The organism is Acidobacteriota bacterium, assembly GCA_016712445.1.
In the GTDB taxonomy this organism is placed as follows: domain Bacteria; phylum Pseudomonadota; class Alphaproteobacteria; order Caulobacterales; family Hyphomonadaceae; genus Hyphomonas.
Genome location: JADJRB010000001.1, coordinates 670,024 through 724,036, shown reverse-complemented (window position 1 = coordinate 724,036; position 54,013 = coordinate 670,024). Strand labels below are relative to the sequence as shown.

The window sequence follows — 54,013 nt, the reverse complement described above, 5'->3', positions numbered from 1 at the left end:
CACGGCGGCCACTTCGTCGAGGCGCGCCTCAAGGGCTGCGACATCGGATTTGGGCGCCAGAAGGGTCGTGCCGAATGCGCCCGCGGCGCCGCCGACGAGGGCTGCGGCGAGGCTTGCGGCGCCGAGCGCGGCCCAGCCCGGGCGAGGACGTGGCGCCGGTTCTGCGCCAGCGGGCGCCGGCTCGAACTGCGCGTCGATCGGGCTGCCGATCGGGTCGTCGTCGCTGAAGGGGTCGTTGCTCATGCCCGCCATATGGTCAGCTTCTGGTTTCAAAACAGTGTTGCACGTTGCGGATTCAAGGGCAAAGCCGGGGGCCTAGCGCGGAATCGAGAGACCCGCCTCCAGCATGGCGAGCATCAGGTAGTCTTCATTGGGCTTGAGCGCGTACGAGCAGCCTAAACGGGCCCTGCCGGCCAGTGGCTCGGCGGCGGCGCGGGATATGGCGACAAGCCGGGTCTCGCGGATATCAGCGCCGGACGCGGCGAGGGCGGCAGCGGCCTTGGCCGAATGAAGCAGGATCAGCGCCGGCCCGGCTTCGAGGACGGCGAGGGCTTGCGCGCTGAGGCTGGGTACGGCTTCGGTGCGGTAAGGCGCCGCGAAGCGGGCGTCATATCCGCCGGCGCGCAGGACGGCGACAAGATTTCCCGCAGCATCGGCATTTGCGATGTGGAGGAGGCGGCCATCCGGCTTTGCGGCGAGGATGCGCGCGGCGAGATCGTCCGCGTTGCCGTCGCCTTCGACAACATCCGTGAAACCTGCCGCCCGCGCCGCCGCGGCGGTGGAGGGGCCGACGCACCAGGCGCGCAGGGTTCTCGGCAATCCTGATGACCGAATGGCGCTGACACCATTGGCACTGGTGAACACGAGGTGCTGCACGCCGTCGGCCTCGGCGGGATCAAAGCCGGTTTCAACAACCCGGAGCATCGGCGAGACAATGGGGGTCAGGTCAAACTCGGTGATCCGCCCTGCCGTCTCGGCCGCGCCGGGCTCGGCGCGGGTGACGATGACGTTGATGCTCACTTGCCGTTCTCGAACGCCGGCAGCTGGCCCTGCGCGGACTCGAGGATTTCCGAGGCGACCTCGCGGCCAAGCGCAGCCAGCACGTCGAGGTTCGAGGTCTTGGGCCGGCGGCCTTCGGCGCGCCAGCGGCGCTTGCCATCCGGGCTGAGCACTTCGCCGGCGAGGTGCCAGCCTTCGCCGGTCGCAGAGAGGTGCGCCGCGATCGGTGTGCGGCAGCTGCCGTCGAGCAAGGCGAGGAAGGCGCGCTCGGCGGTGGCCGAGGCTTCGCTGGCCGCAACATTCAGGCGCGCGAGCGCAGCGCGCAGGTCCGCATCCGCGTCCTCGCGCGTCACCACGCCGATGATGCCCTGTGCGGCGGCGGGCAGCATGTCGGTGATCGGGATCGGCTTGGCGATATCGGCATGGCCGAGCCGGTTGAGACCGGCCATGGCGAGGAAGGTGGCATCGGCCAGGCCCTCGTCGAGCTTGCGCAGGCGGGTCTGCACATTGCCGCGGAAGGTGACGATGTTGAGGTCCGGCCTGAGGGCGAGGGCCTGCGATTCGCGGCGCAGGGACGCGGTGCCGAGCCGGGCGCCTTGGGGAAGCTCCTGCAGCGAGCCCCACTTGCGCGAGACAAAGGCGTCGCGCGGATCCTCGCGTTCCGGGAACGCGACGAAGACCTGCCCGGCCGGCAGTACGGACGGCACATCCTTGAGGCTGTGGACGGCAAAGTCGATGTCGCCGCGCGACAGCGAGTCGTCGAGTTCGCGGGTGAACAGGCCCTTGCCGCCGGAATTGATCAGCCGTTCGGTGGTCAGCTGGTCGCCCGTCGTGGTGAAGGTGACGATCTCCGCCTCGATGTCGCCGCCGCTCGCCGCCTTCAGGCTGCCGGCGATCTGGTGGGCCTGGGCGAGGGCCAGCGGAGAGCCCCGCGTACCGAGGCGGAAGGAGCGGGACGAGGAGGAGGATCGGGTCGCAGACATGGCCCTGCTTATCCTCCGAATCCACAAAAGCCAATTCGGGGCGATTGACGCCGCCGGTTTCGAGGGATACGGGGTTTTATCGTTAAACGGAAAGTCCGTTCTGAGGAGACCCCCCCAATGATCCGTTCCGCCGTTTCGGCCCTCGCCCTCGTTTTCGTTCTCGGCGCCTGTGCGCCGAAGCCCGCCGCTGAGCCGGCGATGTCGGCTGAAGCCCTTGCCGAGCAGAGCACCAAGCTGAATGCCTGGTTCGACGAGAAGTATGAGGAGCAGCTGCAGTTCAGCCCGATCCAGCTGACTTTCCTTGGCCGCAAGGACAAGAATGACGAGATCGACTGTTTCACCTTCGCCTGCGCCGATGAGCAGCTGGCCTGGCTGAAAGGCGCGACCGACGAGCTGAAGGCGAACTTCGACTACGACACGCTGTCCCCGACCGACCAGGATTCGGTCGACCTCTGGAACTACCAGTACCAGCGCGCCGCAGACAGCGTTGCCTATCGCCGCAACGGTTTCATCTTCGACCAGATGAACGGCGTGCAGAGCTTCGCGCCGACTTTCCTGATCCAGTTCCATGCAGTCGATGACGAGGCCGACGCCAAGGCGCTGGTGAAGCGCTACACCGGCACGGCCGCCGCGCTGCAGGACGCGCTGGTGATCACCAAGGAGAACGCCGAGGCCGGCGTCCATGCGCCGAAGTTCGCGTACGAAGCCGTGATCGACCAGTCGAAGAAGATCGTCACCGGCGCGCCGTTCACGGCAGGCCCGGATTCGGCCATCTGGGCAGACTTCAAGGCCGACACCGCCAAGCTGGTCGCCGACGGCAAGATGACCCAGGAAGCAGCCGACGCGCTGACGGTTGAAGCCGAGGCGGCCCTGAAGGGTCCGTTCCTGACCTTCTACAACGACCTGATAGCCTTCTGCACGGCTGACATGGCCAACTCGCCGGACCCGAAAGGTCCGCAGGGCGCCAACCTGCAGCCGAACGGCGCGGCCTATTACGACTTCATGCTGGCCGGCATGACGACGACCTCGATGACGGCGGACGAGATCCACCAGCTCGGCCTGTCGGAAGTCGAGCGCCTGCACGGCGAGATGGAAGCGATCAAGAACCAGGTCGGTTTCGAAGGCACGCTGCAGGAATTCTTCAAGAGCATCCGCGATGCGAAGGATGACGAGCGTCACTATTATCCGAACACGGATGAAGGCCGCGAGGCTTATATCGCGGACGCCACCGCCGCCATCAACAACATCAAGACCAAGCTGCCGGAATATTTCGGCATCCTGCCGAAGGCTGACCTTGTCGTGAAGCGCGTCGAAGCCTTCCGCGAACAGCCGGGCGCGGCCCAGCACTACTTCCCGGGCACGCCGGACGGCTCGCGCCCGGGCATCTACTATGCCCACCTGTCGGACATGACCATGATGCCGAAGGGCGAGCTGGAAGTGATCGCGTATCACGAAGGCATTCCGGGCCACCACATGCAGATTTCGATCGCGCAGGAACTGACGAGCGTTCCGAAGTTCCGTACGCAGGCCGGCTTCACCGCCTATTCGGAAGGCTGGGGCCTCTACGCTGAATGGCTGGCGAAAGAGATGCCGGGCACCTACCAGGATCCGTACTCGGACTTTGGCCGCCTCGGCTCTGAAATCTGGCGCGCGATCCGTCTCGTCGTCGACACCGGCCTGCACTCGAAAGGCTGGACGGAAGAGCAGGCGGTCCAGTACTTCCTCGACAACTCGGCCATCACCGAAGGCCAGGCCCGTTCGGAAGTGCAGCGCTATATCGTGACGCCGGGCCAGGCGACGGCCTACAAGATCGGCATGATCCGCATCCAGCAGCTGCGTGCGAAAGCCGAGGCCGAACTTGGCGACAAGTTCGACATCCGCGCCTTCCACGACACGGTGCTCGGTGGCGGCGCGCTGCCGCTCGATGTACTCAGCCGCAAGGTTGACCAGTGGATCGCGACGGTGAAAGCCTCGTAGCAGGAAACAGCAACGCCCCGGTTCGCCGGGGCGTTTTTGCATGGAGGGCCGGGATGCGCGGATGGACTGTGTGGCTGGCTGGACTTGCCATTGCGAGCGGATGCGCGAGTCATGCGCCGCAGGCCGGGGTTGAGGCCGAGGCTGAGGCTCCGCCGATCCTGATCCTGGACGATGCCGAGCGCTTCGCGGCGCTGCTGGAAGGCGGCATCCTGCCGGATGCTGACGTTCTGCAGGCGGACTATATCGCCAAGGGAACGCGCGGTATCGAGATATTCACGCCGTACCGGATCGAGGATGGCGCCAAACTGGCCGCAAAACTTGCGGCCGAGCCGGAGCGCTACCGGCGCGCCATTGAGGTATGCCTTCCGGCAGCGCGGGAGATGCAGGCGCAGACTTCCGCCACGCTCGAAGGCGTTTCGGAGCTTCTGGATGTTGCCACTCTTGTGCCGGACGGCGCGTATCCCAATCCGGTGCCTGCCTATATCGTCTTCGGGGCGGGCAATTCCGGCGGCACCGCTGCGCCGGACGGGTTGGTGATGGGGCTTGAGGTTCTGTGTGACGGGCGCGACGCCGCAGAAATACGGCAAGTGCTGGAGGAGTTCGTCGCCCATGAAGTGACGCACTCCTATCAGGGGCAGGTGCGCGACGGGTCGGAAGGGCAGGGCCTGCTCTCAATCGTGCTGACCGAAGGCTTCGCCGATTTCGTGATGGAATTGTCTCTGGGGCGCCCGAGCCTCACGGACGCCGAGCGGGCGGCTTACGGCCTGGCGCATGAGCCGCAGCTCTGGGCGGAGCTGAAGGCGGACATCGATGCCGGCGTGATGGACAATGCCGACTGGCTCTACGGTCAGGGCCGCGGCGGGCGGGTGAACGATCTCGGCTACTGGATCGGGAAGCGGATCTGCGAAGCCTATTACGCGCAGGCGGACGACAAAACCGCGGCGCTGCAGACGTTGCTCAAGCTGGACGACCCGGCCGCCATCCTTGCGGCGAGCGGCTATGCCGGGCGGTTTGCGCCGGACTAGACGCGCCTGACTTTGGGTGACCCATTGCCAGCGGCGGGCGCGGGCCTAGTCTCGGCTGCCGGAGGACGACGTCATGCACCTGAAATTTGCCCCCGAAACGGAGACGTTCCGCGCGCATGTGCGCAGCTGGTTCGAGACCGAATTTCCGAAGGACATCATCGCCAAGTACAAGGCGGGCATTCCGCTGACGACGGCGGATGTGCGCAAGTCAGAGATGGCGCTGGGCGACAAGGGCTGGCTGGCGACAGCCTGGCCGAAGGAATACGGCGGGCCCGGCTGGGGTCTTGAGGAACAGTACGTCTTCGATGAGGAGCTCGAGCGCGCCGGCGTGCCGACCGTGACGCCGATGGGGGTGATCTATGTCGGCCCGGTGATCTACACGTTCGGCAGCGAAGCGCAGAAGCAGCAATGGTTGCCGGGCATTCGCGACGGGTCGGTCGGCTGGGCGCAGGGCTATTCGGAGCCGGGCGCGGGATCGGACCTCGCGAGCCTCGAATTCTCTGCCGTGCTGAAGGACGGCATCTATACGCTGAACGGTCACAAGATCTGGACCTCGGCGGCGCAGCATGCCGACTGGATCTTCCTGCTGGCGCGCACCAGCCGGGGCGAGAAGAAACAAGAAGGCATCAGCTTCATCTGCTGCCCGCTCGACGCGCCGGGCGTCACCGTCAAGCCGATCATCTCGATCGACGGGGCGCATGCGCTGAACGAAGTGCTGTTCGACAATGTCACCGTGCCCGAGGCAAACCGCATCGGCGAGGAAGGCAAGGGCTGGACCTATTCGCAATACCTGCTTGGCTTCGAGCGCACGTCGTATGCGCGCATCGGCGGCAAGCGGGCGATGCTGCGCCATGCAAGGGCGCTCGCCTCGGCGATGCCGGAAGGGGCGAACGAGCGGCTGATCGATGATGCCGGGTTTGCGTCGCGGGTCGCGCAGGCGGAGATCGCGGTGGACGGGCTGGAGATGACGGTGTTCCGGATCCTTTCGGCGCAGGTGTCCGGCGGCTCGGTGGGGGATGCGTCGTCGACCGTGAAGATCCTCGCCACCGAAACGCACCAGGCGATCACGCAACTGTTGCTTGAGGCAGCTGGTCAATTTGTGGGACACCGTGCCCCATCAGCAGGCACTGGACCGCGCGATGTGGCGAGTTATTTCGGTGGGCGTGCCCAGTCGATTTACGGCGGCACGAATGAAATCCAGAAGAACATCATCGCACGCAAGGTGCTGGGGCTTTAAGACATGAGAGTGTTCGGAATTCCGGGCGTTCCGCTGGCACTGACGCTGGCCGGGCTGATCCCGTTCGGCGCGGGCGCGGGGGTGATGTGGTATGCGCGGGGCGATGATCCCGTGCTGCAGGCGCAGGCGGCGCTCAGCCTGCTGGTCTATGCCGGTGTGATCCTGTCCTTCCTCGGCGGGGTGCGCTGGGGCGCCGAGATCAATGCCAACGGGTCCGGCATTCCGCGCACGCGGCTGATGGTGCTGTCGGTGCTGGGCGCGCTGGCCGGCTGGGGCCTTGTGCTGTGGGGCGTGCTCGGATCGCTCGGCTGGCAGGTGTTTGCGGCGGCCGCGGCGGCGCACGTGCTGCACGGCGTGTGGGACGCCGACGGGGCGGGCCTGGCCAACTGGTTCCGGCGGCTGCGCATCTTCGCGGCGGCGGGCGCGGTGATTTCCCTCGGCGCGGCGGCGGCCGTCTACCTGGTGCGGTAGGACCGGAAGGTCAGCGCGGCGGCGGTGAAGCTGAAGCCGGCGAGGACCAGCGAGACAACCCCGTTCCAGCCGGCCATCGACAGACCGGCGATGTAGAAGGGCGCGGCGGTGCACGACGGCACGTGCAGCGGCTGGTCGAGATCGCCGATGGCAAAGGGGTCGCCCACCGGCGCGCCGCTGCAGCCATCCGGCGGCGGGAAGATCTTCCACTCGACGCCGGCATGGAAGAACGCCACCACGACGCCGACCACAAAGACAAGGCCGATCAGCACGTTGAGCGCGACGAGGAAGCGGCGCTTCGGCACCAGGCGCCAGATGGCGAGGCCGGTCAGCGTCATCGCGATGAGAGCCCAGTAGACTTCCCGCTGGCGCAGGCAGAGCGGGCAGGGCAGGAGGCCGCCGAAGGTTTCGAAGGCATGCGCGCCGGCCAGCATCAGCGCGGAGGCGATGAGGGCAGCGACCGGCCAGCGCCAGCCCGTGAGCATTTTCGTCAACGCTGTCATGCGTCCATTCACGCGAGGATGGCGCGCCGGGCAATGCGGCGCAGCGTCACGAGCCGAGCGCGGCGCCCGCGAGAAAGCTGGCGCCGGTGACGGCGGCGAACACCAGCGCGCCGATCCATATGGTGCCGATCAGCAGGCCGGCGAGGACCGCGAGGCCGTCCTTCTGCATCAAGCCGAAGGAGGCGATGGCGACGCCGAAGCCGGGCACGGTGTTGGTCATCGGCAGGGGCAGCAGGATCGAGGCGCAGAACAGCACGAGGAAGAGGCCGACCACGCGCTCGGACCGCTTGCCGGTGATGAAGGTGAGGCGGGGGCGCACCAGCGCCTCGATCCAGCCGAACCATTTGCGCCCGCCGGTGGCCATCGCCGTGAGACCGGCCTTGTCGATCTTGCGCGCGGCGAGGCCCGCGGGCAGCCAGGGCTCGTCGCGGCCGAGGCACATCTGCGCGGCGAGCGCCATCATCGGCACGGCGACGATCTGCGGCACCAGATACAGGAAAGGCACGCAGCAGGGCAGCGCCAGCAGGAACAGCGTCGCGCCGAAGGCGCTCTCGTCGAGCTGGTCGAAGATTTCGCGCAGGCTGAAGCCCGCCTCGGGAGAGGCGTCGGCCATCTGTTCGATGGATTGCAGGAGCGTGCGGCTGGCGGCGTCGGGCGGCAAGGTCATGCCCGGTTCCTAACGGCGCCGGGCGCCAGCGTCGAGACAATTGACACGCAGGGCTGGCGTGCGGCAGGAACCTGCCCACGCAGGCAGCCTCTGTGGTGGAATGGTAGACGCGGCGGATTCAAAATCCGCTTCCGCAAGGAGTGCCGGTTCGAGTCCGGCCAGAGGCACCACTTTTTGTTGGATCCCGTATCGCCGCTTCTCGGCTCACATGGATCGCGCTCAGGGCTGCGGGGCGTCAGGCGGCTTCAAGATTGCTCTTTTCCCTATATTCCCGCTGAACGCAGCGGCCTGATTGCCCGGGTGGGGGCGGGTGGCTTAGGTTTGGCGGGTTGGGCTGGGCAGAGGGAGGGCCGGTCGATGACGGCGCCTTCTGTGAGCATCGGGCGGATCGGGCACGAGCGCGAGCCGATTGTCGTGATCGACGGGTTCAGTTCGGACCCGGCGGCGCTGGTCGAGCGGGCGGCCGGCGAGCGCTACGGGCAGCTCGGCGCGTTCTATCCGGGCGTGCGGGCCAAGGCGGCACCGGGCTACCTGACCGAGCGGATGGACCTGCTGCAGCAGGCGCTGGCCAATGCCTTCGGGGTGACCGGCGGGGCGAACCTGGTGGAGTGCAACTTTTCGGTGGTGACGACGCCGCCGGGCGAGCTGTCGGTGTTGCAGCGCCTGCCGCATTTCGATTCGACCGATCCGAGCTCGCTTGCGGTGCTGCACTACCTGTGCGGGCCCGAGCATGGCGGCACGGCGTTCTACCGTCACCGGGCGACCGGCTTCGAGACAGTGAGCGCGTCGCGGCTGGAGGACTATTCGCAGGTCATGGAAGCGGAGGCGCAGCGGGGGGCGGCGCCGCAGGTGGGCTACCTGCGCGGCGACACGCCGCTGTTCGAGCAGACCTACCGGGTCGAGGCGGCGTTCAACCGGCTGGTGATCTATCGCGGCTGGACGCTGCATTCGGGCACGGTGCCGGACGGCCACAGCCTGTCGCCGGATCCGCGGATGGGCCGGTTGACGATCAATACATTCCTTCAGGTGCCGTAAGGCCGGAGAAGGGCCCGGAGAGGGGATAGTCCGCCTCGGGTACATAGCGCGAGACGCCGGTCTTGCCGGGCTGGCTGGAATAGAGATGGAAACTGCCGGCGAGCCAGGGGCCGGCGCGGAAGGCGTGGTGGCGTTCGGTCCAGCGGCGGGCGTCCTCGAGCGGGGTCGCCTGGCAATAGGCGAGGGTGACGTGCGGCGTGAACGGCTGGCGCTCCAGGCGCAGGCCGAGGCGGCGGGCGGCGCGCGCGCAGGCGGCGGCAAGGCCGCTGAGCTCGTCGGTTTCGCGTACGCGGGCCCAGACGGCGGTGGGCTCGCGGCGGCCGAACCAGCCGGCGCCTTCCAGGCTGATCTCGAAGGCGGGCGCCTCGACGGCGCCGAGCAGGTCGTCGAGGTCGCGGGCCTGGTTGAAGCTGAGGTCGCCGTAGAAGCAGAGCGTGACGTGGAAGTTCGCCTCCGGCCGCCAGCGGGCGCCGGGCAGGTCGCGCTGCAGGGCGCGCAAGGGTGCGCAGATGTCCGGCGGGACGGGCAGGGCGGCGAACAGGCGCATCATGCGAGCGGTTTGACCACGCAGCCGGGCAAAAGAAAACCCGGCCACACGGGGCCGGGTCTGGTCTGGCTTTCAGGCCGGGCCGGCGGGTCAGCCGGCGAGATGTTCCAGCCGGCCGAAATGTTCGGCCAGCAGGTAGTAGAACGTCACACGGGACTTCTGGCCACCTTCGGCCTTCATCTTGTCGCAGACGGCCTTGATGCCGGCGTCCAGCTCTCCCTGCTGGTGGGCGAGGGCCAGCTTGGTCCGGCACCAGCGGTCCCGGATCCGGTCCAGTTCGCCGTCATCGCTGCACGCGACGACCGCGCTGTCCTTGTTGCGAAGGGCAATCCCCAAATGCCCTACGATCTTTTCGGCGGCAGCCTTGTTGTAGTCCTTTGCGTACTTTTTGATATTGTCGGCATAAGCCGAAGCATCCGCCATGTGCTTCCCCTTTTAAGTCGTGGCTTCTGTAGTCCTGCGAACGGTGAATTTCACAGTTGAATGAGAGTGTAAGTCCCGTCAGAGGCGAGTCAACGGCGGCGCGCTGTTCATTGGAATTGGCGCTCTGGAGACTGGACGAATATTGAAATCAATACTTTCCGCGCAATCGCGAATACTTTGAGCTTGAAGGAATGCTCAAGGACAGTTCGCCCCTGCCGCGAAGGCAAGCCAACAGCTTGCAAACCCTGGGATGAATATGCAGGCCGGAAGAGCTTCCGGATTCTGTTGCAGCGCGGCGCGAAGGCCCCCATATATTGCGCAAGCGGCGTCTGACGGCGCCTTCGATTTGAGAAAGGGTTCAACAACCGATGAATGACTTCAACCGGACTTTTGGCGGAATTGACGCGCGCGCCGCCGATACCTCGGTCAATGTGGGTCTGCGGGCCTTCATGCTGGGGGTTTACCAGAAGCTGGCGCTCGGCATCGCCCTGTCGGGCGGTATTGCCTTTGTGGTGGGTTCGGGCGTGTTTCCGGGCCTGACCCAGCTGCTGCTGGGTTCGCCGCTGTTTTATCTGTTCCAGTTCGGGCCGCTGGTGCTGATCCTCGGCTCGGCTTTCCTGATGAAGAACCCGTCGCCGCTGGCGACCGGCATCCTTTATTGGGCGATCGTCGTCATGCTCGGCGTCTGTCTCTCGATCTGGGTGATGATGGCAACGGCCGGCTCGGGCGGGGCGCTGCGCTCCGGCGCGGTTCTGACACCGACCTTCCTGACCATCGCGAAAGCCTTCTTCCTGACGGCCGCCTCGTTCGGCGCGCTCAGCCTCTACGGCTATACGACGAAGGCCAACCTTCAGCCGATCGGCGTGTTCCTGACCTTCGCGCTGTTCGGCCTGATCGGCATCAGCCTGATCAGCCTGCTGTTCCCGCCCTCGGGCATGATGGAAATCATCATCCAGGTGGGCGTGCTGGCCGTGTCGGGCATCCTGGTGGCGGTCGATACGCAGAACCTCAAGCAGAGCTATTTCGTGCATGAGGGCGATGCCCGCTCGCTGGCCGTGATGACCAACTGGGGCGCGCTGAACTTCTTCATCCTGTTCTACAACATCTTCACGATGCTGATGTCGCTGCTGTCGCGCGACTGATCCGGACCGGATATTCCTGACGGACGCCCCGCAAGCCAGCCTTGCGGGGCGTTTGTCTTTGGGCCGCATTGCACCGCGCCCCCGCCTCGGCTAGGGGTCCGGCCAGCATATTCCCTGGCCCCATTTTCCGAGGAGAAACACGATGGCCCGCAACAAGATTGCCCTGATTGGTTCCGGCATGATCGGCGGCACGCTCGCCCACGTCGCCGCACGCGAAGAGCTTGGCGACGTGATCCTGTTCGACATTGCCGAGGGCCTGCCGCAGGGCAAGGGTCTCGACATCGCGGAATCGACGCCGGTGTATGGCGCTTCGGTCGGCCTGAAGGGCGTCAATGACTATGCGGGCATTGCGGGCGCGGACGTCTGCATCGTGACGGCCGGTGTGCCGCGCAAGCCGGGCATGAGCCGCGACGACCTGCTGGGCATCAACCTGAAGGTCATGAAAGCGGTGGGCGAAGGCATCAAGGCGCATGCGCCGGACGCCTTCGTCATCTGCATCACCAACCCGCTCGACGCGATGGTCTGGGCGCTGCAGCAGTTCTCCGGCCTGAAGCCCGAGAAAGTGGTCGGCATGGCCGGCGTGCTGGATAGCTCGCGCTTCGCCTATTTCCTGTCCGAGAAGACCGGCGTGTCGGTGGCTGACATCCACGCCTGGACGCTGGCCGGCCACGGCGACGACATGGTGCCGATGGTGCGCCACTCGACGGTCGGCGGCCTGCCGCTGCCGGAACTGGTGAAGCAGGGCTGGATGACGCAGGCCGAACTGGACGCGATCGTGGACCGTACGCGCAAGGGCGGCGGCGAGATCGTCAACCTCCTGAAGACCGGCTCGGCCTATTACGCGCCGGCCGAGAGCGCCATCGCGATGGCGAAGTCCTACCTCAACGACCAGAAGCGCGTGTTGCCGGTGGCTGCGTTCTGCCGCGGCGAATTCGGCGTGAAGGACATGTATGTCGGCGTGCCGACGCTGATCGGCGCGAAAGGCGCCGAGAAGATTGTCGAGTTCGACCTGAACGCCGACGAGAAGGCGATGTTCGACAAGTCCGTCGCTTCGGTGCAGGGCCTGATCGAGGCCTGCAAGGGCATCGACGCTTCGCTGGCCTAGGCCGCGACGCACGCTTTCCGGATTGACGAAATCCGGCGCCTCGCCGACCCTCCCGCCTCAAATGGCAGGAGGGTCGCATGCGTTTCGGGCAGGCGGGTCGAGGGGAGCGGACTTGAAAGGCATCGTGATCGAGACTGAACGGCTGGTCCTGCGTCCTCCGTTGGCGGAGGATTATGGCGGCTTTTGCGCGCTGATGGCGGATGAGGAAAGCGCCCGGTTCATTGGCGGCGTGCAGCCGCCCGAGGCGGTCTGGCGGACGCTGTGCACGATGAGCGGTGCCTGGACGATCCGCGGCTTCTCGATGTTCTCGGTGATCGAGAAGGCGAGCGGGCAGTGGATCGGGAGGCTCGGGCCATGGCAGCCGGCGGGCTGGCCGGGCACGGAAGTCGGCTGGGGCCTGCTCGCGTCGGCGCAGGGCAGGGGCTACGCTGCTGAAGGCGCGAGCGCCGCGATGGACTATGCGGTCGACATTCTCGGCTGGAGCGAGATCATCCATTGTATCGACGCGAAGAACCTGCCGTCGATCAGGCTGGCGGAAAGGCTTGGCTCGACCTACCTGCGCAAGGCCATCGCACCGCCGCCGATGGCCGGCATCGAATGGGACGTGTACGGACAGACTGCCGATGCGTGGCGGGCGCGGCGGGCCGGCGCCGCGGCATGAATGACCGGTATGCGCTGCCCTTGTCGCCGCACCGGGCCGAGCGGGTGCGGCGCGCGCTGTGGGCCACGCTGGAGGCGTTGAGGCTGGCGCGGCGTGAAGCGCTGGAGATGGACAAGGACCCTGCGCGGCAGGGCTGGGTCGCGCTGGGACTGGTAACGGCGTTGCAGGCCGCGCTGGTGGCGGCGCTCTCGGGCTATGACACCGCGTCGCTGGAGGCCGTGCAGAATCCGTCGCAGCCGGAGCGGATTGCGCCGGGCTCGCTGCTGCTGCGGCGTGCCACTTCGGACGCCTATCTCAATCCGCCGGAACGGGTGGATCTGACCGGCAGCCAGGAGCGCGCGGTTGACCGGATCGTCGATGTCCGCAACGCGGCCGTGCATGCCCTGGCCGTGGAGGTGCCTGACAGTTTCCGGCGCGATGCGCGCGTGGTGGTGCGGCTGGTGTCGCATCTTGTGCGCGACGCGCCGGCCTTCGATCCGAAAGCGTTCGGTTATGTGCCGGCGCTGATCGGGGATGAGCTGGCCGCCCTGAGCAAGACGCTGCATGACGGCGCCGGCGATTAACGTCAAAGTGACGCCTGTGAGGCAGGGTTCGCCGGATGCGCCGCCTTGCTCCTTTCCTCGCCTGCCTGTTCCTCGTGCCGCTGATTGCAGCGGCGCCGGACACGTTCACGCGCGCCGACCTTGAGGCGCTGGAAGCCGAACGGCAGGCGGCGATTGCCGAGCTGAAACGCCTCGAACAGGAAGGCGAGACGACGGTCACCGACATCCACGAACTCGACAGCGAATTGCTGTCAGCCGCTATGGAAGCGCAACGGCGGGAAGAGCAGGCAAGCCGGGCCGAGACATCGCTGGGCGAGCTGCAGGTGCGCCGCGAAGAAGCGCGGGCCGAACTGCTTCGCAGCGAGACGGCGCTGGAAGACCTGCTGGCGGCGCTGGCGACCGCCAACCGCCGCAAGCCGCCGGCGCTGGTGGTGACGCCCGGCAACTCGGGCACCGCAATCCGCCGCGCCATCCTGATGCAGGCGACCTATCCGAAACTGTCGGCGCGCGCCGAAGGCATCTCGAAGGAGATCGACGAGCTCAATTCGCTGGAAGCTGGCATCCGCGCTGAGCAGGCCCGGCTCGGCGCGGCCGAGGCGACAATTGCGTTGAAGAAGGAAGAAATCGAACGGCTGGCCGCCTCGAAACGGGCGGCGTTCGAGGGCATTGCCGGCGATCTCGACGGCCTGCGCAGCCGGGCGGACAAGCTTGGCCGGGAGGCCGGTACGCTGCGCGAATTGCTGGCGGCGCTGGAATCGAACGCTCCCGACGCGCCGCGCGCCAAGCCGGCGAGCCAGCTGCAGCTGGCGGCGCTGAAGCCGGCCAAGACCGGCACCGCGAAGACGAAGACCACGATCGAGCCGGCGCCGAAGGTGACCACAAAGGCGCTCGGCAAGTCGGCCCTCGGCGGGCTGCAGCAGCCCGCGGCTGGCACGCTGCTGCGCCGGTTCGGCGACCCGATGCCCGGCGGCGGCAAGACCGAGTTCGTGGTGTTCCAGACCCGGGCCGAAGCACAGGTCATTGCCCCGGTCGGCGGCGTGGTGGAATTCGCCAAGCCATTCCGGAGCTACGGCGAGATGCTGATTTTGCGCACAAGCGACGGATATACTGTTATCCTGTCAGGCATGAGCCGGATTTATGTATCCGTTGGCCAGACTGTCAGCGCCGGGGAGCCCGTCGGCCGGATGCCCGACCGGGACGATCCCGAGCCCGAACTGACAGTGGAATTAAGGCTTGGCGACAGGGTGCTTGATCCGGCAGAGTGGATGTCTCGCGACAAGTAAGAGGGTCGCCCAGATGATTATGGAGTGGAACATGCGTTCATTGCTGACCGGAACCGCCCTGGGCGGTGTCCTCGGAGCCGCCGCAGTCGGTTTTGCAGCAATGGCCTGGCCACAACAGGAAGAGGCGCCCCCGGAAGACCCGCGCACGGCGACCTACCAGCAGATCGAGCTGTTCGCTGAAATCTTTGCCCGGGCCCAGCGCGACTATGTCGTGCCGATCAATGAACAGGAAGCAATGTCGGCCGCCATCAATGGCATGCTGATGTCGCTCGACCCGCATTCGGGATATCTGGACCCGGAGGATTTCCAGTCGCTGCAGGTGCAGACCTCGGGCGAGTATGGCGGGCTCGGCATCGAAGTGACCATGGAAGACGGGTTCGTCAAAGTCATCTCGCCGATGGACGGCACACCGGCGGCTGAAGCCGGCATCATGCCGGGTGATTTCATCACCGCAATCAATGGCAAGCCGATCATCGGCCAGACCCTGAACGACGCCGTCAAGGAAATGCGCGGCGAGCGCGGCACGGAAATCGAGATCACGATCCTTCGGGAAGGGGTCGATCCGTTCGAGGTGAAACTCGTGCGCGAGGTGATCCAGCAGAAGTCCGTGACCTGGAAGGTGGAGCCCGGCAATATCGGCTATATCCGCATCGCGACCTTCAACGAGCGCACCACATTGCTGCTCGAGGAAGCGCTGGACGGCATCGGCCGCGGCGGTACGCCGAAAGGCATCGTGCTGGACCTGCGCAACAATGGTGGCGGCCTGCTGGATGAAGCCGTGAAGGTTTCCGACCATTTCCTGTCGGGCGGCGAAGTCGTCTCGACGCAGGGGCGCCGACCGATCGACGTCGAACGCCGCAATGCCACCAAGGGCGAGACTTTCAAGGGCGTGCCGGTGATCGTGCTGATCAATGGCGGCTCTGCCTCGGCTTCCGAGATCGTCGCCGGTGCGCTGCAGGACCGCGAGCGGGCGATGGTGGTCGGCACCACCAGTTTCGGCAAGGGGTCTGTCCAGTCGGTCATCCCGCTGGGGGCCGACCGGGGTGCCATCCGGCTGACGACGGCGCGCTATTACACGCCGGCGGGCCGGTCGATCCAGGCGCTGGGAATCGAGCCTGACCTGATGGTGACCCAGGTGCGCCTGACCGAGGAAGAGCTGGCCAAGATCCAGCGCTGGTCAGAGGCGGACCTGCCGCACGCGCTCGAGAACGAGTCCGGTGAGCACCGCGAGGAGCTGCGCATGCCGGATGTGCAGCCGCCTGAGGGCTACGAGGGCGAGGACTTCCAGCTCGAGACTGCTCTGAAGCTGCTGCGCGAAGGGCGCGCCACAGCGTCGCGGATGGCGTCGAAGGCGGGCTGATTAACCTCTGGATTGCCCGGAAATACGCGGTTCCAATACTGCGCAAGGGCGGTTTTGTTTGCGACCTGTTAACCCTGCGGGGCGATGGTCGGGGTCTGTTTTTGAGCCCCGTTTCCAAGAGGTCGAGCCCATGGGTCACCGGCGCGAGTCCGAGCCGTCACCGCTGCGCACCGGCATTGTGCATGCCGGCATGAGCCTTGCCGTGTTTGGCGGCCTCGCCAGCTCGCTGGGCCTGGGTATCCAGGTGACGGCGGATCCGGCGGCGGCGAGCCCCAGCCAGACGCTGGCCCTGTTCGAGACCAACGAATTCGTTAACGACACCCAGGTGCGCACGGCGCGCCTGCTCGATCCGGACGAACATCCGGGCGGCGATTTCCTGCCCGGAGCAGGCCCTGAGTCCGGCGCCGGCATGGAACTGGCCTACACCGAGATCGAGGGCGACGGGATGCGGATCGAAGTGACGGGCGGGCAGGGCGGCCCGGCGGTCAATCCCGATGCCATCCGGATCAACGGCAGGATCGTGCGCGCGGGCGAATCTCTGAGCCAGGTGCGCGGTGTTCCGCAGGCTGACGGAGCCGTCCGCCTCGCCGCCGCAACGACCCTTGCCCCGGCGGCCAAGAGCAAGGCGCCGATGGACATCTACGCGCGCAAGTTCTCCAACCCTGAAGGCCGGCCGATGGTCGGCCTGGTGATCGGCGGCCTCGGCATCAGTGCGACCCAGACCCAGATTGCGATCGACGACCTGCCCGCGGAAGTGACCTTGTCCTTCGCGCTCGATTCCAAACGCCTCGATTACTGGATCAAGACCGCCCGCGCCGACGGACATGAAGTGCTGATCGAGGTGCCGATGGAGGCTTATGACTACGGCCGCGCCAAAATGCATCCGGACACGCTGCTGGCCGGCGCCGATGCGAAGGCAAACGTGGCGCGCCTCGATTCCATCCTCGGCCGTGCCAGCGGGTATTTCGGCATCGTGAACTATCAGGGCGCAAAGTTCGCAGGCGACAAGGCCGCCGCTGAGCCGGTGCTCGAGCGGCTTGCCAACAAGGGCCTCGCGTTCATCGATGATGGCAGTTTCGACCGCAGCGGCCTGTCCTCGCTCGCGCGCGCAAATGGTCTGCGGTATGCCCGCGCTACCGGGCCGATCGACACGCGCCAGACGCCGGCCGACATCAGCGCCGAGCTGATGGACCTCGAGTCTGTTGCCCTTGAGAATGGCGCTGCCTTCGGCTCCGGCTATGCCTTCCCGGTGACCGTGGAAGCGGCCAAGGTCTGGATATCGCAGCTGGAAGAGAAAGGCCTGATACTGGCGCCGGTCTCTGCAATCACAAATTACCGCCCGGCCGAGCTGCGCACTGGCAGCCTTGATATGTCTGGGCTAAATACCGGCGGGTGACCCAGCCGAAATTCGATTCAAGCCTGTATCGCGCCAATGTCGGCCTGGCCTTGTTTTCCAAGGCGGGGCACGTGTTCATTGGCCGCCGGATCAATGGCCGGGGCCCGTTCCAATGGCAGATGCCGCAAGGCGGGATTGACGCCGGCGAGAGCCCCGAGGCGAGCGCCCTGCGCGAGCTGGAGGAGGAGATCGGTGTGCCGGCCAAGCTCGTCGACGTGCTCGAAGAGACGCCCGACTGGCTGCACTACGAGTTCCCGCCAGACCTGAAGAAGCGCTTGCCTGGCCCGTATCATGGGCAACGCCAGAAATGGTTCGCGCTGCGCTTCAAGGGATCCGATAGCGACGTCCGCCTCGACAAGCACACGCCGGAATTCGACGCCTGGCGGTGGGCCAGCCTCGACGAGACGCCCGACCTGATCGTGCCGTTCAAGCGGCCCGTTTACCTCGAAGTCGCCGAGCGGTTCCGGCGCTGGACGGAGCCGGTGATGCCGGGCAGGGTGGCGCAGGGCTGACAGAGGAGCGCCGACGATGCCGACCTTGCTGATGATCCACGGTGTGGGCTGCGATGCAAGCGCCTGGGATGTGATGAAGCCGGGCTTCGAGGCGGCGGGATGGACCTGCGAGGCGATCACGCTGTTTCCTGACCGGCGCGTGCGCGAAAATCCGCCGGCGAACCTGCCGGACCTCGGGATTGCCGATTATATCGAGGCGGCGGCCGCCGAAGCGCGGCGCCTTGCCACCCGCGACGGCGCGAAGCCGGCGGTGATCGGCCACTCGATGGGCGGCCTGATCTCGCAGGTGCTGGCGGAACGGGGCGAAGTCTCGAAAGCGGTGTTCCTGACGCCCGCCCAGCCGAAGGATTGCGCGGCGATCGGCCTGCCGGTCGTCTGGACCTTCCTGAACGTCATCCTCCAGCAGAACCGCAAGAAATCCTACAAGGTCTGGAAGACCGGCTTCAAATGGGGCGTGATGAACCTCGTTCCGAAAGCGCGCCATGACGCGATCTATGCGACGGCGCTCTACGATTCCGGCAAGGTCTATGGCGACATCACGGACGGTGTGACGGTGGACGAAAGCAAGGTATCGATCCCGACACTGACGATCGCCGGCGGCCAGGACCGGGCCACCCTGCCGGTGGGTGTGCGCAAGGTGGCGGCCAAGTATGCGCGCAGTCCGGTGAAGGGCGATTTCATCGAATATCCGGACCATGCGCACTGGATCGTCGATGAGCCGGGTACGGACAAGGTCGTCGCCGACATTGCACGCTGGCTTGGCCGCGCTGCATGACGGAGGAAGAAGTCCACGGCGTGCATGACTATGTCGCTGATCCGCGCAATGCCGATGTGCTGATCTCGGTCAACGGCGCCCTGAAGCGGCGCGAGGAGGCGGTCGTCTCGGTGTTCGATTCCGGCTACCTGCTGGGCGACGGCGTGTGGGAGGGATTGCGCGTCATGGAAGGCGGCGTCGCCTTCTGGCCGGAGCATTTGAAGCGGCTCTATGCGGGCGCCAAGACTATCGACATGGACATCGGCCTGACGCGCGAGGAACTGACCGCGCGGTTGATGGATTGTTTGAAAGCCAATGGCATGCGCGACGGCGTGCACATCCGTCTCATGGTGACGCGCGGCATCAAGAAGACGCCCTACCAGGGGCCGCGCTTCACGATCGGCAAGGCGACGGTCGTGATCATTCCCGAATACAAGACGCCCGTGCCGGCAGTTCAGGCACGCGGGGTCAGTCTGTTCACGGTGCATGTGCGGCGAACGGGGCCGGCCGAACAGGACCAGAAACTGAACTCGCATTCGAAACTGAACTGCATCATGGCCTGCATCCAGGCCGACAAGGCGGGCGCCGACGAGGCGCTGATGCTCGACCCCGCAGGCTTTGTGGCGACCTGCAACTCGACGCACTTCTTCATCGTGCGCGACGGGGAAGTGTGGACCTCGCCGCCGGAATACTGCCTTGGCGGGATCACGCGCGGCAACATCCTGCGGGTCTGCCGCGAAGCCGGCATTCCGGCGGTGGAGAAGCGGTTCTCGCTGTTCGATGTCTATTCGGCAGATGAAGCCTTCATCACGGGCACCTTTGCCGGTGTAACGCCGGTGCGCGAAGTCGACGGGCGGGTGATCGAGCAGCTCGATGGCCCGGTCTCGCAGCGCGTGCGCGGGCTCTACAAGGCGCTGCAAGCGCGCAGCCTGACGCCGATTGCATGAGCGGCGGTTTGCGGATCGCGATGTGGTCGGGGCCGCGCAACCTGTCGACCACGATGATGCGCAGCTTCGGCGCGCGCGCCGATACGGCGGTGGTGGATGAGCCGTTCTACGCGGCCTTCCTGAAGCTCACGGGCCTTCGCCATCCGATGACGGATGAAATCCTCGCCGCCCATGAGGCTGATCCGCGCAAGGTGATTGCCACGATGACGGGGCCGGCGCCGGACGGCAGGGACATCTTCTACCAGAAGCACATGATCCATCACATGGTCGAAGGCATCCCGATGGACTGGCTGGACCGGATCGACCGGCATGTCCTCCTGATCCGCCATCCGGCGCGGGTGATCGCTTCCTACCAGCGCAAGATGGAGACGCTCAGCCTGGAGGCGCTCGGCATTCCGCAGCAGCTCGCCTTGTCGCGCCAGCTCGGCAAGGTGGCGGTGATCGACGCCGACAAGGTGCTGGATGATCCGGCCGGCGTTCTTTCGCGGCTTTGCCGGGCGCTTGGCATTGGTTTCGATCCCGGCATGCTTGCCTGGCCGGCCGGTCCGCGTACGGAGGATGGGGCTTGGGCGCCGCATTGGTATGACGCGGTTTGGGCTTCCACAGGATTCGGCGAGCGGCCGGGACCGCTGCCGCGGCTTTCCGGTCCCGCCGCCGAAATGGAAAAGGAGGCGCTCGCGGTCTACGAGCACCTCCTTCAGGATCACGTCTGAGACGCGCGGTTACTCGGTTTTCGCCGTCACCGTTGCGGTGCCCGAGGAGCCTTGCGAGGTCGTGTAGGGCGTGACGTGGCCGACATCCTCGCCCCAGCTTTCGAAGGTCGCGCAATTGTCGGTTCCGTTCACGCTGGAACAGATCGTGCTGGCTGCTTGATCCATCGTGTAAGGCACGGCTTCGCCGCCATTGAAGCTGACCGTGCCATCGTCCGAGAACACGGCGACAAGCGTGTCGCCCTCGGCCGGGGCGAACTCGACGGTGGTCGTGGCGGCCATCGCGGGCAGGGCAGCGAAGGCGAGGGCAGCAAGGGCGAAGGTCATTTTCATCGAGGTCTCCCGGGTCTGGTTCTGGCTATGTGCGGAACTCTACGCTGCGCAAGTGATAGCCGGACGCGCCGGGCGCGCAATCGAAATCGGCATACGGAAACGCCGCCAGCGCGAGGCGGGCGGCGTTCAGAAATCCGGCTGTAAAGGCAGACGTGTCAGACGGTCTGGCCACACATCCGCAGGAAGCGGTTGCGCAGGTCTGCGTCCGACTTGAAGACGCCGGTGAACTGCGTTGTGACCGTGGTGACGTGGCGGTGGTGGACACCGCGCGTTGACATGCACTGGTGCTCCGCTTCGATCAGCACGGCCGTGCCCATCGGGGCGAGGCTCTCGGTGATGGCGTCGCAGATCTGCGCCGTCATCGTTTCCTGCGTCTGCAGGCGCTTCGCGAAGATTTCGACGACGCGGGCCAGCTTGGAAATGCCGACCACCGCCTGCGACGGCTTGTAGGCGACAAATGCCTTGCCGAGGAACGGCGCCATATGGTGCTCGCAGTGGCTTTCCACCTCGATGTTGCGGAGCACGACGATATCGTCATAGCCCTGAACATCCTCGAAGGTGCGGCTGAGGTATTTCACAGGGTCTTCCCCGTAACCTTCAAACCACTCCTTGTAGGCGTTGACGACGCGCTTGGGCGTGTCGAGCAGGCCTTCGCGTTGCGGGTCATCACCCGCCCAGGCGATCAGCGTGCGGACAGCGTCTTCAGCTTCCTGTTGTGTGGGACGGCGCACGGCATCCGCGCGCAAGAGGTCAGTCGGTGGCGTCACGGCATCCATAGCCATTCTTGATAGTCCTTCACTGAGGGACGGGGGTCGAGCCGGGGCACTTCAGGCACGGACTTAACGCCCGCCCGGAGTTGTTACCCTCAGGGCGATGCAGGATACATAGGGCGAGGCCCCGGGGGTTTCCAGAAAATTCTCTCTTTACCCCGCGCAAATGCCCGTGAGCACAGGCGATCCGGCGCCTTGGCCGCCGTCGGCAGCTGCTCGGAATGGGGCGCTTGCGGGAACGATCTCCTGCCGGGGCCATTGTTCAGGGCAATAAGGCATCAGGAGAAAATCACATGCTTTTCAAGACCGCCCTTCTGGCAACCGCCCTTTCGCTGACCGGTGCTTGCGCCATGTCCGGCGAGCCCGCCCCGCAACGCCTGGCCGATGCGCCGGCAATTTCGGAATCGCGCACGGAGGAAATCGGCGCGCTTAACCACCTCGCCTCGATCTTCATTGATGCGAACAATCTCTATGGCCAGGCCGCCGAACTGCCGGACGACAATGGTTACCGCGTGCCGGCGTCGCTCAACGCGCTTGCCGCTGCCAGGGCCGACATCGCAACCGACCTCCAGGAACGCGTCGTTGCCCTCGGCGGTGAAGCCGACACGATGGGTGAGGCCGTCGGCACCGGCCATGTGGCCTTCACCTACCTGCGTACCGCCCTCGACAATGACACTGAAGTGGCGGTCGAAGAGGCAATCCGCGGCGAAACCTATATCCGTGACGAGGTCGACAAGGCCCTGGCCATGTCGATGACCGCAGAATCCCGGACCATGCTCCAGCAGGTGTCCGCACAGGTCAAAGCCGACCTTGCCTCCCTGCAGCAGCTCGACCGCGACGTCTGAGGCCAATCAAGGTCACCGAGGGCCGCCGGCACCGCGCCGGCGGCTTTCCTGCGTCAGATGGTACATTCCATTCTTGAGCTGCGGCGTATAGACAGCGCATCTTGTCCACAAGCTGATGTATCCGTTCCATGACCCTTCGACTGCACGACACGGCGGCCCGCGCCAAGCGGGTGTTCACCCCTCAGGATCCGTCCCGGGTGACTGTCTATGTCTGCGGCCCGACCGTCTATAACTACTCCCATATCGGGAATGCGCGCCCGCCGATCGTTTTCGACGTGCTGCGGCGCCTTCTGATGCGCAAGTATGGCGCGGCAGCGGTCGTGTTCGCCCGCAACATCACCGATATCGAAGACAAGATCATCAAGGCCTCGCTCGAGACTGGTCAGCCGATTTCGGCGATCACGAAGAAGTACGCCGAGATCTACAACGCCGACATGCTGGCGCTGAACGTCTTGCCGCCCACGATCGAGCCCTGGGCGACCGGTCACGTGGCAGAGATGATCGAGATCATCCAGAGCCTGGTGCGCAAGGACTATGCCTATGTCGGCAAGGACGGCGTCTGGTTTTCGGTGGCGGCGATGCCCGACTACGGCAAGCTGTCCGGCCGAAAGCTGGAAGACAACGAGGATGGCGCGCGGGTCGAGCCGGGCGAGGACAAGCGCGCGCCGGCGGACTTCGCGCTTTGGAAGTTCGCCAAGCCTGGCGAACCGGAAGACGCCATCTGGGATTCGCCTTGGGGCAGGGGACGGCCAGGCTGGCATATCGAATGCTCGGCCATGGCCGCCAAGCACCTCGGGCGCACGCTGGACATCCATGCCGGCGGAATCGACCTGCAGTTCCCGCACCATGAAAACGAGATCGCGCAGTCCGAATGCGCGCACGGCGAAGTGATGGCCAACTACTGGCTGCACAACGGCTTCCTCGACATGGGCGGCGAGAAGATGTCGAAGTCGCTCGGCAACGTCGTGCTGATCCATGACTTGCTGGAAGAATGGCCGGGCGAAGTGATCCGCTTCGCCATGCTGAGCGGGCATTACCGCGCGCCGCTCGACTGGACGCCGGAGCTGCTGAAGCAGGCCAAGACGACACTCGACCGGATCTACGGTGCCCTGCGGCGCGTGTGGGCGGCAGAAGGCGGCCGGGCAACCTATCGCGGCGTGATCGAGGCGCTCGAGGACGATCTCAATACGCCCGAAGCGCTGGCGGCGCTGTCGGCGATCGCCTCTGCGGCCAACACGGCAGCCGATCAGAACGACCAGGAAATGATGCAGGCGACGCGCGCCGACATGCTGGTCGCCGGCGAATTGCTGGGACTGCTGACCAAGACTCCGAAACAGTGGGAACAGGGCGGCGATACTGACGAGGCGGCGCGCATCGATGCGCTGGTCGCGGCGCGTGTAGCGGCGCGCACGGCGAAGGACTGGGCTGAAGCGGACCGAATCCGCAAGGCGCTCGCCGAAGAAGGCATCGAGATCATGGATGGTGCAGGAGGCAGTACATGGCGGCGACTCTGATCCGGCGGGGCATTCTTGCATTGCTCGGCGCAGCCTTGCTCGCGGCCTGTGCATCGGCGCCGGCCCCGGCGGCGAACACGGCCACCGACGCCGCGGTTACGCGCATCTATCTCGTCCGCCACGGAGAGAAGGAAGCCGGCGAAGACCCGTCGCTGACCGCGCAGGGGCGCGTGCGGGCGGAAACACTCGCGGCCATGCTCGGCGGGGAAGGTGTCACTGAGATCTGGTCGACGCGCACGAACCGCACCGAGCAGACCGCCGCGCCGCTCGCCGCCGTGACAGGGCTCGGAATGGAAACCTATGATGCGACCACACTCCCTGCCTTTGCCAGCTGGCTGCTCGACACGCCGGGCGTGAAAGTGGTGGTCGGCCATTCCAACACGACTGACGCGCTGGCAGCCCTGCTCGGCGCAGATCCCGGGCCGGAGATCAACGAAGCGACCGAGTTCGACCGCATCTACATCATCGACATCGACGAGAACGGCATCGTGCGTTCACGGATCGAACGCTACGGCGCGCCATGAACCGGACAGGCACCGCGGCTCCGGTCACGAACCTGCGCACATTGTTGCGCTCGCTCGTGCTCAATACAGACGGCGAAGAAGTGTCGGTGGGCGAACTGCTGCATGCGATCGGGCGGCGCGCCTACGGCCCGGTCCTGCTGCTGCTGGGGTTCATCGCTGTCAGTCCGCTCACCATCATTCCTGGCGCCAACTGGTTTGTCGCGACCCTCACATTGATCTTCGCGCTCCAGATCGTGATTGGCCGGCGATTGCCCTGGCTGCCGAAGAGCGCGCTGGAATTCCGCTTCAAGCGCGACCTGCTGGTGAAGGGCGCTGCGGGGGGAGAGAAGTATGCGCATATGGTCGACGCGCTTGTCCGCCCCCGCCTGACCTTCCTGACGGAAGCGCCGTTCGTGCAGGTGGTTGCGCTGATCTGCGTGATGGCGGCGTTGATCACCTATCCGCTCGGCCTCGTGCCCTTCGGCCCGTTGCTGCCGGGCATGACGGTGCTGCTGTTCGGGCTCGCGCTGACGGCGCGGGATGGCGCGGTCGTGCTGCTGGCGGCGCTGACCTTTGCCGGGGCATCGGTTCTCGTCTGGAAGATGTTGCCCCGGCTGGCGCAGCTCTGGCCCTTCTGAGCGCCACCTGTCCAAATCTTTAATTGACGCTAGGGAAGGCCGCGGGCATCAGCAACCCATGGCCTGAGGCCATTTCTACACCCCGCCGATTCTGGGCCGCCGCGAGCAGACATGCTCCGGCGGCTCTTTTTTGTGCCCTTGCCCGGCCGCAAGCGCCGGGCCATCTAGGCGCCATGAGCGAGCTTTATCACAACCGCATCCTCGAACTCGCTGCGGGCATTCCGCACCTTGGGCGCCTCGCCGATGCGGAGGGTTCCGTGCTGAAGGTTTCGCGGGTCTGTGGCTCGACAGTGAATGTCGATCTCAAGCTGGATGCCGCGGGTGAACGCGTGACAAAGATTGCCGTCGATCCGGTGGCGTGCGCCCTCGGGCAGGCGGCGACGGCGATCCTCGCTGAACACGCTGTCGGCGCGAGCGTGGCCGAGATACGCGCCGCCCGCGACGCCTTGCGGGCGATGCTCAAGGACGGCGGGCCGCCGCCAGAGGGCCGCTTCTGGGAGCTGCGCCACCTCGAGCCGGTCGCCGACTATCCGCCGCGCCACGCGTCCACGCTGCTGGCATTCGAGGCCGCGGTCGCCGCGATCGACGAAGCCCTCGCTGCCCGGGCGGCTGCGTGAGATGGGTCTGAGGCGCAAGGCTGCCTACTCGCTGCTCTGGATCTACAAACATGGACCGAGCCAGGCCTTGCAGCTGGCCGGCGCCCGCTGCCAGCACACGCCGACCTGCAGCGAATATGGCGCCGAATGCGTGGCCCGGCATGGCTGGTGGGCAGGGGGCTGGATGGCGCTGGCCCGCTTCATCCGCTGCCGGCCGGGCGGCAGCCATGGCTACGATCCTGCGCCTTTGCGGCGGCCCGAGGCGCCGTTGTGGCAGCCCTGGCGCTATGGCGACTGGAAGTCCGGCCCCCGCGACGGGCCAAGCGGGCTGGTTGAAACGCCGCCCGAGGCGTGACATATGAGCGCCATGAACACTCGCTTCTTCCTCACCGGACTGACCACGCGAACTCGCCAGGGTGCCTGAAGCGCCCTTGGCCCGCACGCCTTGTGCGCGCCCGTTCATGCACCCGAAAAAATCCTGAAGCGCTCCCGGCAGGCCCCTGAAATCGGGGTGGGAATCCCGGCAAAGCCGCGTTAAGCGTGGCCGCGCCAGATGCCTTTGCCGGATCACCAGAATTCAGCCGCGCTGCGGCCAGTCAAAGAAAACGAAGACCCATGATCAACGTCACGCTGCCCGATGGTTCGAAGCGAGAGTATGCCGATGGCGCCTCACCGCTCGACGTCGCTGAGAGTATTTCCAAATCCCTTGCCAAGAAGGCGCTGGCCGCCCGTGTAAACGGTGAACTGCGCGATCTCACGCGTCCGCTGGAGGGCGACTCCGACGTCGCCATCATCACGGACAAGGACGCCGATGGCCTGGAGCTGATCCGCCACGACGCCGCCCACGTGCTCGCGCAGGCGGTGCAGGCGCTCTATCCCGATACGCAGGTCACGATCGGCCCGGTGATCGATGACGGCTTCTATTACGACTTTGCCCGGAAGGTGCCGTTCTCCACGGACGACTTCGAGAAGATCGAAGCGAAGATGCGCGAGATCGTCGATGCGGATTATCCGATCCTGCGCGAAGTCTGGGAAAAAGACGCCGCCATCGCCGAGTTCAAGCGCATCGGCGAGGACTACAAGGCCCAGATCATCGACGATATCATCCCGCCGGGCGAAGCCATCACGGTCTATCGCCAGGGCGACTGGTTCGACCTCTGCCGCGGCCCGCACCTGCCGTCGACGGGCAAGCTGCCGAAAGCGTTCAAGCTGATGAAGATGGCCGGTGCCTATTGGCGCGGCGATTCGAAGAACGAGATGCTTCAGCGCATGTACGGCACGGCCTGGGCCAACGAGAAGGACCTGAAGGACCATCTCCATCGCCTCGAGGAAGCCGAGAAGCGCGACCACCGCAAGCTGGGCCGCCAGATGGACCTCTTCCACATGCAGGAGGAAGGGAAGGGCATGGTGTTCTGGCACGAGAAGGGCCTGACGCTCTGGCGCGTGATCGAGGCCTATGTCCGCCGCCGCCTGACGGAAGCGGGCTATGTCGAGGTGCGCACGCCGCAGGTGCTCGACCGGAAGTTCTGGGAACAGTCCGGCCACTGGGACAAGTATCGCGAGAACATGTTCGTCTGCGAAACGGAGGAAGAGGAAACGCTCTCCCTCAAGCCGATGAACTGCCCCGGCCACGTCCAGATCTTCAAGTTTGGCCAGAAGAGCTACCGCGACCTGCCGCTGCGCATGGCCGAGTTCGGCGCCTGCCACCGCTACGAGCCGTCAGGTGCCTTGCACGGCCTGATGCGTGTGCGCGCGTTCACGCAGGACGATGCCCACATCTTCTGCCGCGAAGACCAGATCGAGGAAGAAACGGCCGCGTTCATCAAGCTCGCCTCGTCGATCCACGAGGATTTCGGGCTGGTGCGCGACCATATCTCGCTCGGCACGCGGCCAGCGCTGCGCGCCGGTTCGGAGGAGTTCTGGGATAAGGCTGAAGCGCAGATGCTGAACGCGGCCCGCGCGGCGGGCGTCGAACCGGTCGTGGCAGAAGGCGACGGCGCCTTCTATGCGCCGAAGCTGGACTTCCAGCTGAAGGATGCGATCGGCCGGTCCTGGACGTGCGGCACGATCCAGCTCGACTATGTGCTGCCGGAACGTCTGGGGGCGGAGTATACGGGCGAGGACGGCCAGAAGCACCGCCCGGTCATGTTGCACCGCGCGATCCTCGGAAGCCTCGAGCGTTTCATCGGCGTTCTGATCGAGAACTATGCGGGTTCGTTCCCGATGTGGCTCTCGCCGGTGCAGGTCGTCGTCGCGGCGATCACGGACGGTGCGGCCGAGTATGCCGAAGAGGCCGCGGCTGAGTTGCGCAAGGCGGGCCTCCGGGTCGAGGTCGACACGCGCAACGAGACGATCAACTACAAGGTCCGCGAGCACTCCCTGCAGAAGGTGCCGGTGATTGCGGTCGTTGGTGCGCGCGAGGCGGAAGGCCGCAAGCTGGCCTTGCGCCGGCTGGGCTCGAATGGCCAGGAGATCGTCTCGCTGGATGATGCGATCGTGAACCTTGCACATGAGGCCCTTCCGCCAGACCTGAAGCGGGCCCGCTGACACCGGGCCGGTGACAAGCCGCGCGGGCCCCGACTAGAGTGGGCAGGCAATGACCTACGGGCCGGTTCTCGCGATTGCTTTCCTGCTCTGGCCCGTCATGGCGGTGCTGGGCGGGCAGGGCTTTGCGCCCCTCGCCGGGCTGACGGGGCTGGCGGCGCTTGCCGTGTCGCGGCCCCGATTGCCACCTGCGGCGTTCGCGGTGATCGGATTTGCCTTTATCGCCTTTGCGGCGCTGAGCGAGTTCTGGTCACCGGGAACCGGGAAGCTCGTCTCCGGCAACCTGTTTGAAGGCACATTCTCGGTGGAGGCGCGCAGCCTTTCGTCGGCAATGCTCACATTGACCTGCGCGCTGACGATTGCGGGCGCGCTGCGCGCGGCGCCGGCGCCGAAATCGTCGGCCACCGTCGCCGTCATGCTCGCGGTGCAGGCGGCGCTGGTGATCGCGGCGCCCTATCTCGGGACCGCCGTGCTGGCGATGGTCTACGGCGATGACGTCGTCCGGCTTCAGGAGGGCGCCCAGAATATCGGGCGCAGCGCCAATACGCTGGCGCTCGGTCTGCCTCTATTGTTGCCGCTGCTCGCCTTTCGCTGGCAGGTCGCCGGCATTGTGCTCGCCGTTGCCGCAACCGCAGGCGCCGTCGCCGCCTACCTGCAGATCGGCAGCGATGCCGCATTGTTTGCAGTCGGCGGCATGGCGGTAGCGGTCGCTTTCGTGGCCCTGCTTCCCCGGATGGGATTTCGCTGGCTGTTCGGCGCCCTCGCTGGCTACATCGCCGCGGCGCCGGTGCTCTATGCGGCCTTGATCCGGGCCCTCGATCCGGTTGCGCAATATCTGCCCGCCTCGTTCCGGTCCCGGATATGGTCGTGGGAGACTGTCATTGGACGGATGTCCGACGCGCCCTTCCTCGGGCATGGCCAGAACGCCACAGAGGCGTGGCGGGAAACTTTCGCGACACAGCCCGAATGGCTCGCGCAGCTGCCGGATTTCTGGAAGGACTATCCGATCGTGCCCGGGCATCCGCACAACATGGCGCTGCAGATCTGGGCTGAGACCGGGATGGTCGGCGCCGTGCTCGCGGCGCTCAGCCTCGTCGCCCTCGGCTTCCACTTGCCGCGCCCGGCGGAGCTCCGGCCAGAAATACGCTTTGCGGTGGCCGGTCTGGCCGGCGCCGCCGCGGTGATTTTCAGCTTTGCCTACAGTCTCTGGAATGAAGGGTTCTGGGCGTCGCTCGCGCTTGCAGCCGCAGCGATCATCCTCTGGCACCGCACCGTTCAGGAGCCGGAGGAATGACCCTTTCGGTCACGGCGCTGGTCGTCACCTACCATACCGGTCCGCGCCTCGTGGAATGCCTGTATGCGCTGAAGGGTGATCCCGATGTCAGCAGCATTGTCATCGCCGACAACGGAAACCCTCCGTCTACGGAGGCCTGGCTCGCGTCATTCACGGCGTCGACGCCAAAGGCTGAACGGATAACGCTTCCCAATCCCGGATTCGGGGCAGGGGTGAATGCAGCCGCGAAGTTTGCCGCCAGTGACTACCTGCTGGTGATCAACCCGGACTGCGTGATCAAGCGCGGCGCGCTGCCGCTGCTGGCTGCGGCCCTTGAGGCTGCGCCGTCACCGGCCATAGCGGGTGGGCGCATCTTTGACCTTCAGGGCCGGGAAGAGCGCGGCGCGAGGCGCAATACGCTCACGCTGGCGCGCGCGGTCGGCCTCGGGCGCTGGACCCTCGAGCAGGATCCCCCTCCGCCCGGGCCGGTCCGCGTGGGTGCCGTTTCCGGCGCCTTCTTCCTTGTGCGGACGGACGCCTTCCGCCAGCTGGGCGGCTTTGACGAGGGCTACTTCATCCACGCCGAAGACCTGGACATCTGCCGGCGCGCGCTGGAAGCGGGGGGATCGGTGACCTACGTGCCGGGCGCGGGCGCCCTGCATTACAGATCGACGTCTGACGTGCCGTCGGCATTCGTGACCGAACACAAGGCGCGCAGCCTCGCGCGGTATTTCCGGAAGTTCGCCAAGGGGCCTGCCGAAAGGTTGATGGTGGCGTTGGCAGTCCCGTTCATCGGTCTTGCCCTGAGATTGCGTGGCTAGACCGGCGCGCCTTCCTTCCGGCGCGCGCAAAGAAAAACCCCGGCCAACAGCCGGGGCTTTCCTACTCAACACATCGCGTCAGCGCCGAAGCGCTTACACGAAGCCCTTGAACTTGTCCTTGAAGCGCGAAACGCGGCCGCCGCGGTCAAGGCCTTTGCCTTCGCCGCCGGTCCAGGCCGGGTGCACTTTCGGGTCGATGTCGAGCACCAGGCGATCGCCTGCTTTGCCGTAGGTCGACTTGGTCTGGTATTCCGTACCGTCCGTCATCACGACCGTGATGAAGTGGTAATCCGGATGGCCTTCTTTTTTCATTGGCCTCGGGCCTCTTTCTCGCGTTTTGCTGTCAGCTCGGAGACACGCAACGGGTGCGCTGGCATGTCTCAGCCTGAAATCGAAGAGGGCCGTATAAGGGAAAGGCCGAAGCGCCGCAAGAGGCGGCCTGAGGGATTTGGCGGCTGCCGCCGGCGCGAATAGGGAGTAGACCTGCCGGATGGCCGATTCGGGCGCCCGCACGACAGAAGACCGCCGCACGACCCTGCCGGACGGCGGCGAGGCGATCAGCCGCCCCAAGGGCCGCAGCCTGCGCCCGCTGGCGCTCCTGTGGCCTTATGTCCGCCGTCATTGGGTGACGGTCGTCGTGGCGCTGGCTTTCCTGGTGGCCGCTGCGGCGGTCAGCCTCGCGATTCCGATGCTGCTCGGCCGCGCCGCGGATGCCGGCCGCCAGGCAGGGGAGGACCCCAAGGCCCTTCTGGCGCTGATCGACAGCGCTTTCCTGTGGGTTTTCGCCGCCGCCGTGGGGTCCGGCGTGCTCGGCGCGATCCGCTTCTATTTCGTGTCCCGCTTCGGCGAACGTATCGCCGCAGACCTGCGCCGTGACCTCTATGCCCACCTGCTCAGCCTGTCGCCGGCCTATCATGCCCGCATGCGCTCGGGCGAAGCGGTGTCGCGGCTGACGGCTGACGTCACCCTGATCGAGACCTTCCTCGGCTCGTCCGCTTCGCTGGCGACGCGCACCCTGATCACCACGCTGGGCGCGCTTGGCCTGATGATCGCCGTGAACTGGCAGCTGGGGCTGACCCTTCTGGCCATGATCCCCGTCGCCGTGCTGCCGGTGATGGGCATCGGCCGCGTGATCCGCAACATGTCGAACCGCGCCCAGTCGCGCCTCGCCGACGCGGGGGCCGAGGCGGCCGAAACGCTGGACGCCATCGAACTGGTGCAGGCCTATGGCCGCGAGGAGCGGCAGCTGTCGACCTTCTCTGCGTCCATCGAAGCTACCTTTGCGGCGGCCATGCGGCGCACCGGCGCGCGGGCCATCATGATCGTGCTCGTTTCCGTTTTGCTGTTCGGAGGTTTCACCGGCGTGCTGTGGCTTGGCGCGCGCAGCGTGGCGAATGGCGAGATGACCTTCGGGGATCTCGCCACCATGGTCATGTATGCCGCCTATGCGGGCTCGGGGCTCGGCATGCTCGCGGAAGTCTACGGCGAAGTGATGCGTGCTGCGGGCGCTGCCGACCGGGCGGCCGAAGTGCTGCGCGAGCAGGCGGACATCGCCGCGCCGGCGAACCCGAAGCCGATGCCCGAATCCGGCAAGGGCGCGCTGGCGTTCAGCCATGTCACGTTCCACTACGGCGACGAGGACGCCTCCGCGCTCAAGGATTTTACGCTCGACGTCAAGCCCGGCGAGTTCGTTGCGCTGGTCGGACCCAGCGGTGCCGGAAAGACGACCGTGTTCCGGCTCGCGCTGCGCCTGTTCGATCCCCAATCCGGTCGCATCACGCTTGACGGGGTTGCCTCAGCTGAAGCCGACCCGCGGGCCTGGCGGCGCCGCTTTGCCTATGCGCCGCAGGAGTCTGCGCTGTTCACCGGCACGGCGGCCGAGAACATCCGCTTTGGCCGGGAAGATGCCGACGACAAGGTGCTGGAGACGGCTGCCCGCATGGCCGAGGCGCTCGGCTTCCTGGACGAGAAGGACGGTCTCGCCACGCCGCTCGGCCAGAAGGGCAGGAGCCTGTCCGGTGGTCAGCGCCAGCGTATCGCGCTGGCCCGCGCGCTGGTACGTGATGCGCCCGTCTTGTTGCTGGACGAAGCCACCTCCGCGCTTGATTCCGAAAGCGAAGCAGCCGTGCGCCGCGCCATCGAGAATGCCGCGACCGGGCGCACCACGCTCGTGATTGCTCACCGCCTGTCTACCGTGCGCCGGGCCGACCGGATCATCGTCATGGAAGGCGGACGCATCGTCGAGGAAGGCACGCACGATACGCTCGTGGCGCAAGGCGGCCTCTATGCCCGCCTTGCCGAACTTCAGTTCACGGAGCGCTGAGGCGTCAGATCTTCTTGCGCGCCCGGTTCAGTGCGCCGTCAAGCGAGAACGAAAAGGCGAGCGACAGGATCAGCGGCACCCAGATCGGCAACTCGCCAATGCCCGGCGCGCCGGCTGCCTTGGCGACATGATCGTCAACGCACCACCACAGAAGCCAGAGCCACATGATCCCATCCTCCTTGCGCCGGCCAGTCGCCGTGCAAGGAAAAGATAGGCATGGCGCGCGCCTTCACAAGCGGCGCGTTACTCGGCGGCCTGAAGCACCGGTTTCTTCGCCCCGGCCGCTGCTGACATTTGGAATTGCATGACGCCGTCTTCGATCGGCAGCTCGCGCAGGTTCTTCCGGTCGGTGAAGTAGTTCTGGTGCAGCTTCCAGGGCGCCTCGGTATGCTGACGTGGGAACTGGTCCATCACACGCTGGAAATAACCGGACGAGAAATCCACGAAGGGCTCGGTCTGGTTCGGGAATGCCGAAAGATAAGGCATCGCGGACGTCGCGCCTTTCTCGTCCATCAGGTTCAGCAGGCGGCAGACATACTCGCTCGTCAGGTCCGCCTTCAGCGTCCAGGACGCGTTGGTATAGCCGAAGGTAACTGCAAGGTTCGGCACGTTGGAGAGCATCACGCCCTTGTAATTGAGCAGTTTGCCGGGATCGACTTTCGCGCCGTCCAGCGAGACGTTCACACCATTCATGAAGACAAGGTTCAGACCCGTCGCCGTCACGATGATGTCGGCGTCGAGTTTCTTGCCGGATTTCAGCACGATTCCGCTTTCCGTGAACCGGTCGATATGGTCGGTCTCGACGCTTGCCTTGCCGGACTTGAGCGCATTGAAAAGGTCCGAGTCCGGAACAAGGCAAAGCCGCTGCTCCCACGGATTGTAGGCCGGCGTGAAGTGCTTCTCGATATCGTAGTTCGGGCCGAGTTCCTCGCGCACCATGCCGAGCAGGCGCTCGCGGGCTTTCTCCGGGTTCTTGCGCGTCTGGCGGAAGAAGAATTGCTGGAACAGGACGTTCCGCCCACGGATCAGAGAATAGGCCCACTTTTCCGGCAGCACCTTGCGCAGGAAGTTCGCCATCTTGTCGACTGCCGGGCGGGAGACGACATAGGTCGGCGAGCGCTGCAGCATGGTGACATGCGCGGCCTTGTCGGCCATAGCGGGCACCAGCGTCATGGCGGTTGCGCCGGAGCCGATCACGACAACTTTCTTGCCTGTGTAGTCCAGCGCTTCCGGCCAGTGTTGCGGGTGGATGATCTGGCCCTTGAATGCCTCTTCGCCCGGGAAGTGCGGCCGGTAGCCCTGATCATAGCGGTAGTAGCCGCCGCACATGAACAGGAAGCGCGCCGTAGTCGTCTGGCGCGCGCCGTCCTTCCCCTCGCTGATGACTTCCCAGGCCTGGTCGGCGCTCGACCAGTTGGCGGCAACGATCTTGGTGTCGAAGGAAATGTGCTGGCGCACGCCATATTCGTCGGCGGTGTCGTTCACGTATTTCCGGATCGAAGGGCCATCAGCAATCGCTTTCGCCTCAGTCCACGGTTTGAAGTCAAAACCCAGCGTGTGCATGTCGGAGTCCGACCGGATGCCAGGGTAGCGGAACAGGTCCCAGGTCCCGCCGATAGCGCTGCGCGCTTCATAGATCCTGTAGCGCTTGCCGGGGCAAAGCTTCTGGAGATGCACGGCGGCGCCGATGCCGGAAAGGCCTGCGCCAATGATGAGGACGTCTGTGTCGAGCTGTTTCATGCCCGGCAGACTACGCGAGATTGTCAAAAAGGAAATAGGTGACGCAGGCGTCACGATATTCGTCTGGCCCCGGCTCAGACGTTGGCCTGGCGTCCGAAAGCGCCCGCAAGGCGCAGCTGTTCCTGCACGAGCGGCACGATGTGTTCGTTGCCAGCGACGACCGAGCCGGTGGACATCACGTTGCCGCCGTCGATCTCCGCCACCACGCCGCCCGCTTCGCGCACCAGCACGATGCCGGCCGCCACGTCCCAGGGTTTCAGTCCGCGCTCCCAGAAGCCGTCAAACCGGCCGGCAGCGACCCAGGCGAGGTCCAGCGCCGCCGAGCCGTATCGCCGGATGCCGGCGCAGGTGGGGGTCATGGCCAGCATTTCGCGGGCAAAGCCGGTGTGCGCCTCTTCCGGCTTGCCGAGCCACGGCGTGCCGGTGGCGAGCACTGACTCCGAGAGTTTGCGGCGGGTGGCGACGCGCAGCTTGCGCTGCTCCAGCCAGGCGCCGCGACCGGTCTCGGCCCAGAAGATCTCGTTCTTGGCGACATCGAACACGACGCCGGTCAGCAGCTGGCCGTCGCGCTCCAGCGCGATCGATACTGAGTAATGCGGCTGGCCGTGCAGGAAGTTCAGGGTGCCGTCGAGCGGATCGACGATGAAGCGGTTCGACTTGTCCGTACCCTCGACAATTCCGCGCTCTTCCATGACGAAGCCATAGCCGGGGCGCGCCTTCATCAGGTGCGTGTAGATGGTCTCTTCGGCGCGGTGGTCGGCGTTGGAGACGAAGTCTGCCGGGCCCTTCTTGGAGACCTGCAGGTTCTCGACTTCGCCGAAATCACGAGCGAGACCCCGCCCGGCGGCGAGGGCGGCGGCGATCATGACGGCGCCAACGGGGGAGGGTTTGGACATGAGAAACAACTCTTGCGCGCGTTAGACGGCGGGAGGCGGGGGCGTAATCCCTTGCGTGCGCGGGGTCAAGGCGCGGACAGTTAACACTTCGCCTCTCACGACAACATGGTTGCCGTGAACGTCAACTTGTATCACCTTGTCTCCTCATGGGAAAATGGAGGGGCCAAACCATGATCAACCAATTCCTGACCTTCGATAAGCTGATCGGCTCGAAGCTGATCAAGATTCTCTACTATCTCGGTCTGATCGGTATCGCGCTCGGCGTCATCGGCGGCATCTTCACCGGTTTCGCGGGCATGGGTTACAGCTTCTTCGCAGGGCTCGGCACGATCCTCGCGGCGCTCATCGGCGGCGTGCTGGGGCTCGTGTTCTGGCGGTTCATGTGCGAGCTCTACATGATCCTGTTCCGCATGGCCGACGACCTGCGCGACATCAAGAACGCCAAGCTGGGCACGTCGCTCTAGGCGTTTTCCAGCGCGTCGAACACCGCGTTGAAGGCCCGCACCGCAGCGGCCGGGCCTTCCGCATGGTTCCAGATCGCCGCCGACACCGCCAGGAAATCGGCGCCGGCGGTCACCAGCGGCGCGGCGTTGGCCGGCGTGATGCCGCCGATTGCCACGCACGGGATCACCATGGCCGCCTGCCAGATCTGCAGCAGCTCGGGGTCCGCCGGCACAGTCTGGGCCTTCGTTGAGGTCGGATAGAAGGCACCGAATGCCACATAATCCGCCCCGTCCTCGCCCGCCTGCATGGCCTTGTGGTAGCTGTTCTTGGCGGTCGCCCCGACAATCGCATCCGGCCCCAGCAGCTTGCGCGCGGTCTTCACTGGCATGTCATCCCAGCCGAGATGCACGCCGTCGGCGCCCAGTTCCTTCGCGAGCTCGGGTGAATCATTGACCAGCACCGCCACGCCGGCCTCCTGCGCGAGCGCCGTCAACGCCTCGCCGGCTTCCCGCGTCGCCTGCACATCTATCATGCCATCCGCGCCCTTGAGGCGCAGCTGCAGGGACGCTACGTCGCCAGCGGCCAAAGCGGCGCCGAGTGTTTTCGCAAAGGCCGCCACATCCGGAATCTGCGGCGGCGTGATGAGGTAGAGCCGCGTACGCGGCCGGGGCGGTGGGGGTGTGCTCATGCGCGCTGCCTCTGCGGCGCAGGGCGCGCGATGTCAACGCGCCAGAAGCCTTGGAATTAATGCCGGAAAGTTCTATTTAGGAACCCAAACTATGTCTGGACGCCCCCGATGACCAAGAAGCTGCCCGTCCGCCTGTTCCAGCCGATCTTCGGCTTGTTCATGGCGCTGTTCATGAGTTTTCTGATGTCGGGGGCAATCACAGCGCTGAACATCGGCCTTCCGCCGGATTTCGTCAGCCGCTGGCTGCACTCCTGGAGCATTGCTTTCGTGATCGCCTATCCGGTCATCCTCGTCGTCGCCCCGATGGCCCGCCGTCTGGCGCTCCACTTCGTGGAGTCGCCTTTCGCGCCGGCCGTGCCGGTCGCGGGAACGCACAACTAGGACTTCTTCACCACACGCTTTGTGCTTGCGGGGCTCCGGGCGAGGGCGGCGCCGCGCCGCATCGGCCGGGGCTCAAGGTCGCCCTTGCAGTTCGGGCACACGCCGTCCAGCGGGCCGTCCGCGCACTCGTCGCAGAACGTGCACTCGAATGAGCAGATGAATGCGCCCGGCTCGTCCGGCGGCAGGTCGCGGTCGCAGTGTTCGCAATTGGGGCGCATTTCGAGCATGGGCAACCTCGCCGACTTCGCCGCAACCTACGCGACCTCGCCGTGCGTGAACAGACGTGCGCGGACTAAGGGCCTCTACGCACTGCCGTCATTACAGCTGCGGGCTATCCTGATCGTGCAGGGCTGAAAGCGTTACCCTGCAGGGGAGGGCGAGATGTCAGACATTTTCATCTCCTACGCGCGCGAGGACCTGCCCAAAGCGCGCCTGCTGGCCGAAGCCATGATCGCGGACGGCCTGTCGGTCTGGTGGGATCACGAACTGCTCGGCGGGGACCAGTTTCGGGAGGCAATCACCCAGACAATCGCCACCGCCAAGGTCGTCATCGTGATCTGGTCCGAGAATTCCGTTCAGAGCCCGTTCGTGAAGGACGAAGCCAGCCGGGCCAACGAGCGCGGCGTGTTGTTGCCAGTCGCGATCGGTGACGTCGAGCCTCCGGTGGGGTTTGGTGAACTCCAGACGATCCGGTTCAAACGCTGGGCCGAAACGACGGCGGAATGGGAAACCCTGGTGCGAACCGTCGCGGCGCGTCTGCAGACGGCCAATCAGGTCCAAGCCACCAATACGTCGCTCCTGTCGGCGCGCCGGGAGCTGTCATTCCTGAACCGCAACATTGACGTGTTCCTGCTGATCCTCTTCGCCCAAAGCCTGGCGGCCTTCCTGATATTCCAACCCTTGCATTTTCTCTCGGGTGTTCCGGAACAATCCGAAACCGGATTTGTCGTCGTCACGTCGATCATCCTCGCCGGCATCCATACTTCGGGGCTTATCGCCCGCAGGGTGGGCCTGATCCTGCGACTTGTCTCCTTCGCAGTCGGTGCGGCGGCAGGCTTTTTGTCATACAAGTTCGCCGGCGCCATATTGCCGTCGCTGATCGCCTTGGGAGAAAATGCGTCTTCGCTTCAGGCCGGCGCCGGACTGTCGATGTTCAATGCGCTCATCTTCTTCATCTACATTGTCGTTTCCGGCGCCATACTGCTGTTGTCCGACCGATGACGGAACCGGTTGTGAGCTGCGGGCTCAGAAATCGAGCAGGTCGCTCAGGAAACTTTCGTGACGGCGGCGCTTGCCCTTCTTGTACCGCCAATCGTCATCGTCATCATGACGGTCCTGGAAGCGGCCTTCGTCGCGGTAGTGCTCGGGACGGCCGGTTTCGGGATGAGGTTCAGGCGCCGGGATCACCGTGGCCGACCGATCGATGATCTTGTCGAGTTCCCCGCGGTCGAGCCAAACGCCCCGGCATTTCGGGCAATAGTCGATTTCAACTCCGGACCGTTCGGTCATCACCAGGGTTTCGCCATCGACGGGACATTTCATTTGGAACACCTCAAGAAAAAACAGGCGCAGCCCGGGAGCTGCGCCTGTTGACATGGGCTTCGCGGCCTGAGCCGCAAGGGGCAAGGTGTCTCAGCCCGCTTTCGACGCGTCGCAAGTCACCTTGATGGTCTCAGCCAGCACGGTGTCGAAATCGGCATCGCTTTGCTTGGCCGACAGGCCCTCGGTCAGCGCGCGCGAGAAGCTGGCGATGATGCCCGTATTCTCACCCAGTTTCTGGCAGGCAACTTCGCGGCTGTAACCGCCCGACAATGCGACGACGCGCATCACGCGCGGATGATCGACCAGCGGCTTGTAGAAGTTCGCTTTGGCCGGCAGCGTCAGCTTCAGCATGACTTGCTGGCTGGCGGGAAGGGCGTCGAGCTGCTTCAGGATTTCCGCCCGCAGGATTTCTTCGGCTTCGGCCTTGTCGGAGATAGAGATCGTCACTTCCGGCTCGATGATCGGCATCAGCCCGTGCGAGAGGATCTGCTTGCCGACTTCGAACTGCTGGGCAACCACGGCGGCGATGCCGACCGGGTTTGCAGCATCGATGACCGACCGCATCTTGGTGCCGAAGATGCCTTTGGCGACCGCGCGTTCGAGCAGGGCGTCGAGGCCCGGCATCGGCTTCATCAGCTGCACGCCGTCCTTGGCTTCGGCGAGGCCCTTGTCGACCTTCAGGAACGGAACCACGCTGCGCTTGGTCCAGAGATACTCAGCGGTCGGAATACCGTCGATCGCCCCGTCCATGGTGCGCTCGAACAGGATCGCGCCGATCACTTGTTCGCCGGTGAAAGCCGGCGACTTGATGATGCGGGCGCGCATGTCGTGGATCAGGCCGTACATCTCTTCTTCGGTCGTCCAGGCGCCCTCGTCGATGCCGTACTGCTTCAGCGCTTTCGGCGTGGAGCCGCCCGACTGGTCCAGCGCGGCAATGAAGCCGGGCTTCTGCGACATCTGCCGCGCCATCTCTGCATTGCCCACCGTTACCGCCATGTCCGTATTCACCATCTTGCTGATCTTTCCTTGTCCCCGCAGGGCCGCCTGCCATGTGTTCCTGAAGGGCTTGCCCGCCCGGAAGCTCAGTCCACTGTCACGAATTGAAACAGCATTGGGGCCAGATTTTGAACCCGCGTTTCGATTCAGGTGGCACCTGGCGGCAAACCTTTGTGATTGCCCTATATTCAAATAACATGCCGGAAAAGACAGACAACGTTGCCAAGCTGCAATCGGATGCAGACCGTAACTCAATTGACAAGCCGACAAGGCGGAAAGCTCAGTCTGCGGCGCATCCGGTCCAGTGGCTGGCCAGCAGCTGCGCCCAGGCCCGCGCGCCTTGTGATCGGCCAGTCAGGACGAGGCGGTAGTCGGTATAGCCCGGGTGATTCGGGACCGGTGCGCGCACCTCGACGACCGTCCCGTCACGCGCGTCGAGCCAGAGGTCGCCGCCATCGAAGCCGGCGCCTGAAAGCGCGTATCGATGCGCTTCAACGCCGTCCCGGAATTCGCGGCCTGACCATGTAGCCGTGAGCGTGCCCATCGCCTGAAGGGAATCGTCCGGGAGATTGTCGGGCCAGACCAGTGCCATGAACCAGCTTCGGGCCTCGCCGGGCACCGGCGTACGCGCCAGCGCATTGAAATCGGCGAAGTCGAAATCGAAAAGCCGCCAAGGCGCGGCGGCTGGCAGATCGAACCTCTGGGCAGTCTCTGCGTCCGGCGCGCCGAAGCGCACGGCCAGCTGGCGTGCCTCGCTGTCGAGGTTCAACCAGGCGAAGGCTTCCTGCGTGCCATCCCGTGTAAGGCGGCCGCCCGTGAGCGCCGTCGCTTCGTCCGCAGCCGGATCAATCCGCGCAGTGACGAGCGCCGCTTCGGTGCAGGGTGAGACATGTTTGTAGACTTCCACCGACGCATCATCCTTTAGGTAGACCGACACGGTCTCCGGCTCGGTCCCATCGATATTGCTGCGCAGGTAAGTGAGGATGTCCCCGTCGGCGGAGTGAGCAGATGCGCAGGCGGTCACAGCTAGCGCCGTGAGCAGGGCGGGGAAAGTCTTCAACATCGGTGCCTCCGGTTTTACACCAGATGCACTCGCGCGCCTGTCTGGATGCAGCCTAGCTGCGAAGCGCCTCGACGCCCGGCAGTTCCTTGCCTTCCATCCATTCGAGGAAGGCGCCGCCGGCCGTCGAGATGAAGGTCAGGTCGGCTGCCACGCCCGCATGGTTCATCGCGGACACCGTATCGCCGCCGCCTGCGACCGCGACCAGCTTGCCGGCCTTCGCCAGCCTGGCGGCAGCTTCCGCCACCTTCACGGTGGCCGTGTCGAATGGCGTCAGCTCGAACGCGCCGAGCGGCCCGTTCCAGATCACCGTTTTTGCGCGACCGAGGGCCTGTTCGAGGTTCGCAATCGTGGCCGGGCCGGCATCAAGGATCATCTCGTCAGCGCCAACTTCATCGAGGCCGCAAACCCTGTTCGCTGCGTTCGCCTTGAAGTCTTTCGCCACCACCACATCTCGCGGTAGCAGAATTTCGCAGCCCGCCGCCTTCGCAGCCGCTCCGATCTCGCGCACGGTGCCGGCAAGGTCATGCTCGCACAGCGACTTGCCGACATCGACGCCTTGCGCCGCGAGAAACGTATTTGCCATGCCGCCGCCGATCGCCAGCATGTCGACTTTTGTCACGAGGTTCTTGAGGAGGTCGATCTTGGACGACACTTTCGCGCCGCCCACAATCGCCATCACCGGCCGCTGCGGCGTGCCGAGCGCCTTGTCCAGCGCGTCGAGTTCCGCCTCCATGTTGACGCCGGCGTAGGCGGGCAGCAGCTCGGCGAGCACGGCGGTCGTCACATGGCGGCGGTGCGCGGCGGAGAAAGCATCATTGACAAAGATGTCGCCAAGGCTCGCGATTTCCTTCGCAAGCTCGAGGTCGCCTTTTTCCTCGCCTTTGTAGAAACGCGTATTCTCAAGCAGGATCACACCGGCCGGCTGCAGGTCCGCGATCGCCTTCTTCACATGTTCGCCCTTGCAGTCGGCGACGAAGCTGACATTCGAGCCCAGCACTTTGGCGAACGCGCCCGCGATCGGCGCAAGGCTCATCTCGGCCACGCGTTCGCCCTTGGGGCGCCCGAAGTGCGCGAGCAGGGCGACCTTCGCGCCTTGCGTGCGCAGCGTCTGCACGGTGTCGACCGCCGCCCGCAGGCGTGTATCGTCCGTAACCAGACCATTTTCCATCGGCACGTTGAAGTCGACGCGCACGAGCGCGACCTTGCCGGTCAGATTGCCAGCGTCTGAAATGCGTTTGAAGGCGGCCATGTTCGACTAGATCAGTTTCGCCATCACGAGCGCGGTGTCGCTCATGCGCGTGGCGAAACCCCACTCGTTGTCATACCAGGTCAGGATCGACACGAAGTGGCCGTCCATGACTTTCGTCTGGTCGAGGTGGAAGATCGACGAGCGGTCGTCATGGATGAAGTCCGACGACACGTTCGGCTGGTCGGTCACGCCCAGCACGCCTTTCAGCGGGCCCGACGAAGCGGCCTTGACGATGGCGCCGTTTACTTCCTCGACCGTCGTGTTCTTCTTGGCGATGAATTTCAGGTCGACGACCGAGACGTTCGGCGTCGGCACGCGCACCGAGATGCCGTCCAGCTTGCCTTTGAGTTCCGGCAGCACCAAGCCGACCGCTTTCGCAGCTCCGGTCGACGTCGGGATCATCGACAGCGAGGCAGCGCGGGCCCGGTAGAGGTCCTTGTGCATCTGGTCGAGCGAGGGCTGGTCGTTGGTGTAGGAGTGGATGGTGGTCATCATGCCCTTGTCGATGCCGATGGCAGCGTGCAGCACCTGCGCGACCGGAGCGAGGCAGTTCGTCGTGCACGAGGCGTTGGAGACGACCATGTGGTCCTTCTTCAGCTTGTCGTGGTTGACGCCGTAGACGACCGTCAGGTCGGCGCCGTCTGCCGGGGCCGAAACCAGCACGCGCTTGGCGCCGGCGGCGAGGTGGGCCGAGGCCTTGTCCTTGCTCGTGAAGATGCCGGTGCACTCCATCGCGATGTCCACGTCGAGTTCGCGATGGGGCAGGTCTTTCGGGTCGCGGATCGCGGTCACCAGGATCGGCTTGCCGTTGATGACGATCTTGTCGCCGTCGACTTTCACGTCCGCCGGAAAGCGGCCGTGGACGGAGTCGAAGCGCAGGAGGTGCGCGTTGGTCTCAACCGGGCCGAGGTCGTTGATCGCTACGACTTCGATATCGGTGCGGCCATGTTCGATGATCGAGCGCAGGACGAGGCGGCCGATCCGGCCAAATCCATTGATTGCAACGCGAACGGCCATGTCTTTTCTCCTGTCAGGCGAGCTTTCGCCAAGTTTTGCTGCCATTTACTGGCGCTGGCCCCCCGCGTCCACCCGCAATCCGTGCGGCACCGCGCCGCGAAATGACGTTAGGGAAGGAAGCTCAGGCCCTGCCGCTTGCCTGCAAGTCCCGTGCAAGCCGGGCGGGTAGACAGGCCGGTCGGCCGCGCTTAGTGCGGTCGCCTGCAAGGAAGACCCCGATGACCCTCCCGAAAGGCGCCGGAACTCAGACGGGCCGACCGATGCTCGACTGGATCCTGTTCGCCGTCCTGTCGCTGATCTGGGCGGGGGCGTACCCGCTCACGCGCCTCGCGGTGGGCAAGGGGCTCGACACCGGCTTGCCGCCCGAATGGGTGCTGCCGGGCCGGTTGCTGATCGGGGCGATTTTCCTCTGGGCCGTGCTGATCGCGATGCGCAAGCAGATGCCGCCGCTCAGCGACCGCCGCCGCTGGACGTCGATCATCGGCATGAGCCTGGTCGGCTCCGTGATCCCGTTCTTCCTGATCACCACGGCGCAGGAAACGGTCGATTCCAGCCTCGCGGCGCTCTACACTGCCGCGTCGCCGGTTTTCGTGGCCATCGGTGCCAACCTCCTGTTCGCCGAAGAGCGCATGACCGCGCGCACCGGCGTCGGCGTCGTGCTTGGTTTCGTAGGAGTTGGCGTGCTGTTCGGGCCGGAAGCGCTCGAGAGCCTCGGGTCAGCCAGCACCATTGCGCAGCTTCTCCTGCTGCTCGCCACGGCGGCCTACGCCGCCTCAACCCTGATCGCGCGGGCCGCGCCGCCCATGGACGCAATCGCCTTCGCCGCGAGTTACGCGACGGTGTCCGCGGTCGTCTCGATGCCGATGACGCTGACCGTCGATCCGGCCGCCGTCAGTGCCACCTGGATCAACTGGCTGGGCGTGCTCGGGCTCGGCCTCGGTTCCTCGGGCCTGGCGCAGGTGGTCTACATGATGCTGGTGGTGCGGGCAGGGGCCACGTTCGTCTCGCTCAACGGCTATGCGATCCCGGTGATCAGCGCCGCCTTCGGCTGGATATTCTTCCACGAGACGCAGAGCTGGAACGCCCTGCTGGCCTTCTGTCTTATCCTCGGCGGCGTCTGGCTTGCACGCAGCGGCGGCCGCGGCCGGCTCGCCGTTCAGCGATAGGCTGCAATCGACTCGCGCACTTCGCCGTCGGCGTCGAACAGGAATGTCTCGGCAACCAGCTCTTCGCGGTGGTTCGTGTACAGAAGGGTGACGGCGTCGGAACTGACGAGCACATTCTCCAGCTCGAAGAATAGCTCCGGCGACCTTTCCAGCGCTTTGGTCCAATAGGTCCGAAGCGCCGGCTTGCCAGAAACGCTCGCTGCACCGTTGCCCATCACAAGCGCGATCCGCGGCGAGTGGAACACGACCGCGTCGGAATAGTGCGCAAGAATCCGGTCGATATCCCGGTCGTTCCAGGCCGAAAGCCAGGCGCGTGCGAACTTGTCCGCCTTGGCGGCGTCGAAAGGCGGTATCATCCGCGCTTCAGCCCTGTCCGTTCACCGCCAGCACATCTTCGACCGTGCGAAGGCCCGGCTTCGGCGCCGTCACCAGCACGGCCATGTTTCCGGGCAGGTGCTTGTTGTCGAGCATCTTCTCGTGGGCGAGCGGGATATCTGCCCAGGGGAAGACTTCCGACATGCCGGGATCGATGCGGCGGTTGATCACCAGCTGGTTGGCTTCGCTCGCCTGCTTCAGGTTGGCAAAGTGCGAGCCCTGAACACGCTTCTGGCGCATCCACAAGAAACGTGCGTCCATGGTCAGGTTGAAGCCCGACGTGCCCGCGCAGATCACCACCATGCCGCCGCGCTTCACCACGAACACGGAGACCGGGAAGGTCGCCTCGCCCGGGTGCTCGAACACCAGGTCGACGTCCTTCTTGCCGGTGATATCCCAGATCGCCTTGCCGAACTTGCGGCTCTCTTTCATGTAGTCGGCAAACTCGGGCCCGTTGACCTTTGGCAGCTGGCCCCAGCAATTGAAGTCGTTGCGGTTGATCACGCCCTTGGCGCCAAGGCTCATCACATAATCGCGCTTGTCCTCGGACGAAACCACGCCAATCGCATTCGCCCCGGTCACCGCGCAGAGCTGCACCGCAAAGCATCCCAGACCGCCCGACGCGCCCCAGACCAGCACATTATCCGCCGGAGAGACGATATGCGGCCGGTGGCCGAACAGCATCCGGTAAGCCGTCGCCAGCGTCAGCGTGTAACAGGCGCTCTCTTCCCAGGTCAGGTGTTTCGGGCGCGGCATGCACTGGCGGGCCTGCACGCGGCAGAACTGTGCGAACGAACCGTCCGGCGTTTCATAGCCCCAGATGCGCTGGCTCGGCGAGAACATCGGGTCGCCGCCATTGCACTCCTCGTCGTCGCCGTCGTCCTGGTTGCAGTGGATCACGACCTCGTCGCCTGGCTTCACGCGCGTCACGCGCTTGCCCACGGCCCACACGATGCCCGAGGCATCGGAGCCCGCCACATGGAAAGGCTGCTTGTGCACATCGAACGGCGAGATCGGCTCGCCCAGCGCGGCCCAGATGCCATTATAGTTGACGCCGGCTGCCATCACGAGGACCAGCACTTCATCGGAGTCGATTTCCGGCACCGGCACCTGCTCGACCAGCATTGCCGTCGATGGCCGGCCATGACGCTCGCGCCGGATCGTCCAGGCGTGCATCATTTTCGGGACGTGGAATTCCGGCGGGATCTCGCCGACTTCGTAAATGTCTTTCGTGACCCGGCCTGCCGTCTTGGTCGCCATCACCATCCTCCGTTTGATCTGTCGGGCTTCAGCCACTCTGCGGTGTCTTCACAGCCCCCTTTGGCGCGGGCACAGTGGCAAGTGTCATGCCGCGACGCAAGAAAAATGTTGCGCCGCACAAAATCGCCCAGTTCTACAGGCTTTTCCGATGTCCATCTGCCCCCTCGTCCATCTCAATGGGTCCATTCTGCCACAGTCGGAGGCGCGGATTTCCCCCCTCGACCGGGGATTCCTGTTCGCCCATGCGGCCTACGAAGTGACGGCCGTCTATGGCGGCAAGTTCATTGACCTTCCCGGCCACATCGCCCGCCTCATCCGCACGCTCGGCGGGATCGGCATCCCGAACCCGCATGACGCGGCGGGCTGGGAAGCGCTGCACACGGAACTGATCGTACGCAACAAGATGGAAGAGGGCCTCGTCTACCTGGAAGTCACCGGCGGCGCCTACGACACCCGCGACTTCGCCGGCCCGGAGGCCTTCCAGCCGACTGTCTTTGCCTACGCGGATACGAAGTCCCTGATCGGACCGCAGGCGCGCGACGGCATCAAGGCGGTGTTCCTCGGTGACACACGCTGGAAGCGGCGCGATATGAAAACCACCCAGCTGCTGTCGCAGGCCCTCGCCTACCGGACAGCCAAGGCGCAGGGCGCCGACACGGCCTTCATGGTGGAGGATGGCTTCGTCACTGAGGCCGCCTCGGCCAATGCCTGGATCGTCAGTCGGGACGGCGAGATCATCACGCGGGACCTTTCGCCGGCGATCCTGCCCGGCATCACGCGCGCCGGCGTCATGGCACTGCGAGGGAACGGCGCCTTCACCATCACCGAGCGCGCCTTCACGCCGGAAGAGGCAGTAAACGCCGCCGAGGTTTTCACGACCTCCGCCGGCGCGATGATCTCGCCAGTGACCCACCTCGACGGCAAGCCGGTCGCGGGCGGTAAGCCCGGCCTTGTCACCCGCCAGATCCAGCGGCTCTATTACGAAGCGATGGGGGCGGATGTGTCGGCGGCAGCCCCTTGGGCTCTCGAGCGCGCCTGAAGCACGGCGCGCATTTTCAGGCCGAGGATGATGCTCGCCAGCGACAGCGTGATCGCGTTCGCCGCGATAATCGGCAGTGCATTCTCGAAGATGCCATAGACCAACCAGGCGGCCACACCGATTGTAAATAGCGCGTACATTGCCAGCGAAATGCCTTCCGTTTTGCCGGTGCGCAGCACCAGCCAGGCCTGCGGCACGAAGGACAGAGTTGTCAGGAAAGCCCCGATGAAGCCGAAAACGTCCGCCACTTGCCACTCCGCCTTTGCTGGGCCGACCAGTTAAGGCGTTTCGGCGGCCGCGTCACGCCGGCGGGTCGGCGTCGATGATCTCGCCTTCGAGAATGACCGCGTCGGCGGGAGCCTTGCGGCTGGGCGGCGCGCCATCTTCGTTCCGCACAGGCGCCAGCAGCGCGCTCATCGCATTGGCGACCATCGCGCCGCCGGCGGAGAAAGCCGCCACGGCAAGATCCGGCCAGCCGATGCCCTCCGACAGCGCCGTGTCACGGAAAAGGGCAAGGACGCCAACCGTAACCACGAAGAGGCCCGTCAGCAGGCCGAACCGCACGATTAACCCGGTCACCAGCATCGCAGGGCTGGAGGGGATGTCGATGCCAACCGCTGCGCCGATCCGGCGACGCTCGAACAGGCTGACGCCGAGCATCGCCGCCGCAAGCAGCCCAACCGCCAGCCAGCCGCGCTCGAGCAAAGCCAGCAGGACCGCGCCGGCCGGAAACGCGGCTAGTGCCGCAGCGCGCAGCGAGATTGCGGTCTTCAGCGCGGAAACGGGATCGTTGGCAGCTTGGGGCAAGGCTCGGCTTTCGCTCGTCGATGGGGTGCAAGCTGAGATGTCGTGGCTTGGCGCCTGCATTCAAGCAGGCAGCGGTACAGTTTTGGCGGCCCTTGCCAGCCGAGAGAGGCTCGGTCATGTTGCGCCGCAACAATTCCAGGGAGGAAAACGGCCATGAGCCATAGCGCGGACTACCAGCACGCACCTGAAGAGCCCTGGATCTTCCGCACCTATGCCGGCCATTCGACCGCCCAGAAATCAAACGAACTGTACCGTCTGAACCTCTCCAAGGGCCAGACAGGTCTCTCCATCGCCTTCGACCTGCCGACCCAGACGGCCTACGACGCCGACCACATCCTTGCGAAGGGCGAAGTCGGCAAGGTCGGTGTGCCGGTGAAACACCTCGGCGACATGCGCCTCCTGTTCGACCAGCTGCCGCTGGAAAAGATGAACACGTCGATGACGATCAACGCGCCGGCGGCCTGGATGCTGGCGCTCTACGTCGCCCTCGCCGACGAGCGCGGAGAGAGCCGCAAGAAGCTGCGCGGCACCACCCAGAACGACATCGTGAAGGAATACCTCTCCCGCGGCACCTACGTGTTCCCGCCGGAGCCGTCGCTGCGCCTGATCGCGGACATGGTGACATGGTGCTATGTCGAAGTTCCTAAATGGAACCCGATGAACGTCTGCTCGTACCACCTGCAGGAGGCCGGCGCGACGCCGGAGCAGGAGCTCGCCTATGCGCTTGCAACGGCCATTGCGGTGCTTGATACGGTCAAGACAGGTGGACAAGTTCCAGAATCAGACTTTGAAACCGTCTTCGGCCGAATCTCGTTCTTCGTGAACGCCGGCGTGCGTTTCGTAACAGAACTTTGTAAGATGCGGGCCTTTGTCGATCTCTGGGAAGAGATCGGCCGCGAGCGCTATGGCGTCACCGATCCGAAAGCACTGCTGTTCCGCTACGGCGTACAGGTCAACTCCCTCGGCCTCACCGAGCCGCAGCCGGAGAACAACGTCTACCGTATCCTTATCGAAGCCCTCGCCGTCACCCTGTCGAAACGCGCCCGCTGCCGCGCGCTCCAGCTGCCGGCCTGGAACGAGGCGATGGGCCTGCCGCGGCCTTGGGACCAGCAATGGTCGCTGCGCCTCCAGCAGATCCTCGCCTACGAGACGGACCTCCTGGAATTCGAGGACATCTTCGACGGCAGCCATGTCATCGACGCCAAGACGAGCGAGCTGAAGGACAAGGCCCGCGCCACGCTGGCCAAGATCGATGCGCTGGGCGGCGCCAAGGACGCGATTGGCTTCATGAAGGAGAGCCTGGTCGGCGCCCATATCGAGCGTATCCGCGCCATTGAATCCGGCGCGCTGAAGGTCGTCGGCGTCAACAGCTATACCGAAACCGAAGCGAGTCCGCTCGGCTCCGGCGACGGCGCGATCATGACGGTCGACCCTGCCGAGGAAGCCGCGCAGGTGCGCGACCTGAAAGCCTGGCGCTCGGCGCGCGACGCGAAAGCGGCCTCGGCGGCGCTGGCGGACCTGCGCGCGGCAGCGACCGAGAACCGCAACATCATGGAGCCGTCCATCGCCTGCGCCAAGGCGGGCGTGACAACCGGGGAGTGGGGCACGGTGCTGCGCGAAGTGTTCGGCGAGTTCCGCGCGCCGACCGGCGTCGCGCTCGTCGTCGCCTCGGACGGCGAAGAGGACATCGAGACCGTCAAGTCCGAAGTCGCTCGCGTTTCGAAAGCGCTCGGCCGTACACTGACATATGTGCTCGGCAAGCCCGGCCTCGATGGCCACTCCAACGGCGCCGAACAGATCGCCGCGCGGGGGCGCGCCGTCGGCATGGAAGTTGTCTACGAGGGCATCCGCTTCACGCCTTCCGAGATCGCCGCGCAGGCCAAGGCCGCGAACGCCCACGTCGTCGGCCTGTCAATCCTCTCGGGCAGCCATCTTGATCTCGTCCGCGAGACCATCGCCGAATTGCGCGCTGCCGGGCTCGGCGATGTGCCGGTCGTCGTCGGCGGCATCATCCCGCCGGAAGATGCGCGCGCCCTGAAACAGATGGGCATTGCCCGCGTCTATACGCCCAAGGATTTCAAGATCACCGAAATCATGGGCGACATGACGAAGCTCGTCGAAAAAGCCTGGCTCGTCAGGGGGTAGCGCTCTCCGCCGCCGCGTCGCGGAAGGCTTGCAGGATGGCGAGTGCTTCCAGCTGTTCGGGCGGGAGGTTCTCGACCGGCGGGCAGCGCGGGTCGGTATTCTGGATCGCCTTGACCATCACCGGCGTCAGCGGGATCGGGTCGCATCCGTGCGTCTGTTCACAGATCAGGTCGAACTCGGGCTTTGCCTTTTCATGGCAAGACAGGCAGTTGCCGCCAAACTGGTTCACCACCGTATCGGCCCCGCGCACGCGAATGGCGCCGCCGGCTTCAGTGACATCAAGTTCGAAGAACTCCCAGTCCTTCGTCGCCGGATTGAAGCCCGCCTCCCGTTTGATCATCGCCTCGCCAGGTACGAGCTGGACCACAGAACCGGCCGGATAGACCGCGCCGGTCTCGGACTCGGCGGCGGCAATTGTGCCCTCCAGGTTGCCGAGAAGGTTGTCGACGTAAAATCCGCGCACGGGATGCATGTCCCGGATGCATTTGAAATCCGCTTCGCCGGGTTCAAACGGGGCGGGGGCTTCCACCGCCGCGGTCTCGACCGCTTCTTCGGCGGGCGCCGGCCCTGACTGGCCACAACCAACTAGACCGAGCATGGCAAGTGCCACCCCAGCCAACTGAATCCGCCCCTTGGTCTGCATGGCCGCCGTCTCCCCGCTCAAGCCCGCAAGCGACGCTGATCGCATTCCGGTCCAGCGTAAAGGCATCACGTCGCGTCTGCGGGGCGTTCTCAGTTGGCCGCTGCCTTTTTGGCGGCGATCCAGTCGTCCACAACGCGGTCAAGGATGCCCAGCGGCATCGCGCTGTTGCCGAGGACCGTCTCGTGGAACTCCTTCAGGTCGAACGTGTCGCCGAGCGCAGCTTCGGCCCGTGCGCGTGCGGCGAGGATAGCGAGCTGGCCGGTCTTGTAGGCGGTCGCCTGGCCCGGCCACACGACATAGCGTTCGATCTCGCGGGTCACCTCGGCCTCCGTCTGGCCTGTCTTGGCGCGCATGTAGTCGATCGCTTCTTCCCGCGACCAGTGCTTGGCGTGCATGCCGGTATCGACCACAAGGCGCACCGCGCGGAACATCTCGGCCTTCAGCCGCCCGAGGTCGCCCAGCGGGTCGTCGGCATACATGCCCATATCGGTGGACGCCATCCGCTCGGCATACAGCGCCCAACCCTCGGTATAGGCGTTGAACGGGCTGAACTTGCGGATCATCGGTACACCCGTGATCAGCTGCGCCGCCGAAATCTGGAAATGATGGCCCGGCGCCGCCTCGTGATAGAGCAGCGTCGGCAGCGTCCAGCGCGGATTGTCAGCGGTGTTCTTGAGGTTGATGTAGAACCGGCCCGGCCGTGAGCCGTCGAGCGCCGGTCCGGTATAATATCCGCCGGCGGAGGAATCCTGCGCATACTCGGGCACACGTACAATCTCGAGCGGCTGCGTCGGCAGGGTGATGAAATAGTCGCCCGCCTTCGCCATCACCTCGCCGTTCAACTCGGCGAGGTAGTCCAGCATCTCCTGCCGGCCCGCCTCGTCATTGGTGAATGCCTGTTCCGGATCGGTCATCAAGGCATCGATGCGCTCGGAGAGGGTTCCCTCGGTGCGGCCGGACGCGGCTAGGATCGCTTCCATCTCGGCCTCGATACGGGCCACTTCCGACAGGCCCAGCGCATGGATCTCGTCCGCCGTCATGTCGGTGGTGGTGTTGGATTTCAGCGCGGCCGCATAGATCCTGTCGCCGTCCGGAATGTGCCAGATGCCCGCATCGTGCGTTGCCTCGGCGCGCATCTCCTTCATCAGGGCGATCAGCGCCTCGTAGCCCGGTATGACCCCTGTCTCCACCGCCGCCGTGGTCTGCGCGATGAGGTCCTGTTTTGCGGCGTCACTCAGCTTTTCGACCTTGTCGAGCCGGGCGGGCAGGGTGGTGACCAGGACGTTTTCGGTGGCGCCGCCCTTGATGAAGGCTTCCATGCCCGCGACCGCCTTGTCGATGATGAAGTCGGGCGGGATGACGCCGGCCGCCCTGTCCTCCTCGACGCGCACGCGCACTTCCTTCAGCACACGGCCGAATTCCTCGACCCGGCTGACATAGCGCCGCGCGCTTTTCTCGTTGATGATCACATGCGCATCCGTCAGGAACTGGGGCAGGTCGACCGTCACGCCGGAAATCTGGTTGATACGGTATCCGCCGTGCTCGAACTCCGCCTGGCGCAGGAGGTCATCGAAAAACCACGCGACGATCTGGTAGCTCAGCAGTTCCTGGCCTTCGAGGCCATCCGGGCCGTACTTGTCGAGCCCGGCGCGCAGCTTGCGCAGCTTTGCCAGCGACTTGTCATCGCCGGCCTTGGTATAGTCGGCGAGCTTGCCGGAATGGAAGTCCAGCGGCGTATTGTCGATCAGGCCGAGCTGGGTCATCAGCTCGGGCGAGTCCATCGCAACCGACAGCGTGGCCTTGTTGATATAATTGTTGACGCCGACCGGCGCACCCCAGAACCAGGTGTAGAGGCCGATGGCCGCGACCAGGACAAGGGCGACCAGGCCGCCGGCAATCTTCAGCAACAGTTTCATCAGGCGTCTCCCGCAGCACGTCTCATTCCACTAGCCCGCCGCACGGCCCGCGCCAACTGCGAGGCAGCCTAGTGACGGCTGAACAGGCGCCCGCGCTCGGTGATCAGCACGCAGGTGAGCGCCGAGACGCCGAGCAGGGCAAAGCCGCTCATCAGCGGCACGGTCGTGCCGTCGAAATGCGAGCCGATAAACGCGCCGACCATGGCCGAGGCGAGCGTGGTCGCGAAACCGTAGGCGGCCGATGCCGTGCCCGCGATCTTGCCGAGCGGCTCCATTGCCAGCGCGCTGAAGTTCGAGCCCATCAGGCCGAAGCAGCCGAAGGCGACAGCGAACAGCGGAAAGAAGAGCGCGAAATTTTCGCCGAACAGCATCGTCATGCCGGCCAAGGTGGCCGACAGGGACGTGAACACGATCAGCGCCGTGTGGCTGATACGGCGCATGCCGATCTTTTCCACGAGGCGCGAGTTGGTGAAGTTGGCGAGCGCCATGACGCCCGCGATGCCCGCAAACCAGTAGGCGAACGTATCGCCGAGGCCGAAGACTTCGCGGAACACCTGCTCGGACGAGGCGATGAAGGCAAACAGCGCGCCGAAGGCGATGCCCGAGGCGCACATGTAGCCGAAGCTGACGCGCGAGCGGCCGACGGCAAGATAGGAGTCGATCGCGCTGGCGACGTTGAGCGGCCGGCGCGCCATCGGCGGCAGGGTTTCCGGCAGGCGCAACCAGGTCCAGGCGAACATCAGGCTGCCCCAGAAAGCGAGCCAGATGAAGATCGCCTCCCAGGGCGCAACCATGAGGATCAGCTGGCCGAGCGTCGGCGCAATGATCGGCACGATCATGAAGATGGTCATCACCAGCGACATGAAGCTCGCCATCGCGCGGCCAGCGAACAGGTCGCGCACGACCGCCGAGGCGACGATGCGTGCCCCCGACGAGAACAGGCCTTGCAGGAAGCGCGCGGCGAGCAACGCCCAGAAGTCACGCATCATCACGCACAGCAGGGAAGCGGCGATATAGCCGGCGAGGCCGAAGAACAGCGGCGCGCGGCGGCCGAACCGGTCCGTGATCGGGCCCCAGACGAGCTGCGGCGCGCCGAAGCCGAGCACGTAGGCAAAGATGATCAGCTGCTGGCGGTTGTCCGTTTCGCCGGGCGCGGCCACGAGGCCGGTCGCGCGGGCGATCTCCGACAGGGCGGGCAACATGATGTCGATCGCCATCGCGTTCAGCGTCATCAGTCCGGCGACGATGGCAACAAGCTCCGCCTTGCGCAGCCCGGTGGGCGGCGCAAGCTGCGTCGTTTGTTTCTCGCTGTCGGCCATCGGGCGGCGGTCCGGGGTTGAAATGGAACGGGGCGTTCTGAACCCATGCGGCGCGCTTGCCTAGTGCCGAATGAACATAGCTCACATGAAAAAGCCCCGCGGGCTACCGCGGGGCCATTCAGTGGGCGAGTGTCGCGCGCTCAGGGCTGAGGGCGCTGGATCGTACCCGTCAGGTTGAAGATAACCTGGGCCGCATCGAAATACGCCACATCGTCCGGCTTCTCGCCCTTGCCCATGACGATTTCTGCCGAGGCGACATAGCTCGTCTGCTCGCGGTAGTCGGCCGGTCCGCCCCAGAACGGGTCATAATAGCCGAAGCGGGAAGCGTAGGTCGGGCCGGGATAGAAGCGGCGGTAGGGGTCGTAGAAATAGGCCGCGCGCGGGCCGTAATACCGGTAGCTGAGGAAGAAGTTGTCGTAGAACGGATCGTAGGGCGCGCCGGCGCCGACCAGTTTGGTGTTCGCATCGGTATCCCGGCGCACGACGCGGAAATGGTCGTATCCGTTCTGCTTGGTCAGTTCGGCGGCCCGGTAGAGCAGGTAGGTCTCGACGGTCTTGCGGTCGGTCAGCGAGTTGCCCGCGAATTCCACCTGGTAGCGGTTGTCCTCGATCTTCTGTTCGGAATAGCCCCGGTCGGTGCCGGTCGAGGCCTGATAGGGCGTTGCGGTTGCGCAGGCCCCGAGCAGGACGAGACCGGCGAGTGCAGCGGCGAGGGAAATGCGTTTCATCGGAGCAGCCTCCAGCAGTTTTTCTCTGTCTAACATGTGATCACGTTTAGATGAACGCCAGCCAACCGCTGACATCACATTCCTGTGACGGACGGGTGCCGGGAAGCCTTGCGGCGGGTCCGGCGAGCCTGTTTGGCCGGCAATCCGGTCCTTCAGATGC

General features: G+C 65.3%; 61 protein-coding genes and 1 tRNA gene (2 of these 62 running past the window's edge). 33 read left to right on the top strand and 29 right to left on the bottom strand.

All coding sequences use genetic code 11. The features are described from left to right. From IPK75_03650 to hemC, 3 genes are all read right to left on the bottom strand, one after another. On the bottom strand, positions 1 to 243 hold the beginning of the coding sequence (locus IPK75_03650; GenBank protein ID MBK8197443.1) for a hypothetical protein. Its footprint begins 783 nt before the window's first position; 243 of the gene's 1,026 nt are visible here — the first part of the coding sequence; it begins with the start codon at positions 241 to 243; its stop codon lies beyond the left edge, outside the window. A 72-nt stretch (positions 244 to 315) separates the two neighbouring features. Beyond that, entirely contained in the window at positions 316 to 1,020 is a 705-nt protein-coding gene (locus IPK75_03645) for a uroporphyrinogen-III synthase (GenBank protein ID MBK8197442.1), read from the bottom strand. Further along, positions 1,017 to 1,982, bottom strand: a complete 966-nt coding sequence (gene hemC, locus IPK75_03640; protein ID MBK8197441.1) for a hydroxymethylbilane synthase — start codon at positions 1,980 to 1,982, stop codon at positions 1,017 to 1,019. The genes IPK75_03645 and hemC overlap by 4 nt, the downstream gene beginning before the upstream one ends. Before the next feature lie 117 nt (positions 1,983 to 2,099). On the opposite strand from hemC, the gene IPK75_03635 reads away from it, so the two are divergent. The 4 genes from IPK75_03635 to IPK75_03620 all read left to right on the top strand — a co-directional run bounded on the left by IPK75_03635 (position 2,100) and on the right by IPK75_03620 (position 6,692). Further along, positions 2,100 to 3,959: a DUF885 domain-containing protein gene (locus IPK75_03635; protein ID MBK8197440.1), complete on the top strand. Its 1,860-nt coding sequence runs from the start codon at positions 2,100 to 2,102 to the stop codon at positions 3,957 to 3,959. 53 nt (positions 3,960 to 4,012) lie between these two features. Continuing rightward, complete coding sequence (locus IPK75_03630) at positions 4,013 to 4,984, top strand: hypothetical protein (protein ID MBK8197439.1); 972 nt, start codon at positions 4,013 to 4,015, stop codon at positions 4,982 to 4,984. A 73-nt stretch (positions 4,985 to 5,057) separates the two neighbouring features. Next, positions 5,058 to 6,221 carry an acyl-CoA dehydrogenase family protein gene (locus IPK75_03625; GenBank protein ID MBK8197438.1) on the top strand — a complete coding sequence of 388 codons (1,164 nt, stop codon included), beginning with the start codon at positions 5,058 to 5,060 and terminating at the stop codon, positions 6,219 to 6,221. 3 nt (positions 6,222 to 6,224) lie between these two features. Then, entirely contained in the window at positions 6,225 to 6,692 is a 468-nt protein-coding gene (locus IPK75_03620; protein ID MBK8197437.1) for a DUF3429 domain-containing protein, read from the top strand. On the opposite strand, the gene IPK75_03615 is transcribed toward IPK75_03620, so the two are convergent. Together IPK75_03615 and IPK75_03610 are read right to left on the bottom strand one after the other, a co-directional pair. Further along, on the bottom strand, positions 6,677 to 7,195 hold the full coding sequence (locus IPK75_03615) for a disulfide bond formation protein B (protein ID MBK8197436.1): 519 nt from the start codon (positions 7,193 to 7,195) through the stop codon (positions 6,677 to 6,679). The genes IPK75_03620 and IPK75_03615 overlap by 16 nt on opposite strands. Positions 7,196 to 7,241: 46 nt before the next feature. Then, positions 7,242 to 7,862, bottom strand: a complete 621-nt coding sequence (locus tag IPK75_03610; GenBank protein ID MBK8197435.1) for an exopolysaccharide biosynthesis protein — start codon at positions 7,860 to 7,862, stop codon at positions 7,242 to 7,244. Positions 7,863 to 7,948: 86 nt separating this feature from the next. Between IPK75_03610 and IPK75_03605 the strand changes: the two genes are divergently transcribed. Together IPK75_03605 and IPK75_03600 are read left to right on the top strand one after the other, a co-directional pair. Further along, a tRNA-Leu gene (locus IPK75_03605) sits at positions 7,949 to 8,032 on the top strand. Between the two features lie 187 nt (positions 8,033 to 8,219). Then, positions 8,220 to 8,897 carry a hypothetical protein gene (locus tag IPK75_03600; GenBank protein ID MBK8197434.1) on the top strand — a complete coding sequence of 226 codons (678 nt, stop codon included), beginning with the start codon at positions 8,220 to 8,222 and terminating at the stop codon, positions 8,895 to 8,897. Here IPK75_03600 and thpR read toward each other — a convergent pair. Both thpR and IPK75_03590 read right to left on the bottom strand, forming a co-directional pair. Continuing rightward, positions 8,872 to 9,447 carry an RNA 2',3'-cyclic phosphodiesterase gene (thpR, locus tag IPK75_03595; GenBank protein ID MBK8197433.1) on the bottom strand — a complete coding sequence of 192 codons (576 nt, stop codon included), beginning with the start codon at positions 9,445 to 9,447 and terminating at the stop codon, positions 8,872 to 8,874. The two genes, IPK75_03600 and thpR, sit on opposite strands and share 26 nt — an antisense overlap. An 87-nt stretch (positions 9,448 to 9,534) precedes the next feature. After that, on the bottom strand, positions 9,535 to 9,867 hold the full coding sequence (locus IPK75_03590) for a DUF2853 family protein (GenBank protein ID MBK8197432.1): 333 nt from the start codon (positions 9,865 to 9,867) through the stop codon (positions 9,535 to 9,537). A 368-nt stretch (positions 9,868 to 10,235) separates the two neighbouring features. Here IPK75_03590 and IPK75_03585 point away from each other — a divergent pair, with 368 nt between their 5' ends. From IPK75_03585 to IPK75_03535, 11 genes are all read left to right on the top strand, one after another. Continuing rightward, a complete protein-coding gene (locus IPK75_03585) occupies positions 10,236 to 11,009 on the top strand; it encodes a Bax inhibitor-1/YccA family protein (GenBank protein ID MBK8197431.1) in 774 nt (257 codons plus the stop codon). 142 nt (positions 11,010 to 11,151) lie between these two features. After that, positions 11,152 to 12,114, top strand: a complete 963-nt coding sequence (gene mdh / locus IPK75_03580; protein MBK8197430.1) for a malate dehydrogenase — start codon at positions 11,152 to 11,154, stop codon at positions 12,112 to 12,114. Between the two features lie 61 nt (positions 12,115 to 12,175). Next, positions 12,176 to 12,775 (top strand): GNAT family N-acetyltransferase, encoded by a 600-nt coding sequence (locus IPK75_03575; GenBank protein ID MBK8197429.1) that lies wholly within the window; start codon positions 12,176 to 12,178, stop codon positions 12,773 to 12,775. Continuing rightward, positions 12,772 to 13,338: a hypothetical protein gene (locus IPK75_03570; protein ID MBK8197428.1), complete on the top strand. Its 567-nt coding sequence runs from the start codon at positions 12,772 to 12,774 to the stop codon at positions 13,336 to 13,338. The genes IPK75_03575 and IPK75_03570 overlap by 4 nt, the downstream gene beginning before the upstream one ends. Positions 13,339 to 13,373: 35 nt before the next feature. Beyond that, positions 13,374 to 14,600 (top strand): peptidoglycan DD-metalloendopeptidase family protein, encoded by a 1,227-nt coding sequence (locus IPK75_03565; protein ID MBK8197427.1) that lies wholly within the window; start codon positions 13,374 to 13,376, stop codon positions 14,598 to 14,600. Positions 14,601 to 14,631: 31 nt separating this feature from the next. Next, entirely contained in the window at positions 14,632 to 15,960 is a 1,329-nt protein-coding gene (locus IPK75_03560) for a S41 family peptidase (GenBank protein ID MBK8197426.1), read from the top strand. Positions 15,961 to 16,090: 130 nt separating this feature from the next. Next, entirely contained in the window at positions 16,091 to 17,356 is a 1,266-nt protein-coding gene (locus tag IPK75_03555) for a divergent polysaccharide deacetylase family protein (protein ID MBK8197425.1), read from the top strand. Beyond that, complete coding sequence (locus IPK75_03550; GenBank protein ID MBK8197424.1) at positions 17,353 to 17,868, top strand: RNA pyrophosphohydrolase; 516 nt, start codon at positions 17,353 to 17,355, stop codon at positions 17,866 to 17,868. The genes IPK75_03555 and IPK75_03550 overlap by 4 nt, the downstream gene beginning before the upstream one ends. 16 nt (positions 17,869 to 17,884) lie before the next feature. After that, the gene (locus IPK75_03545) at positions 17,885 to 18,643 is read left to right on the top strand and encodes an alpha/beta hydrolase (protein MBK8197423.1); all 759 of its coding nucleotides are present in this window, start codon (positions 17,885 to 17,887) and stop codon (positions 18,641 to 18,643) included. Then, a complete protein-coding gene (locus IPK75_03540) occupies positions 18,640 to 19,569 on the top strand; it encodes an aminotransferase class IV (protein ID MBK8197422.1) in 930 nt (309 codons plus the stop codon). The genes IPK75_03545 and IPK75_03540 overlap by 4 nt, the downstream gene beginning before the upstream one ends. Before the next feature lie 8 nt (positions 19,570 to 19,577). After that, positions 19,578 to 20,282, top strand: a complete 705-nt coding sequence (locus IPK75_03535) for an HAD family hydrolase (GenBank protein MBK8197421.1) — start codon at positions 19,578 to 19,580, stop codon at positions 20,280 to 20,282. 9 nt (positions 20,283 to 20,291) lie between these two features. Here IPK75_03535 and IPK75_03530 read toward each other — a convergent pair whose 3' ends face one another. After that, on the bottom strand, positions 20,292 to 20,612 hold the full coding sequence (locus tag IPK75_03530; protein MBK8197420.1) for a hypothetical protein: 321 nt from the start codon (positions 20,610 to 20,612) through the stop codon (positions 20,292 to 20,294). Between the two features lie 155 nt (positions 20,613 to 20,767). Beyond that, positions 20,768 to 21,388, bottom strand: coding sequence for a GTP cyclohydrolase I FolE (gene folE / locus IPK75_03525; GenBank protein ID MBK8197419.1), 621 nt, complete (start codon positions 21,386 to 21,388; stop codon positions 20,768 to 20,770). A gap of 287 nt (positions 21,389 to 21,675) precedes the next feature. Between folE and IPK75_03520 the strand changes: the two genes are divergently transcribed. The 9 genes from IPK75_03520 to IPK75_03480 all read left to right on the top strand — a co-directional run bounded on the left by IPK75_03520 (position 21,676) and on the right by IPK75_03480 (position 30,116). Beyond that, positions 21,676 to 22,227, top strand: coding sequence for a PA2169 family four-helix-bundle protein (locus tag IPK75_03520; GenBank protein ID MBK8197418.1), 552 nt, complete (start codon positions 21,676 to 21,678; stop codon positions 22,225 to 22,227). Positions 22,228 to 22,355: 128 nt separating this feature from the next. After that, positions 22,356 to 23,741, top strand: coding sequence for a cysteine--tRNA ligase (locus IPK75_03515; protein ID MBK8197417.1), 1,386 nt, complete (start codon positions 22,356 to 22,358; stop codon positions 23,739 to 23,741). Beyond that, positions 23,726 to 24,265: a histidine phosphatase family protein gene (locus tag IPK75_03510; protein MBK8197416.1), complete on the top strand. Its 540-nt coding sequence runs from the start codon at positions 23,726 to 23,728 to the stop codon at positions 24,263 to 24,265. Before IPK75_03515 ends, IPK75_03510 begins: the two co-directional genes overlap by 16 nt. After that, complete coding sequence (locus IPK75_03505; GenBank protein MBK8197415.1) at positions 24,262 to 24,882, top strand: exopolysaccharide biosynthesis protein; 621 nt, start codon at positions 24,262 to 24,264, stop codon at positions 24,880 to 24,882. Before IPK75_03510 ends, IPK75_03505 begins: the two co-directional genes overlap by 4 nt. A 173-nt stretch (positions 24,883 to 25,055) precedes the next feature. Next, complete coding sequence (locus IPK75_03500; protein MBK8197414.1) at positions 25,056 to 25,499, top strand: iron-sulfur cluster assembly scaffold protein; 444 nt, start codon at positions 25,056 to 25,058, stop codon at positions 25,497 to 25,499. Between the two features lies 1 nt (position 25,500). Next, positions 25,501 to 25,833 (top strand): membrane protein insertion efficiency factor YidD, encoded by a 333-nt coding sequence (gene yidD, locus IPK75_03495; GenBank protein ID MBK8197413.1) that lies wholly within the window; start codon positions 25,501 to 25,503, stop codon positions 25,831 to 25,833. A gap of 260 nt (positions 25,834 to 26,093) precedes the next feature. Then, entirely contained in the window at positions 26,094 to 28,025 is a 1,932-nt protein-coding gene (thrS, locus tag IPK75_03490; GenBank protein MBK8197412.1) for a threonine--tRNA ligase, read from the top strand. Between the two features lie 49 nt (positions 28,026 to 28,074). Then, complete coding sequence (locus tag IPK75_03485) at positions 28,075 to 29,316, top strand: O-antigen ligase family protein (GenBank protein ID MBK8197411.1); 1,242 nt, start codon at positions 28,075 to 28,077, stop codon at positions 29,314 to 29,316. Next, positions 29,313 to 30,116, top strand: a complete 804-nt coding sequence (locus tag IPK75_03480) for a glycosyltransferase family 2 protein (protein ID MBK8197410.1) — start codon at positions 29,313 to 29,315, stop codon at positions 30,114 to 30,116. Before IPK75_03485 ends, IPK75_03480 begins: the two co-directional genes overlap by 4 nt. 93 nt (positions 30,117 to 30,209) lie before the next feature. Here IPK75_03480 and rpmE read toward each other — a convergent pair whose 3' ends face one another. After that, the gene (gene rpmE, locus IPK75_03475; GenBank protein MBK8197409.1) at positions 30,210 to 30,428 is read right to left on the bottom strand and encodes a 50S ribosomal protein L31; all 219 of its coding nucleotides are present in this window, start codon (positions 30,426 to 30,428) and stop codon (positions 30,210 to 30,212) included. Between the two features lie 178 nt (positions 30,429 to 30,606). Between rpmE and IPK75_03470 the strand changes: the two genes are divergently transcribed. Then, positions 30,607 to 32,439, top strand: a complete 1,833-nt coding sequence (locus tag IPK75_03470; protein MBK8197408.1) for an ATP-binding cassette domain-containing protein — start codon at positions 30,607 to 30,609, stop codon at positions 32,437 to 32,439. A 4-nt stretch (positions 32,440 to 32,443) separates the two neighbouring features. On the opposite strand, the gene IPK75_03465 is transcribed toward IPK75_03470, so the two are convergent. The 3 genes from IPK75_03465 to IPK75_03455 all read right to left on the bottom strand — a co-directional run bounded on the left by IPK75_03465 (position 32,444) and on the right by IPK75_03455 (position 35,075). After that, a complete protein-coding gene (locus IPK75_03465) occupies positions 32,444 to 32,605 on the bottom strand; it encodes a hypothetical protein (protein ID MBK8197407.1) in 162 nt (53 codons plus the stop codon). 77 nt (positions 32,606 to 32,682) lie between these two features. After that, positions 32,683 to 34,179, bottom strand: coding sequence for an NAD(P)/FAD-dependent oxidoreductase (locus IPK75_03460; GenBank protein MBK8197406.1), 1,497 nt, complete (start codon positions 34,177 to 34,179; stop codon positions 32,683 to 32,685). A 74-nt stretch (positions 34,180 to 34,253) separates the two neighbouring features. Beyond that, positions 34,254 to 35,075 carry an inositol monophosphatase gene (locus tag IPK75_03455; protein MBK8197405.1) on the bottom strand — a complete coding sequence of 274 codons (822 nt, stop codon included), beginning with the start codon at positions 35,073 to 35,075 and terminating at the stop codon, positions 34,254 to 34,256. A 170-nt stretch (positions 35,076 to 35,245) separates the two neighbouring features. Between IPK75_03455 and IPK75_03450 the strand changes: the two genes are divergently transcribed. Continuing rightward, entirely contained in the window at positions 35,246 to 35,539 is a 294-nt protein-coding gene (locus IPK75_03450; protein ID MBK8197404.1) for a DUF4282 domain-containing protein, read from the top strand. Here the strand turns inward: IPK75_03450 and IPK75_03445 are convergent. Continuing rightward, positions 35,536 to 36,207, bottom strand: a complete 672-nt coding sequence (locus IPK75_03445; protein ID MBK8197403.1) for a thiamine phosphate synthase — start codon at positions 36,205 to 36,207, stop codon at positions 35,536 to 35,538. The two genes, IPK75_03450 and IPK75_03445, sit on opposite strands and share 4 nt — an antisense overlap. Before the next feature lie 108 nt (positions 36,208 to 36,315). Between IPK75_03445 and IPK75_03440 the strand changes: the two genes are divergently transcribed. Beyond that, positions 36,316 to 36,588: a DUF2798 domain-containing protein gene (locus tag IPK75_03440; protein ID MBK8197402.1), complete on the top strand. Its 273-nt coding sequence runs from the start codon at positions 36,316 to 36,318 to the stop codon at positions 36,586 to 36,588. Here the strand turns inward: IPK75_03440 and IPK75_03435 are convergent. Next, a complete protein-coding gene (locus tag IPK75_03435; GenBank protein ID MBK8197401.1) occupies positions 36,585 to 36,815 on the bottom strand; it encodes a DUF1272 domain-containing protein in 231 nt (76 codons plus the stop codon). The two genes, IPK75_03440 and IPK75_03435, sit on opposite strands and share 4 nt — an antisense overlap. Positions 36,816 to 36,969: 154 nt before the next feature. On the opposite strand from IPK75_03435, the gene IPK75_03430 reads away from it, so the two are divergent. Beyond that, entirely contained in the window at positions 36,970 to 37,809 is an 840-nt protein-coding gene (locus IPK75_03430; GenBank protein MBK8197400.1) for a toll/interleukin-1 receptor domain-containing protein, read from the top strand. Between the two features lie 24 nt (positions 37,810 to 37,833). Here the strand turns inward: IPK75_03430 and IPK75_03425 are convergent, their stop codons facing one another. The 5 genes from IPK75_03425 to gap all read right to left on the bottom strand — a co-directional run bounded on the left by IPK75_03425 (position 37,834) and on the right by gap (position 42,455). Then, positions 37,834 to 38,130 (bottom strand): zf-TFIIB domain-containing protein, encoded by a 297-nt coding sequence (locus IPK75_03425; GenBank protein MBK8197399.1) that lies wholly within the window; start codon positions 38,128 to 38,130, stop codon positions 37,834 to 37,836. 90 nt (positions 38,131 to 38,220) lie between these two features. After that, the gene (locus IPK75_03420; protein ID MBK8197398.1) at positions 38,221 to 39,099 is read right to left on the bottom strand and encodes a fructose bisphosphate aldolase; all 879 of its coding nucleotides are present in this window, start codon (positions 39,097 to 39,099) and stop codon (positions 38,221 to 38,223) included. A gap of 307 nt (positions 39,100 to 39,406) precedes the next feature. Continuing rightward, complete coding sequence (locus IPK75_03415) at positions 39,407 to 40,189, bottom strand: hypothetical protein (protein MBK8197397.1); 783 nt, start codon at positions 40,187 to 40,189, stop codon at positions 39,407 to 39,409. 52 nt (positions 40,190 to 40,241) lie between these two features. Beyond that, positions 40,242 to 41,438 (bottom strand): phosphoglycerate kinase, encoded by a 1,197-nt coding sequence (locus IPK75_03410; protein ID MBK8197396.1) that lies wholly within the window; start codon positions 41,436 to 41,438, stop codon positions 40,242 to 40,244. Positions 41,439 to 41,444: 6 nt separating this feature from the next. After that, positions 41,445 to 42,455, bottom strand: a complete 1,011-nt coding sequence (gene gap / locus IPK75_03405; protein MBK8197395.1) for a type I glyceraldehyde-3-phosphate dehydrogenase — start codon at positions 42,453 to 42,455, stop codon at positions 41,445 to 41,447. A 218-nt stretch (positions 42,456 to 42,673) separates the two neighbouring features. Here gap and IPK75_03400 point away from each other — a divergent pair, with 218 nt between their 5' ends. Next, positions 42,674 to 43,621 (top strand): DMT family transporter, encoded by a 948-nt coding sequence (locus IPK75_03400; protein MBK8197394.1) that lies wholly within the window; start codon positions 42,674 to 42,676, stop codon positions 43,619 to 43,621. Here IPK75_03400 and IPK75_03395 read toward each other — a convergent pair. Together IPK75_03395 and ccrA are read right to left on the bottom strand one after the other, a co-directional pair. After that, the gene (locus tag IPK75_03395; GenBank protein MBK8197393.1) at positions 43,612 to 43,977 is read right to left on the bottom strand and encodes a nuclear transport factor 2 family protein; all 366 of its coding nucleotides are present in this window, start codon (positions 43,975 to 43,977) and stop codon (positions 43,612 to 43,614) included. The genes IPK75_03400 and IPK75_03395 overlap by 10 nt on opposite strands. A gap of 7 nt (positions 43,978 to 43,984) precedes the next feature. Further along, positions 43,985 to 45,256 (bottom strand): crotonyl-CoA carboxylase/reductase, encoded by a 1,272-nt coding sequence (gene ccrA / locus IPK75_03390; protein MBK8197392.1) that lies wholly within the window; start codon positions 45,254 to 45,256, stop codon positions 43,985 to 43,987. A 148-nt stretch (positions 45,257 to 45,404) separates the two neighbouring features. On the opposite strand from ccrA, the gene IPK75_03385 reads away from it, so the two are divergent. Beyond that, positions 45,405 to 46,295: an aminotransferase class IV gene (locus IPK75_03385; protein MBK8197391.1), complete on the top strand. Its 891-nt coding sequence runs from the start codon at positions 45,405 to 45,407 to the stop codon at positions 46,293 to 46,295. On the opposite strand, the gene IPK75_03380 is transcribed toward IPK75_03385, so the two are convergent. Together IPK75_03380 and IPK75_03375 are read right to left on the bottom strand one after the other, a co-directional pair. After that, positions 46,235 to 46,543 (bottom strand): SemiSWEET transporter, encoded by a 309-nt coding sequence (locus IPK75_03380; GenBank protein MBK8197390.1) that lies wholly within the window; start codon positions 46,541 to 46,543, stop codon positions 46,235 to 46,237. The two genes, IPK75_03385 and IPK75_03380, sit on opposite strands and share 61 nt — an antisense overlap. A gap of 52 nt (positions 46,544 to 46,595) precedes the next feature. Then, positions 46,596 to 47,102, bottom strand: a complete 507-nt coding sequence (locus tag IPK75_03375; GenBank protein ID MBK8197389.1) for a hypothetical protein — start codon at positions 47,100 to 47,102, stop codon at positions 46,596 to 46,598. Positions 47,103 to 47,255: 153 nt separating this feature from the next. Here IPK75_03375 and IPK75_03370 point away from each other — a divergent pair, with 153 nt between their 5' ends. After that, positions 47,256 to 49,247 (top strand): cobalamin-dependent protein, encoded by a 1,992-nt coding sequence (locus IPK75_03370; GenBank protein ID MBK8197388.1) that lies wholly within the window; start codon positions 47,256 to 47,258, stop codon positions 49,245 to 49,247. Here the strand turns inward: IPK75_03370 and IPK75_03365 are convergent. From IPK75_03365 to IPK75_03345, 5 genes are all read right to left on the bottom strand, one after another. Beyond that, positions 49,237 to 49,890 carry a hypothetical protein gene (locus IPK75_03365; GenBank protein MBK8197387.1) on the bottom strand — a complete coding sequence of 218 codons (654 nt, stop codon included), beginning with the start codon at positions 49,888 to 49,890 and terminating at the stop codon, positions 49,237 to 49,239. The two genes, IPK75_03370 and IPK75_03365, sit on opposite strands and share 11 nt — an antisense overlap. 89 nt (positions 49,891 to 49,979) lie before the next feature. After that, positions 49,980 to 51,806, bottom strand: a complete 1,827-nt coding sequence (locus IPK75_03360; GenBank protein MBK8197386.1) for a DUF885 domain-containing protein — start codon at positions 51,804 to 51,806, stop codon at positions 49,980 to 49,982. A 68-nt stretch (positions 51,807 to 51,874) separates the two neighbouring features. Continuing rightward, positions 51,875 to 53,077 carry a multidrug effflux MFS transporter gene (locus tag IPK75_03355; GenBank protein ID MBK8197385.1) on the bottom strand — a complete coding sequence of 401 codons (1,203 nt, stop codon included), beginning with the start codon at positions 53,075 to 53,077 and terminating at the stop codon, positions 51,875 to 51,877. Between the two features lie 188 nt (positions 53,078 to 53,265). Continuing rightward, positions 53,266 to 53,853 carry a hypothetical protein gene (locus tag IPK75_03350; protein MBK8197384.1) on the bottom strand — a complete coding sequence of 196 codons (588 nt, stop codon included), beginning with the start codon at positions 53,851 to 53,853 and terminating at the stop codon, positions 53,266 to 53,268. Positions 53,854 to 54,005: 152 nt separating this feature from the next. Beyond that, positions 54,006 to 54,013, bottom strand: partial view of a glutathione S-transferase family protein gene (locus tag IPK75_03345; GenBank protein MBK8197383.1) — the 3' end only. Its footprint extends 607 nt past the window's final position; the window shows 8 of its 615 coding nt (coding positions 608-615); its start codon lies beyond the right edge, outside the window; the stop codon is at positions 54,006 to 54,008.

Bases quoted from the DNA above. Each gene is read 5' to 3' on its own strand.
- hemC (MBK8197441.1), bottom strand. From the start codon at position 1,982: ATGTCTGCGACCCGATCCTCCTCCTCGTCCCGCTCCTTCCGCCTCGGT.
- IPK75_03635 (MBK8197440.1), top strand. From the start codon at position 2,100: ATGATCCGTTCCGCCGTTTCGGCCCTCGCCCTCGTTTTCGTTCTCGGC.
- IPK75_03630 (MBK8197439.1), top strand. From the start codon at position 4,013: ATGCGCGGATGGACTGTGTGGCTGGCTGGACTTGCCATTGCGAGCGGA.
- IPK75_03625 (MBK8197438.1), top strand. From the start codon at position 5,058: ATGCACCTGAAATTTGCCCCCGAAACGGAGACGTTCCGCGCGCATGTG.
- IPK75_03620 (MBK8197437.1), top strand. From the start codon at position 6,225: ATGAGAGTGTTCGGAATTCCGGGCGTTCCGCTGGCACTGACGCTGGCC.
- IPK75_03615 (MBK8197436.1), bottom strand. From the start codon at position 7,195: ATGACAGCGTTGACGAAAATGCTCACGGGCTGGCGCTGGCCGGTCGCT.
- IPK75_03610 (MBK8197435.1), bottom strand. From the start codon at position 7,862: ATGACCTTGCCGCCCGACGCCGCCAGCCGCACGCTCCTGCAATCCATC.
- IPK75_03600 (MBK8197434.1), top strand. From the start codon at position 8,220: ATGACGGCGCCTTCTGTGAGCATCGGGCGGATCGGGCACGAGCGCGAG.
- thpR (MBK8197433.1), bottom strand. From the start codon at position 9,447: ATGATGCGCCTGTTCGCCGCCCTGCCCGTCCCGCCGGACATCTGCGCA.
- IPK75_03590 (MBK8197432.1), bottom strand. From the start codon at position 9,867: ATGGCGGATGCTTCGGCTTATGCCGACAATATCAAAAAGTACGCAAAG.
- IPK75_03585 (MBK8197431.1), top strand. From the start codon at position 10,236: ATGAATGACTTCAACCGGACTTTTGGCGGAATTGACGCGCGCGCCGCC.
- mdh (MBK8197430.1), top strand. From the start codon at position 11,152: ATGGCCCGCAACAAGATTGCCCTGATTGGTTCCGGCATGATCGGCGGC.
- IPK75_03575 (MBK8197429.1), top strand. From the start codon at position 12,176: ATGGCAGGAGGGTCGCATGCGTTTCGGGCAGGCGGGTCGAGGGGAGCG.
- IPK75_03570 (MBK8197428.1), top strand. From the start codon at position 12,772: ATGAATGACCGGTATGCGCTGCCCTTGTCGCCGCACCGGGCCGAGCGG.
- IPK75_03565 (MBK8197427.1), top strand. From the start codon at position 13,374: ATGCGCCGCCTTGCTCCTTTCCTCGCCTGCCTGTTCCTCGTGCCGCTG.
- IPK75_03560 (MBK8197426.1), top strand. From the start codon at position 14,632: ATGCGTTCATTGCTGACCGGAACCGCCCTGGGCGGTGTCCTCGGAGCC.
- IPK75_03555 (MBK8197425.1), top strand. From the start codon at position 16,091: ATGGGTCACCGGCGCGAGTCCGAGCCGTCACCGCTGCGCACCGGCATT.
- IPK75_03545 (MBK8197423.1), top strand. From the start codon at position 17,885: ATGCCGACCTTGCTGATGATCCACGGTGTGGGCTGCGATGCAAGCGCC.
- IPK75_03540 (MBK8197422.1), top strand. From the start codon at position 18,640: ATGACGGAGGAAGAAGTCCACGGCGTGCATGACTATGTCGCTGATCCG.
- IPK75_03530 (MBK8197420.1), bottom strand. From the start codon at position 20,612: ATGAAAATGACCTTCGCCCTTGCTGCCCTCGCCTTCGCTGCCCTGCCC.
- folE (MBK8197419.1), bottom strand. From the start codon at position 21,388: ATGGATGCCGTGACGCCACCGACTGACCTCTTGCGCGCGGATGCCGTG.
- IPK75_03520 (MBK8197418.1), top strand. From the start codon at position 21,676: ATGCTTTTCAAGACCGCCCTTCTGGCAACCGCCCTTTCGCTGACCGGT.
- IPK75_03515 (MBK8197417.1), top strand. From the start codon at position 22,356: ATGACCCTTCGACTGCACGACACGGCGGCCCGCGCCAAGCGGGTGTTC.
- IPK75_03510 (MBK8197416.1), top strand. From the start codon at position 23,726: ATGGCGGCGACTCTGATCCGGCGGGGCATTCTTGCATTGCTCGGCGCA.
- IPK75_03505 (MBK8197415.1), top strand. From the start codon at position 24,262: ATGAACCGGACAGGCACCGCGGCTCCGGTCACGAACCTGCGCACATTG.
- IPK75_03500 (MBK8197414.1), top strand. From the start codon at position 25,056: ATGAGCGAGCTTTATCACAACCGCATCCTCGAACTCGCTGCGGGCATT.
- yidD (MBK8197413.1), top strand. From the start codon at position 25,501: ATGGGTCTGAGGCGCAAGGCTGCCTACTCGCTGCTCTGGATCTACAAA.
- thrS (MBK8197412.1), top strand. From the start codon at position 26,094: ATGATCAACGTCACGCTGCCCGATGGTTCGAAGCGAGAGTATGCCGAT.
- IPK75_03485 (MBK8197411.1), top strand. From the start codon at position 28,075: ATGACCTACGGGCCGGTTCTCGCGATTGCTTTCCTGCTCTGGCCCGTC.
- IPK75_03480 (MBK8197410.1), top strand. From the start codon at position 29,313: ATGACCCTTTCGGTCACGGCGCTGGTCGTCACCTACCATACCGGTCCG.
- rpmE (MBK8197409.1), bottom strand. From the start codon at position 30,428: ATGAAAAAAGAAGGCCATCCGGATTACCACTTCATCACGGTCGTGATG.
- IPK75_03470 (MBK8197408.1), top strand. From the start codon at position 30,607: ATGGCCGATTCGGGCGCCCGCACGACAGAAGACCGCCGCACGACCCTG.
- IPK75_03465 (MBK8197407.1), bottom strand. From the start codon at position 32,605: ATGTGGCTCTGGCTTCTGTGGTGGTGCGTTGACGATCATGTCGCCAAG.
- IPK75_03460 (MBK8197406.1), bottom strand. From the start codon at position 34,179: ATGAAACAGCTCGACACAGACGTCCTCATCATTGGCGCAGGCCTTTCC.
- IPK75_03455 (MBK8197405.1), bottom strand. From the start codon at position 35,075: ATGTCCAAACCCTCCCCCGTTGGCGCCGTCATGATCGCCGCCGCCCTC.
- IPK75_03450 (MBK8197404.1), top strand. From the start codon at position 35,246: ATGATCAACCAATTCCTGACCTTCGATAAGCTGATCGGCTCGAAGCTG.
- IPK75_03445 (MBK8197403.1), bottom strand. From the start codon at position 36,207: ATGAGCACACCCCCACCGCCCCGGCCGCGTACGCGGCTCTACCTCATC.
- IPK75_03440 (MBK8197402.1), top strand. From the start codon at position 36,316: ATGACCAAGAAGCTGCCCGTCCGCCTGTTCCAGCCGATCTTCGGCTTG.
- IPK75_03435 (MBK8197401.1), bottom strand. From the start codon at position 36,815: ATGCTCGAAATGCGCCCCAATTGCGAACACTGCGACCGCGACCTGCCG.
- IPK75_03430 (MBK8197400.1), top strand. From the start codon at position 36,970: ATGTCAGACATTTTCATCTCCTACGCGCGCGAGGACCTGCCCAAAGCG.
- IPK75_03425 (MBK8197399.1), bottom strand. From the start codon at position 38,130: ATGAAATGTCCCGTCGATGGCGAAACCCTGGTGATGACCGAACGGTCC.
- IPK75_03420 (MBK8197398.1), bottom strand. From the start codon at position 39,099: ATGGCGCGGCAGATGTCGCAGAAGCCCGGCTTCATTGCCGCGCTGGAC.
- IPK75_03415 (MBK8197397.1), bottom strand. From the start codon at position 40,189: ATGTTGAAGACTTTCCCCGCCCTGCTCACGGCGCTAGCTGTGACCGCC.
- IPK75_03410 (MBK8197396.1), bottom strand. From the start codon at position 41,438: ATGGCCGCCTTCAAACGCATTTCAGACGCTGGCAATCTGACCGGCAAG.
- gap (MBK8197395.1), bottom strand. From the start codon at position 42,455: ATGGCCGTTCGCGTTGCAATCAATGGATTTGGCCGGATCGGCCGCCTC.
- IPK75_03400 (MBK8197394.1), top strand. From the start codon at position 42,674: ATGACCCTCCCGAAAGGCGCCGGAACTCAGACGGGCCGACCGATGCTC.
- IPK75_03395 (MBK8197393.1), bottom strand. From the start codon at position 43,977: ATGATACCGCCTTTCGACGCCGCCAAGGCGGACAAGTTCGCACGCGCC.
- ccrA (MBK8197392.1), bottom strand. From the start codon at position 45,256: ATGGCGACCAAGACGGCAGGCCGGGTCACGAAAGACATTTACGAAGTC.
- IPK75_03385 (MBK8197391.1), top strand. From the start codon at position 45,405: ATGTCCATCTGCCCCCTCGTCCATCTCAATGGGTCCATTCTGCCACAG.
- IPK75_03370 (MBK8197388.1), top strand. From the start codon at position 47,256: ATGAGCCATAGCGCGGACTACCAGCACGCACCTGAAGAGCCCTGGATC.
- IPK75_03365 (MBK8197387.1), bottom strand. From the start codon at position 49,890: ATGCAGACCAAGGGGCGGATTCAGTTGGCTGGGGTGGCACTTGCCATG.
- IPK75_03360 (MBK8197386.1), bottom strand. From the start codon at position 51,806: ATGAAACTGTTGCTGAAGATTGCCGGCGGCCTGGTCGCCCTTGTCCTG.
- IPK75_03350 (MBK8197384.1), bottom strand. From the start codon at position 53,853: ATGAAACGCATTTCCCTCGCCGCTGCACTCGCCGGTCTCGTCCTGCTC.